Source organism: Galbibacter sp. PAP.153 (assembly GCF_037029175.1).
Classification (GTDB): Bacteria; Bacteroidota; Bacteroidia; order Flavobacteriales; family Flavobacteriaceae; genus Galbibacter; species Galbibacter pacificus.
This window is the reverse complement of the sequence record NZ_JAZEUN010000009.1, coordinates 1-57,671: the sequence shown is the minus strand read 5'-3', so window position 1 is coordinate 57,671 and position 57,671 is coordinate 1. Positions and strand designations below refer to the sequence as shown.

The 57,671-nt window shown below is 39.1% G+C and carries 52 protein-coding genes (1 of these 52 running past the window's edge); 12 read left to right on the top strand and 40 right to left on the bottom strand.

Annotated features, from left to right (window positions below; all coding sequences use genetic code 11):
• The 20 genes from UXI14_RS07390 to ruvB form a co-directional block, all read right to left on the bottom strand.
• Nucleotides 1–566, bottom strand: partial view of an ABC transporter permease gene (locus UXI14_RS07390; RefSeq protein WP_335965593.1) — the 5' portion only. 691 nt of this gene lie to the left of the window's left edge; 566 of the gene's 1,257 nt are visible here — the first part of the coding sequence; its start codon is at nt 564–566; its stop codon lies off the left edge, out of view.
• 3 nt (nt 567–569) lie between these two features.
• On the bottom strand, nt 570–1,799 hold the full coding sequence (locus UXI14_RS07385) for an ABC transporter permease (protein ID WP_335965592.1): 1,230 nt from the start codon (nt 1,797–1,799) through the stop codon (nt 570–572).
• Nucleotides 1,789–2,493 carry an ABC transporter ATP-binding protein gene (locus UXI14_RS07380; RefSeq protein WP_277899781.1) on the bottom strand — a complete coding sequence of 235 codons (705 nt, stop codon included), beginning with the start codon at nt 2,491–2,493 and terminating at the stop codon, nt 1,789–1,791. Before UXI14_RS07380 ends, UXI14_RS07385 begins: the two co-directional genes overlap by 11 nt.
• Before the next feature lie 188 nt (nt 2,494–2,681).
• Nucleotides 2,682–2,912, bottom strand: coding sequence for a hypothetical protein (locus tag UXI14_RS07375; protein WP_335965591.1), 231 nt, complete (start codon nt 2,910–2,912; stop codon nt 2,682–2,684).
• Nucleotides 2,902–3,435 (bottom strand): DUF420 domain-containing protein, encoded by a 534-nt coding sequence (locus tag UXI14_RS07370; RefSeq protein WP_335965590.1) that lies wholly within the window; start codon nt 3,433–3,435, stop codon nt 2,902–2,904. Before UXI14_RS07370 ends, UXI14_RS07375 begins: the two co-directional genes overlap by 11 nt.
• A 2-nt stretch (nt 3,436–3,437) precedes the next feature.
• Nucleotides 3,438–4,121 carry an SCO family protein gene (locus UXI14_RS07365; protein WP_335965589.1) on the bottom strand — a complete coding sequence of 228 codons (684 nt, stop codon included), beginning with the start codon at nt 4,119–4,121 and terminating at the stop codon, nt 3,438–3,440.
• Complete coding sequence (locus UXI14_RS07360; protein WP_335965588.1) at nt 4,111–4,791, bottom strand: hypothetical protein; 681 nt, start codon at nt 4,789–4,791, stop codon at nt 4,111–4,113. Before UXI14_RS07360 ends, UXI14_RS07365 begins: the two co-directional genes overlap by 11 nt.
• 77 nt (nt 4,792–4,868) lie before the next feature.
• Nucleotides 4,869–5,216, bottom strand: coding sequence for a cytochrome C oxidase subunit IV family protein (locus tag UXI14_RS07355; RefSeq protein ID WP_277899786.1), 348 nt, complete (start codon nt 5,214–5,216; stop codon nt 4,869–4,871).
• An 18-nt stretch (nt 5,217–5,234) separates the two neighbouring features.
• Entirely contained in the window at nt 5,235–6,212 is a 978-nt protein-coding gene (locus tag UXI14_RS07350; RefSeq protein WP_335965587.1) for a cytochrome c oxidase subunit 3, read from the bottom strand.
• 50 nt (nt 6,213–6,262) lie between these two features.
• Nucleotides 6,263–6,844 carry a cytochrome c oxidase subunit 3 gene (locus UXI14_RS07345; protein ID WP_335965586.1) on the bottom strand — a complete coding sequence of 194 codons (582 nt, stop codon included), beginning with the start codon at nt 6,842–6,844 and terminating at the stop codon, nt 6,263–6,265.
• Entirely contained in the window at nt 6,844–7,749 is a 906-nt protein-coding gene (gene cyoE / locus UXI14_RS07340) for a heme o synthase (RefSeq protein ID WP_335965585.1), read from the bottom strand. The genes UXI14_RS07345 and cyoE overlap by 1 nt, the downstream gene beginning before the upstream one ends.
• 64 nt (nt 7,750–7,813) lie before the next feature.
• The gene (locus UXI14_RS07335; protein ID WP_335965584.1) at nt 7,814–8,593 is read right to left on the bottom strand and encodes an energy transducer TonB; all 780 of its coding nucleotides are present in this window, start codon (nt 8,591–8,593) and stop codon (nt 7,814–7,816) included.
• 109 nt (nt 8,594–8,702) lie between these two features.
• A complete protein-coding gene (locus UXI14_RS07330) occupies nt 8,703–9,413 on the bottom strand; it encodes an energy transducer TonB (protein WP_277899791.1) in 711 nt (236 codons plus the stop codon).
• A 64-nt stretch (nt 9,414–9,477) separates the two neighbouring features.
• Complete coding sequence (locus tag UXI14_RS07325; RefSeq protein ID WP_335965583.1) at nt 9,478–9,873, bottom strand: VanZ family protein; 396 nt, start codon at nt 9,871–9,873, stop codon at nt 9,478–9,480.
• Nucleotides 9,839–10,222, bottom strand: a complete 384-nt coding sequence (gene gcvH, locus UXI14_RS07320; protein ID WP_335965582.1) for a glycine cleavage system protein GcvH — start codon at nt 10,220–10,222, stop codon at nt 9,839–9,841. Before gcvH ends, UXI14_RS07325 begins: the two co-directional genes overlap by 35 nt.
• Before the next feature lie 73 nt (nt 10,223–10,295).
• Nucleotides 10,296–17,402, bottom strand: coding sequence for a cell surface protein SprA (sprA, locus tag UXI14_RS07315; protein ID WP_335965581.1), 7,107 nt, complete (start codon nt 17,400–17,402; stop codon nt 10,296–10,298).
• A gap of 5 nt (nt 17,403–17,407) precedes the next feature.
• Nucleotides 17,408–17,989, bottom strand: coding sequence for a Holliday junction branch migration protein RuvA (gene ruvA / locus UXI14_RS07310; RefSeq protein WP_335965580.1), 582 nt, complete (start codon nt 17,987–17,989; stop codon nt 17,408–17,410).
• Nucleotides 17,990–18,075: 86 nt separating this feature from the next.
• Nucleotides 18,076–20,361, bottom strand: a complete 2,286-nt coding sequence (locus UXI14_RS07305; RefSeq protein WP_335965579.1) for an NADP-dependent malic enzyme — start codon at nt 20,359–20,361, stop codon at nt 18,076–18,078.
• A gap of 222 nt (nt 20,362–20,583) precedes the next feature.
• On the bottom strand, nt 20,584–21,531 hold the full coding sequence (gene queG / locus UXI14_RS07300; protein WP_335965578.1) for a tRNA epoxyqueuosine(34) reductase QueG: 948 nt from the start codon (nt 21,529–21,531) through the stop codon (nt 20,584–20,586).
• Nucleotides 21,531–22,553 (bottom strand): Holliday junction branch migration DNA helicase RuvB, encoded by a 1,023-nt coding sequence (ruvB, locus tag UXI14_RS07295; RefSeq protein WP_335965577.1) that lies wholly within the window; start codon nt 22,551–22,553, stop codon nt 21,531–21,533. The genes queG and ruvB overlap by 1 nt, the downstream gene beginning before the upstream one ends.
• 135 nt (nt 22,554–22,688) lie before the next feature.
• On the opposite strand from ruvB, the gene UXI14_RS07290 reads away from it, so the two are divergent.
• Nucleotides 22,689–24,947 (top strand): acyl-CoA dehydrogenase, encoded by a 2,259-nt coding sequence (locus tag UXI14_RS07290; RefSeq protein WP_335965576.1) that lies wholly within the window; start codon nt 22,689–22,691, stop codon nt 24,945–24,947.
• A 55-nt stretch (nt 24,948–25,002) separates the two neighbouring features.
• Here UXI14_RS07290 and UXI14_RS07285 read toward each other — a convergent pair whose 3' ends face one another.
• From UXI14_RS07285 to UXI14_RS07250, 8 genes are all read right to left on the bottom strand, one after another.
• Nucleotides 25,003–25,590 carry a DUF3332 domain-containing protein gene (locus tag UXI14_RS07285; protein WP_335965575.1) on the bottom strand — a complete coding sequence of 196 codons (588 nt, stop codon included), beginning with the start codon at nt 25,588–25,590 and terminating at the stop codon, nt 25,003–25,005.
• A gap of 65 nt (nt 25,591–25,655) precedes the next feature.
• Nucleotides 25,656–26,660, bottom strand: coding sequence for a phytase (locus UXI14_RS07280; protein WP_335965574.1), 1,005 nt, complete (start codon nt 26,658–26,660; stop codon nt 25,656–25,658).
• Between the two features lie 91 nt (nt 26,661–26,751).
• The gene (locus UXI14_RS07275; protein ID WP_335965573.1) at nt 26,752–29,622 is read right to left on the bottom strand and encodes a TonB-dependent receptor; all 2,871 of its coding nucleotides are present in this window, start codon (nt 29,620–29,622) and stop codon (nt 26,752–26,754) included.
• A 168-nt stretch (nt 29,623–29,790) separates the two neighbouring features.
• Nucleotides 29,791–31,392, bottom strand: a complete 1,602-nt coding sequence (locus UXI14_RS07270) for a tetratricopeptide repeat protein (protein ID WP_335965572.1) — start codon at nt 31,390–31,392, stop codon at nt 29,791–29,793.
• Between the two features lie 156 nt (nt 31,393–31,548).
• On the bottom strand, nt 31,549–31,809 hold the full coding sequence (gene rpmA / locus UXI14_RS07265; RefSeq protein WP_335965571.1) for a 50S ribosomal protein L27: 261 nt from the start codon (nt 31,807–31,809) through the stop codon (nt 31,549–31,551).
• A gap of 32 nt (nt 31,810–31,841) precedes the next feature.
• Nucleotides 31,842–32,606, bottom strand: coding sequence for a 50S ribosomal protein L21 (rplU, locus tag UXI14_RS07260; RefSeq protein ID WP_277899805.1), 765 nt, complete (start codon nt 32,604–32,606; stop codon nt 31,842–31,844).
• Between the two features lie 95 nt (nt 32,607–32,701).
• Nucleotides 32,702–33,163 carry a DUF4199 domain-containing protein gene (locus UXI14_RS07255; protein ID WP_277899806.1) on the bottom strand — a complete coding sequence of 154 codons (462 nt, stop codon included), beginning with the start codon at nt 33,161–33,163 and terminating at the stop codon, nt 32,702–32,704.
• A gap of 138 nt (nt 33,164–33,301) precedes the next feature.
• Nucleotides 33,302–34,186, bottom strand: coding sequence for an EamA family transporter (locus tag UXI14_RS07250; protein WP_335965570.1), 885 nt, complete (start codon nt 34,184–34,186; stop codon nt 33,302–33,304).
• A 100-nt stretch (nt 34,187–34,286) separates the two neighbouring features.
• Here UXI14_RS07250 and UXI14_RS07245 point away from each other — a divergent pair, with 100 nt between their 5' ends.
• The 5 genes from UXI14_RS07245 to UXI14_RS07225 all read left to right on the top strand — a co-directional run bounded on the left by UXI14_RS07245 (nt 34,287) and on the right by UXI14_RS07225 (nt 39,945).
• A complete protein-coding gene (locus UXI14_RS07245; protein ID WP_335965569.1) occupies nt 34,287–34,658 on the top strand; it encodes a hypothetical protein in 372 nt (123 codons plus the stop codon).
• 237 nt (nt 34,659–34,895) lie between these two features.
• Nucleotides 34,896–35,906, top strand: coding sequence for a transporter (locus tag UXI14_RS07240; RefSeq protein ID WP_335965568.1), 1,011 nt, complete (start codon nt 34,896–34,898; stop codon nt 35,904–35,906).
• Nucleotides 35,907–35,922: 16 nt separating this feature from the next.
• Nucleotides 35,923–38,259, top strand: a complete 2,337-nt coding sequence (locus UXI14_RS07235; RefSeq protein WP_335965567.1) for a TonB-dependent receptor — start codon at nt 35,923–35,925, stop codon at nt 38,257–38,259.
• A 3-nt stretch (nt 38,260–38,262) separates the two neighbouring features.
• Nucleotides 38,263–39,510, top strand: a complete 1,248-nt coding sequence (locus tag UXI14_RS07230) for a PepSY domain-containing protein (RefSeq protein ID WP_335965566.1) — start codon at nt 38,263–38,265, stop codon at nt 39,508–39,510.
• Between the two features lie 12 nt (nt 39,511–39,522).
• The gene (locus UXI14_RS07225; protein WP_335965565.1) at nt 39,523–39,945 is read left to right on the top strand and encodes a hypothetical protein; all 423 of its coding nucleotides are present in this window, start codon (nt 39,523–39,525) and stop codon (nt 39,943–39,945) included.
• Nucleotides 39,946–40,081: 136 nt separating this feature from the next.
• On the opposite strand, the gene gldD is transcribed toward UXI14_RS07225, so the two are convergent.
• From gldD to mutY, 4 genes are all read right to left on the bottom strand, one after another.
• Nucleotides 40,082–40,633, bottom strand: a complete 552-nt coding sequence (gldD, locus tag UXI14_RS07220; RefSeq protein WP_335965564.1) for a gliding motility lipoprotein GldD — start codon at nt 40,631–40,633, stop codon at nt 40,082–40,084.
• On the bottom strand, nt 40,630–41,949 hold the full coding sequence (locus UXI14_RS07215) for a gliding motility-associated protein GldE (protein WP_335965563.1): 1,320 nt from the start codon (nt 41,947–41,949) through the stop codon (nt 40,630–40,632). Before UXI14_RS07215 ends, gldD begins: the two co-directional genes overlap by 4 nt.
• Before the next feature lie 25 nt (nt 41,950–41,974).
• Nucleotides 41,975–42,451, bottom strand: a complete 477-nt coding sequence (gene ssb / locus UXI14_RS07210; protein ID WP_277899815.1) for a single-stranded DNA-binding protein — start codon at nt 42,449–42,451, stop codon at nt 41,975–41,977.
• 113 nt (nt 42,452–42,564) lie between these two features.
• On the bottom strand, nt 42,565–43,602 hold the full coding sequence (gene mutY, locus UXI14_RS07205; RefSeq protein WP_335965562.1) for an A/G-specific adenine glycosylase: 1,038 nt from the start codon (nt 43,600–43,602) through the stop codon (nt 42,565–42,567).
• Nucleotides 43,603–43,729: 127 nt separating this feature from the next.
• Here mutY and UXI14_RS07200 point away from each other — a divergent pair, with 127 nt between their 5' ends.
• Together UXI14_RS07200 and UXI14_RS07195 are read left to right on the top strand one after the other, a co-directional pair.
• Complete coding sequence (locus UXI14_RS07200; RefSeq protein WP_317191286.1) at nt 43,730–44,026, top strand: HU family DNA-binding protein; 297 nt, start codon at nt 43,730–43,732, stop codon at nt 44,024–44,026.
• Nucleotides 44,027–44,377: 351 nt separating this feature from the next.
• Nucleotides 44,378–45,925 carry a ribonuclease E/G gene (locus UXI14_RS07195; RefSeq protein WP_335965561.1) on the top strand — a complete coding sequence of 516 codons (1,548 nt, stop codon included), beginning with the start codon at nt 44,378–44,380 and terminating at the stop codon, nt 45,923–45,925.
• 55 nt (nt 45,926–45,980) lie between these two features.
• On the opposite strand, the gene UXI14_RS07190 is transcribed toward UXI14_RS07195, so the two are convergent.
• The 5 genes from UXI14_RS07190 to UXI14_RS07170 form a co-directional block, all read right to left on the bottom strand.
• On the bottom strand, nt 45,981–47,051 hold the full coding sequence (locus UXI14_RS07190) for a membrane dipeptidase (protein ID WP_335965560.1): 1,071 nt from the start codon (nt 47,049–47,051) through the stop codon (nt 45,981–45,983).
• Nucleotides 47,052–47,218: 167 nt separating this feature from the next.
• Nucleotides 47,219–48,331: a D-TA family PLP-dependent enzyme gene (locus UXI14_RS07185; RefSeq protein WP_335965559.1), complete on the bottom strand. Its 1,113-nt coding sequence runs from the start codon at nt 48,329–48,331 to the stop codon at nt 47,219–47,221.
• 83 nt (nt 48,332–48,414) lie between these two features.
• Nucleotides 48,415–48,882, bottom strand: coding sequence for a RidA family protein (locus UXI14_RS07180; protein WP_277899819.1), 468 nt, complete (start codon nt 48,880–48,882; stop codon nt 48,415–48,417).
• Nucleotides 48,883–48,904: 22 nt separating this feature from the next.
• Complete coding sequence (locus UXI14_RS07175; protein ID WP_335965558.1) at nt 48,905–50,251, bottom strand: alpha-L-fucosidase; 1,347 nt, start codon at nt 50,249–50,251, stop codon at nt 48,905–48,907.
• An 18-nt stretch (nt 50,252–50,269) separates the two neighbouring features.
• Nucleotides 50,270–51,592: a gluconate:H+ symporter gene (locus tag UXI14_RS07170; RefSeq protein WP_335965557.1), complete on the bottom strand. Its 1,323-nt coding sequence runs from the start codon at nt 51,590–51,592 to the stop codon at nt 50,270–50,272.
• Nucleotides 51,593–51,740: 148 nt separating this feature from the next.
• On the opposite strand from UXI14_RS07170, the gene UXI14_RS07165 reads away from it, so the two are divergent.
• Genes UXI14_RS07165 through creD form a run of 3 tightly spaced genes read left to right on the top strand, consistent with a single transcriptional unit; the run spans nt 51,741 to nt 54,038 of the window.
• Nucleotides 51,741–52,349 (top strand): hypothetical protein, encoded by a 609-nt coding sequence (locus tag UXI14_RS07165; protein ID WP_335965556.1) that lies wholly within the window; start codon nt 51,741–51,743, stop codon nt 52,347–52,349.
• Nucleotides 52,350–52,351: 2 nt separating this feature from the next.
• Nucleotides 52,352–52,639, top strand: coding sequence for a transcriptional regulator (locus UXI14_RS07160; RefSeq protein ID WP_277899823.1), 288 nt, complete (start codon nt 52,352–52,354; stop codon nt 52,637–52,639).
• 52 nt (nt 52,640–52,691) lie between these two features.
• Complete coding sequence (gene creD / locus UXI14_RS07155; RefSeq protein ID WP_277899824.1) at nt 52,692–54,038, top strand: cell envelope integrity protein CreD; 1,347 nt, start codon at nt 52,692–52,694, stop codon at nt 54,036–54,038.
• Between the two features lie 154 nt (nt 54,039–54,192).
• Here creD and UXI14_RS07150 read toward each other — a convergent pair whose 3' ends face one another.
• A complete protein-coding gene (locus tag UXI14_RS07150; RefSeq protein ID WP_277899825.1) occupies nt 54,193–55,293 on the bottom strand; it encodes a DUF5009 domain-containing protein in 1,101 nt (366 codons plus the stop codon).
• Between the two features lie 466 nt (nt 55,294–55,759).
• Here UXI14_RS07150 and UXI14_RS07145 point away from each other — a divergent pair, with 466 nt between their 5' ends.
• Nucleotides 55,760–56,233 carry a regulatory protein RecX gene (locus tag UXI14_RS07145; protein ID WP_335965555.1) on the top strand — a complete coding sequence of 158 codons (474 nt, stop codon included), beginning with the start codon at nt 55,760–55,762 and terminating at the stop codon, nt 56,231–56,233.
• A 58-nt stretch (nt 56,234–56,291) separates the two neighbouring features.
• On the opposite strand, the gene UXI14_RS07140 is transcribed toward UXI14_RS07145, so the two are convergent.
• Both UXI14_RS07140 and UXI14_RS07135 read right to left on the bottom strand, forming a co-directional pair.
• The gene (locus tag UXI14_RS07140; protein WP_335965554.1) at nt 56,292–56,573 is read right to left on the bottom strand and encodes a YciI-like protein; all 282 of its coding nucleotides are present in this window, start codon (nt 56,571–56,573) and stop codon (nt 56,292–56,294) included.
• Nucleotides 56,574–56,663: 90 nt separating this feature from the next.
• Nucleotides 56,664–57,530, bottom strand: a complete 867-nt coding sequence (locus UXI14_RS07135; protein WP_335965553.1) for a cupin-like domain-containing protein — start codon at nt 57,528–57,530, stop codon at nt 56,664–56,666.
• Nucleotides 57,531–57,671: the final 141 nt, after the last annotated feature.

The following is a 57,671-nucleotide window of genomic DNA, read 5'->3' as shown; positions in this document are numbered from 1 at the left end:
ATCCCGTTAATCTGAATTGATTTTCCAATGGCCTTTTCTCCTTTATCAAAAAGCAATTTATAAGCATCAAGGCCTATTACACATACTTTTTTGGATTCGTCTATATCGTTTTGGTTAATAAACCTTCCTTCTACAATTCGCTTTTTTGATACTAAATCGATGCTGGGGTAATCTCCATAAACTCCCGATCCACTAGACCTTCCTTCCCTTATTACGGTTGAAGTACCGCCAAAATCCCCCAGTTGTATCCGCGGGGCAATAATATCGACCTCGCTTACCTGGCGTTTAATCAGGTCTACATCTTCAAGGGTAAAGTCTATTCTTCGGCCACGCTCAAACCCTTTATAGGGTATTGATGTGGTCTGGGTCCACATAAACATACTATTGGTGGCTGTTCCTGCAAAGATTTTATTAAATCCGTTGGACATTCCCGTTGTGGCTCCTAGCAAAAGAATAAGGATTAAAATAGCGAAAATAACACCAAGTGTAGTAAGGAAAGTCCTTAACATATTCTTGCTTAAGGTACTAAAAACTTCGCTCCAAAGGTCTCTGTCTAATATTCCCATAGTTTAGTCTGCTCTTAGTGCTACAATTGGTTTAACTTTGGCCGCCTTAATGGCCGGTATTAATCCCGCCAACAATCCTGCTGCTATTAATACAATGGTAGAAGTAATTACCGTTACCGTATCTACAGAAGGGTTTGAAAATGCCGGTGCATCTACAATAGGCGAAATGGCCGCAACGACCCCCATGGCAAAAATCATCCCGATCAAACCGGAAATCGATGTAATAAATACCGATTCCAGTAAAACAAGTTTAATTACATCAAAAGGTTTAGCGCCCAATGCCTTTCGCACCCCTATTTCTTTAGTTCGCTCTTTAATGATGAAAACTAAAATGTTGCCAATCCCTACAATCCCTGCAATTAAAATAAGCATTCCAATACCGATACTTATTACTGAAAGCATGGTTGTAAAGTTGGAAACATCAGAAAAACCCTCGGCATAATTATTCATATACAGTGCCCCTTGATCGTCGGGGTCTATCATTAACCTTCTTTTTAAAACTTCTTCAAGGTTATCTGAAAAATTAATGGCCTCGGCAAAATTAAATTCCGGGTTGTATGTCAATGCTATTTCATCTATTTGATTGGTATTTCCGTACAAACGTTGAAATGTTGATACCGGCACGTACATGTTTCTTTCTTCCCGTTCGTTTCCATCGTCTGAAAAAACACCTATAACCTTATAAGAAAGCTCGTTTAAAATAAGGTTTTGTCCTACCGGGTCTTCATCCTTAAATAATTCATCGGCTACTACTTTACCTATTACAACTACTTTTAAGGTATTTTTAATGTCGTTTTCATTAATGTAGCGTCCATTGTTTATTAGGGTTCGTTCTATTTTTTGATGATCGGGGTTTACAGAACGTGCGGAGTAGGTGCCTGTTTCATTTCCATACCTAGCCGTTACGCTTTTGGTAAATCTAGGTGTGATGTACTCATAATATCCCTTAAAGCTTTGTTTTATATAATCCAGGTCTTCATTGTCGAATTGTATCCTTCTTCCAGCTTCAAAACCACCATAAGGCTTTGTGGTCGCTCCCGGATAAATAAAGATAGAGTTGGTGGCATCGTCATTAAACTGTTTGGTAAAACCGTTTTTCATTCCATCTACCGAAGCCAGCAAAAGCACCAATATAAAAATACCCCATGCTACGGAAAATCCCGTAAGGAAAGTACGGAGTTTATTGTTCTTGATACTGTGAAATATTTCTGACCAGAGATCCCTACTGAACATGTGCTGAAGCTCTTACTTGATTGACTAATGTATCTTCCATTATTACACCATCTTTTAAGTGTACAATACGTTTGCACATATTGGCAATGTCTTCTTCATGGGTAACCACTAAAATGGTCTTGCCCTCATCGTTGATTTTCTGGATAAGGTCCATTACTTCATACGATGTTTTACTGTCCAATGCCCCGGTTGGTTCATCGGCAAGCATTACTTTTGGTTCTGCTGCCAATGCTCGCGCAATGGCAACTCTTTGTTTTTGCCCACCAGAAAGTTCACTGGGCAAATGGTCTATCCAAGGCCCCAGTCCAACAGATTCCAAATGTTTTACGGCACGCTCCTTTCTTTCTTTTCTATTGACCCCTTGGTAATAAAGTGGGAGTGCCACATTTTCCCAAGCAGATTTATAATTAATTAGATTGAAAGATTGAAAAATAAAGCCGAGAAATTTATTTCGGTAATTTGCAGCTTTTGTCTCGCTAAGATTTTTAATGGGCACACCATCAAGAAGGTATTCGCCTTCGTCAAGATTGTCCAACATGCCCAAAATATTAAGCAATGTTGATTTTCCAGATCCCGAGGAGCCCATAATGGCCACAAGTTCACCTTCTTTTACAGAGAAGTTAATACCTTTTAGCACGTGAAGCGAGTTACTGCCCATGTGATAAGACTTGTGAAGGTCTTTTATTTCAATCATGATGGTTAGGTTTTCTTAGGTACTACATTACATATTGCAATGAAAACATTAAAGTAACCCTGCTTTTCACACAAGCTTACATCAATAAGACTCCTAAAGAATTAATTTGTTACGAAATAAATGTAAAATAATTGTTAAAATTTAACACACCAATACGATTAGGTGTCTTAAATGAGGATTTTTACTTGTTACTTCATCCTTTTAAAGATAAAATAGCCCAGCACAGCTATTAAAACATACGGTACCGCCATTAAATACACAATACCATTGTTAATGCCTTCTGCCACTTCTTTTCCGCCACCCGTTTCCAGTACCGCCCTGCACATAGCACATTGGGCATGGCTCAAGCTTGGTATGCTCAGCAGAAGAACGATAAGTATTATTGTTTTTATATTTTTTAGCTGAACCTTAGTACACATAATATGGAGATATCATAAGATAAACAACTACACCTGTAACAGCGACATAAAGCCACAACGGAAAGGTTATTTTTGCTATTTTTCTATGCTTGTCAAAACGTTGCGACAAAGCCCTAACATAGGTTATCAATACCAGCGGGATAATACCTATGGACAATAAAATATGGGTTATCAATATAAAGTAATATACATATTTAACAGCGCCTTCCCCGCCATATGGAGTAGAATTGGAAGTCATATGATAAGCCACATACATTACCAAGAAAGCAATGGAAAATGCTATACAAAGCTTCATTAGGCGCTCGTGCAGCTTCCTGTTCCCGTTTTTTATGGCCACCACGGCCAAAACCAAAACAATGGCTGTCACACCATTAATTGAAGCATAGATTGGTGGCAGGAAAGATAAAGGCTCTATATTGGGTATTTTAATGCCGAACAAAACGGCCACAGCCAATGGAATAGCAATGGACAATACGACTATCCATTTATTATACTTTTTCTCTAAAGATACGTTCGGCTCCATTTTTATTTGCTTTTTAGTAATGCTTCTATATCCTGTTCAATCATTTTCACCCCTTCATCGGTAGTACCGTCGTAATACACTATAGGGTTTCCAAACTCGTCGGCTCTTGAACGGATGTTGCCCTTTCTGTCAATTAATGCAAAAAGCCCCGAATGCTCGAACCCTCCGTTAACACTTTCATCCTGACCGGCAAAAAGGTTAAACCCTGTATTGGAAAGTGCATAAATTTTGGTCATATCCCCGGTCATCATGTGCCAATTTGGATTGGTTACCCCATACCTGTCGGCATATTCTTTTAATACCTCGGGCGTATCGCTTTCCGGGTTAATTGTAAATGAAGCAATAGCAAAGTCTTCTTGATTTTTAAATTTATTTTGAAGTTTTACCATATTAGCGTTCATAATAGGGCATATGGAAGGGCAGGTTGTAAAGAAAAACTCAACCACATATACTTTCCCTTTATAATCTTCGTTGGTTATGGTGTCTTTATGTTGATCTATGAATTTAAAAGAAGGTACTTTACCCATGGTAAGCAAGTCTTCGGCATTTGCTTTTTTCATGCCTACCGAATGCCTATCCCCATCTACCACCGTTCCGGTTTTTATCCTGTTTACAATTTCAGGAATAAAAATAATTCCGAAGACCAGAATTACAAAGCCTATAAGTATGTACGATTTATTCTTCATCTTGATTGTATTTTAAATATGAGCCCCTTTTTGACGGACTTCCATTCTTCTTAAGTGCCAATCTATATTCTGCCAGCAACACCTTAATATCGTCAATCATTTTATTATTGATTACCGCTACAGAAGTTGCATCGTAGCCAAACAATTCTTTTTTGGCATCATCATCTTTTAAGCGACCCCTAAGGGCTACATCTTTATCAATTATAAAGACATAAGGTGTATAAAGGTTTTCATCTAAAGAATAAGGGGTTTGCAAACTCTTGAAAACAGATTCTATTTTTTCTTCTGATGCAAATACAAAATGCCAATTAGATACATTTGCCAACGGGCTAAGTTCATTTTTTAAAGCTTGCACCTGTTCTTCTGTACCAGCTGGGACCACTGTTATAAACTGAAAGTCTTTAAAACCATTGAATCTTTTGTATATTTTTTGGTTTAAATTAAAGGCATTTAATTTTTTACTTTCAATTTTTTTGCCAAGAAAGCCCAAAACAGTGATATTCCCTTTAAAATCGACCGCCTCTCCTTCAGAGTCTTTTAGATTCCCTATGTTTTCTAGTTTTTGTTGAAGAACAGGCAATTTCCCAAAATTATTCACGCCCGAAGCAAAAAAAAGGTAAACAACTATAGGAAGGATAAAAAGCACTCCAAGAACAATATATTTCTTCATCTGGCAATAGTATGTTTAAAACTGGTGCAAAAATAAAAAAGACGGTTTAAAACCGCCTTATTTGTATTGTTAAAGTATTAAAAATCCCAACTTACAAAGCCGTCATGGTATACATCGTGGATATAATTTCCTTCCACGAGCAAGATAAATGCCAGATACGGAATTAAGATTAAAAGCGGCAATACAATAGACCACCTAAAACTTCCCTTTTCTCCTTCAAGGTGCATAAAGGCCCATGCAATGTAATATGCTTTTACCAAGGTTAGGATGATGAAAATCCAGTTGAGCATTTTCATCCCCAGCACATGGCCTTCTAAAAATTCGGGACGTACAATACCTAAAATAACTTCTACAATTGTAATAACGGACATAATTCCAAAAACTGTCCAGATTCTTTTTGTATTTGATTCGTGTGCGTGTGCCATTTTTTTAAACTAAATAATTTATACAAGGTAAAAGAAGGTAAATACAAATACCCATACAAGGTCTACAAAGTGCCAGTACAGACCTACTTTTTCTACCATTTCGTAACTTTTTCTTCTTTCGTATGTTCCTAAAATAACATTGATAAAGATAATGATATTGATAATTACCCCAGAGAATACGTGGAATCCGTGAAACCCTGTAATAAAGAAGAAGAAATCTGCAAATAAGCGATTTCCATATTCGTTATGGACTAAGTTTGCACCTTCTACAACCAATGTTGCTTGAGACAGGCGTTCTGCGGTTTGCTCTCTCGAAAGTATTATTTTTTTGCCATGCTCGTCAGATTGTTCGGTTCTGGCAACAATGTTTTTATTTGCTTCAAAACCCGCTACTACTTCTTCAACCGAAAATGAAGGCAATGTGGTTTCAGACTCATACCATACTCCTTCGTTGGAATGCTGGGTAACCCTTTCGCCATGCAATGGTTTTGCAAAATCTGCCAAAGCCACACGTTCTCCCGTAGTTGCATCTAGAAACTGAAGTATCCTGCCCGATCTTAACTCTACTGCACCATACTCGCCTCTGATAAAGTTTTTCCATTCCCAAGCCTGTGAGCCTACGAATATTAAACCACCTATAATGGTTGCAAACATGTACCAAATAACCTTGTTTTTCTTTAAATGGTGACCTGCATCTACTGCCAATACCATGGTAACAGATGAAAATATCAAGATAAATGTCATAAACGCCACATAATACATTGGGGCGTCAACACCGTGTAAAAACGGAAAGTGTGTAAACACTTCATCGGCAATTGGCCAAGTTTCTATAAACTTGTATCTTGAAAAACCGTAAGCGGCTAAAAAACCAGAAAAAGTCAACGCATCGGACACGATAAAAAACCACATCATCATTTTACCATAACTTGCGCCAAGTGGTTCGTTTCCTCCACTCCAAACTTTTTCTTCAGAACCTGTAGTAACAGTAGCTTCCATAAATGTTAAAGTATTCTTATTTTAAAATTTGTCAAATTTACGTTTTTTATTTATCTAAAGAAATAGAAAAATAAAATCAAATATACCCACAAAAAGTCTAAAAAGTGCCAAAACATCGCACCAAGTTCTAAACCAAGGGTTTGCCCCGGTTTGTACTTTTCTTTAAAATGATTATAAATTACTACCACAAGCACCAATAAACCAGCAAATACGTGCACTAAATGCGAAAAGACAATGGCATACAGGAAAGATGTGGTAATGGTACTTTCGCTTCCGGTGAAATAATAACCGGCATCTACTATTTGCGAAAAACCTTGAAATTGAAAAAAAACAAACAACAACCCCAACACAAAGGTTGTTAATAATAATAAGGTTGCCTTTTTTCTATCGCTTTTTTCAATGGCTTTTTTTGAAAGGTAAAAGGTTATGCTACTTATTACAATAGCAATGGTACTTATAACAAAGGCAACGGGTATTTCTATTTCCGAAACCCAATCAGGCCTTGATTTACTTACAACATACGCACTTGTAAGGCCCGCGAACATCATTGCTATGCTTATCATCCCGAACCAAAGCATCATTTTTTTTGCCCTGGCATTCTTCAGTTCGTTACTTCCTTGGGTTAAATCCATCAACTTATAAATTTATCTAGTACATATACAATTTGCATGAGCGAAATATAGCTTACGCTTGCCAACATTAGTACCCTTGCTGTTTTATTGTCTCTTTTATGATATAATTTGAATGCAAAATACAACATCCCTATGCCCATGACAAAAATGATGATTGCCGCAAAAATGGAAAGATCCAATTTTCCCGTAAGTCCCGTTACCGGAAACACGGAAGCCAATATCATCCAGATAGTATACATTATTATTTGCAGTGCCGTGGCCTTATCTTTTTTTCCGGTTGGCAACATTTTAAAACCTGCTCTGTTGTAATCTTCATCCAGCATCCAGCCAATTGCCCAAAAATGGGGAAACTGCCAAAAAAACTGTATCATGAACAATGTCCCGGGTTCTATTCCAAAATCGTTTGTTGCCGCTACCCAGCCCAGCATAAAAGGGATGGCGCCCGGAAACGCCCCTACAAAAACAGCCAAGGGGGTTTTGGTCTTTAACGGCGTATAAACGCAGGTGTATAAAAATATGGAAATGGCGCCAAACATGGCCGTTTTAGGGTTGACTATATACAAGGTTATTACACCTAAAATGGTAAAGACCACCGCTATGGCAAAAGCTGTATTTACCGACATTCTTCCCGATGGGATAGGCCTGTTTTGGGTACGCTTCATAAGTGCATCCAAATCTTTTTCGATTAATTGATTGAATGCATTGGAGGCCCCGACCATAAAGTAACCGCCAAAGGCCAGCAACAATAATATTTTTAGGCTAAAATTCTCTGCACCCAATAAATAGCCTGCAATAGAGGAAAAAACAACGCTAAACGCAAGTCCTGCTTTGGTAATTTGTTTAAAATCATCAAATATCAGGGAAAGCGGTTTTGTTTTTGTAGTTGTATCCAATACGGTTTTCATCTATCCTTTCTAAATCGGGTGCAAAGATAACTCACAAAAGCTTTTTATGCAATGATTTAAGGAATTACTCTACTTTAAAAATTATCGGCTTTAAAAACACCACCTCTACTTCTTTATTTCCTTGCTTTCCGGGTTTCATTTGCGGTATCAGTTTGGTCACTCTTTCTGCTTCATGCTCCAATGATGGATGGGGCGCCCTTACCTTTACATCGGATACATTGCCCTGTTTATCTATTTTAAACTGTACGTCAATACGAAGTCTTCCGCTTAAACCATAATCGGAAGCAATTGAAGTATTAAAGTTTTTTTGAACAATTCTATTTATTTTTTCACTCATGCATTCTCTTTTTTCATCATTAGAAGCCAAAGATTCGCATCCCGGGTATACTGGCACAAACTCTACAGATACAATTGAAATTGGCCCCGGGTCTTCTTCTATTGTAGGAACCACGATATCGTCTACATCAACTTCTACGGCTTCGGTTTTATTTATAAATTCTTTTTTTGCCTCTACTTTGGTATCGTTATCAACCACTTTTACTTCATCTGTAACTTGTGACTTTGCAACGGGTTCATTGTTTATCTTTTTGTCCTTGACCTCTTCTATCTCGAAATCGGGCATTACAAATACTTTATCATCTTCCAGAACTGCTTTAGGGTTGTTTACCGGGATGTTTGGTACCGCAAAGGCCGATTCGATTAAAGCATAACATATGGCCAGCCCGATGATGAGTCCGATTTGAAACCTAAAGACCCCTCCTTTAATGGAAAAATCTTTTTTGGCTGTTCTTGACTGATTTGGTGCGGAAGCGCTCTTTTGCTTAAATGGTTTAAAGTTTTTCATAACTCATTGATTTAAATGTTAATATTCTCTTAAACATTCTCAACAAGCGTACCAAACAAAAAAGCCCGGGCAAATGCCCAGGCTTCGTATATAATAAGGAGTTTTCTTATTAATTCAATTTAAACACAATTGGATATGCAAAAGTTACCGGTGTAGGTCTTCCACGTTGTTTACCAGGAATAAGTTTAGGCAATTTATTAATAATACGTCTTGCCTCTTCATCCAAAGATTTGTCTGGAGCCCTTGTGTTAAGAATGGTAATAGTACCATCTTTATTGATACGGAAATTTACATATACCCTTCCTTGAATACCCATTTCTTGAGCCATTTCGGGGTATTTAAATGTTTTTCTTACGTGCTTATCAAGGTTTTCCTTAAAACAGGCAAACTGCTGAGCTTTTGGCACCCCTTTACACTCTTCGAACATTGGTTTATCTTCAATTACCGTAAATGGTACGTCTACATCTACCGGTTCTTCTACTTCTTCAATTTCTTCAACCTCAACGATTTCTTCTTCTTGTGATGTTTCGGTTGACTCAATTACAGTTTCTTCAACTTCTTCTTCATCTTCAACCACTTCAATAACTTCTGGCGCGGCTGGTGGTGGTGGAGGTGGTGGGGTTTTAATTTGTTCGGTTAAAGGCACTTCTTCCTCTAACTGATCATCTACATCCAGTGTATAATTAAAAGCCTCAACTTTATCGTACTTTTTCCACTCGATAGCTCGCCAAGTTAGAAATGAAATCAAAGCCAACCCTATAGCGAAGTATAAACCGCTATTACGAGTTAAATCGGCTTTTGGATTCTTTTTAGGTTCCATAATCTATTTATTTGTTTGCTAATTTAATTATTTATTTAGATAATTTCCAATTTAATTTCCCTTTTTAACGCAATCTGGTGATTAAAGCGTACTTTATCAAAAAGATAGCTGTTAAAATTCCCACTGAATTTGCTATAATATCTTTCAAATCGAAAGATCTTTCATATGGAAGTACGTATTGTAATACCTCAATAATTATACCATATACAAAAGAAAACAGCGAAACTTTAACGATGGCATTTTTAATTTGGCTTTTATTAAAATAGAGGAAAAAAAGCAGGGTGTTCACAAAGTAAAAAACCCCGTGTACCAATTTATCCGGGACCTCTATTCCATGTTCTACTTCCTGTACAACCTTAACAGAAACCAAACTTGCCAAAGTAATGAGGCATAACCAGCTTACGGCCAAAAAAAGATATGTGTTTTTATGAAGCGCCAACAAATTCTTTATAATCGGCATCGCTTAACAAATCGTCTATTTCTGATGTATCGGAAATTTTAATTTTTATCATCCATCCTTCACCGTAAGGATCGGTATTTACTTTTTCGGGCTCGTCTTCAAGAGATTCATTGAACTCGATTATTTCGCCAGAAAGGGGCAAAAACAGGTCTGAAACGGTTTTTACTGCTTCTACGGTACCAAAAACCTCTTCTCTTTCAAGGGTCTCGTCAACGGTTTCCACTTCTACATAAACAATATCGCCCAATTCGCTTTGTGCAAAGTCCGTAACGCCTACAGTTGCTACATCCCCTTCGATCTTAACCCATTCGTGGTCTTTTGTGTATTTTAATTCTGAAGGAATATTCATAAGATATAAAAGATTAATTTATTAGCTGGACAAATGTAATTCTTTATAGGATTGATTTCAAACAGAAAAGGTGTTAATTTCCAAAATTATACCGCAGGGTAAATCCTGTACGGATAGTGGTTTGCGGAAATGCCGTAGAAACCTTGAACTCTGAAAACGTATGGTCGTAAAAGAACAGGGTTGTTAAATTCTTGGTCAAGGCATAATCTGCCGTAAACTTCAATGCCCAAATGTTCTGCCCGGCAGTGACCTGATTGGTGTTTATATCGAGGTTCCGTATAACGGTTATATTGTCTCTGAGCGACAGGTCTGCCTTTAAATTTAAATCTCCTTTCAATACGGTTCGTCTTCCGCCAATATTGGTGACAAACCGGAGATCGGGAATTCTGTACCCCAATCCAACTACATATTCTTTGCCCGACATTTCGGTAAGCAGGTTGTTGTCGAAACTTAAAGACAGGGCCCTGTCTTTTCTCATTTCTGCTAAAATGCTCACCGAGTTGTTCATTTCAAAATCTACTCGCAATAGTGGGTTGAACTGTTCCACCAGGGTTACGTTGGTATATAAAATTTCGTTTTTATAATTCCCCGCCTGATCGAATTGGCTTCCTTGGCCATAATCGAGATTCGACCTAAAACTGTTTATACTATAGCTTGAACGGTACCCGTGGCCTAATGAAAAACGCCTGAAATTATCCTTAAACCACTGCAACCTCATTAAACCTGTGTATTTGGCCGTCCAGTTGGGCAAAGGGGTATCCCTAAAGGCTTTCAAGGAAACCGAGCTGGCACTCTGCCCTGTGTAAGCCGCATAAAAAGCAGGCAACAATACAGCTTGGTTGGTTGGCCCATAACCTTCGGGATATTCCGCCGCATTGGGGTTTTCTGCTTCGCCTGCCAAGCGCTGCGCCACGATTATCCTGTTTTCACTAAACTTGTCGAATGTTTCTGATGATGCTTCTTTGGCTGCATCAAAAGCAGTTCCTATCATAATGGTGGAGATAGAAAAATCGCCGTACTGATTTTGAATAAGCGCATTATAATCCAAAACTCCGTCTGCATTTATATCTTCAATTTTATAATTCTCTGCGTACGATTCGGAATATTGCCGATCGGCCACCAAATCGATTGTCAAGTCCTTAAACGGTTGTAGACTTGCCGAAACATTTAACTGTGTGGCCTCTCTTGACATGTATTGCTGGTTGAACTCTGGAAAGGTTGTTAACCACCCTTTTTGTGCCGCAGCAAAACGAACGTCTGCCTGGCTACCAAAAACAAACCCCCAAGATGGGCGCAATGTTCCAAGGAAACCAATAGATTCTGTATATCCCGGCAATACCTTTCCGCTGTTGCTGGAGTAACTCACATTAATACGTTTCACCATGGTTGCCAAATCGATAAATGTGTTGTAAGCCCCGTATTTCTTATCTTTCTTATCCTCCTCTTGTGGCTTGCCATCGGGGTCGGCTATAGGCAATGCCCCTCTTGAGGACTGCTCCCCACCATTGCCGCTTTTTCTGGTCAACCCAATATAGCTATATAGTTTATCCATGGTCAATGCCCCATTAAGGTTATGGGTATTTGCATTTTGAATGGTATTTAAATTTTCTCCGGCTATGTCATTAAGCACGTCGCTGCCCCGCTGCCAATCGAAATCTCCCGTATAGGCATAGGTTCCGCTTAAAAAGCTGAGGAATGGAATTTTGTCAAAAGGAATGTCGTAATTTATCTGCAATTGTTGTGCATGCCTGTTCGGGTCTCCCACGTTCCAGAAATCGTTCCACAGGGCCAGATCGGGATTCACCACTTCATCGCCATTTTCGTCAACATCAAAATAATTTTTTATGATGCTGTTGTTGGAAGCCGTAAAGTTAAATTGAAGTGATTTTGTCAGGTTGTAATTTACGGCATATTGCCAGTCGAACATATAGTTTCGTTGCTGTACCTCGGGTAAGCTAAGAAAATCTGACGTGTCGCCCGCTTCGAATACCTGCCTGAACGATTGACGGTTGAGCGTTCTTGTGTAATTTGAATTTATGGAAACGCTTGTGGGCAATAGGTTAAAATTGAATTCTTTTAACCAATTCCAATATTTACTTTTAAGAACGGAATCTGCATTTTTTAACGGAATCACTTCCACAGGCTGAAAATTATGATTGTACAGAAAACCTGTCCTGACATTTTGGTCTTTAAAGTTTTCTACCTCAAAATCCCGGTGTTCAACCTGATTGTATGCAAAATTCAAGGTAAAGTTTTCAATGTCGTATACTTTGGGCTTTTGTTCGGCACCCCTGTTTTTTCTTACTCCAATAAAGTTGATGCTTTTCCTTTTGGTATAATCTTCCGATTGATTTCTTATGCGGTCTTCCTGCTCCGGAGTTTCTGCGGCATCAAGCCTATCTTCCAGTTTTATATCCTGATAAAGCGGATCGAATTCAGGGGTAATCAATTCTTCTGAAACGCTATAATTCATGGGCAATTGAATCCCCCATTGTTTTGGCAATAACTGCCCTAGATTAACATTGGTATTAAGTGCATATCCCCTTACATCTTCCCGGCTGCGTTCGTTGGGAGTCTGGTCTATATTTCCAAAACCGGAGGTGCTCATGTTTCCGGTAGCGGAAATGTTGGCAAAATCGGCTAAATTTAAATCCATTGCGGCAACAGCGGCCCATCCACCGTTATTGTCGAGTTCTGCCAAGCGCAGTTCGTTAAACCAAACCTCTCCACAGACATTGTCCCCCACAACGGTGCTCGGGTTTTTTACCCCGACCATTGCCGCACGGATATTACCAAGGCTCGGGTTCCCTTTTACTGCCACACGCATTTGCCCAAGTTCCCTTGGCGCAAATTCATCAATTACATTTCCGTCTCCGTCGTAATAAGTTACATCCTGCAATGTACCATCGTTTATTCCCTGCGCCTTTATTTTTGAAAGCAAGGACAGGGGCAGGTCGATGTTGTTTATATCCGGCCAAATGGTTTCTGGATCGGTTGTTCCGGGCGGGGTTATTTGCAAAGGTACCTCCACCTGATAATAATTCTCGGTAAAATCTGTCCCCAACCTTAAAAAGGCAACCAAGTCCCCATCGCTAACCGGAGTGGTTTCGTATTGTTCGGCATGAACAAACATTTTAATACGTTTGTACTGCCTTACATCAATATTAATGTTTTTAAAAACGCCCCTGGAATCTTCCGGCTCCAAATCGCACACTGCAAAAGACAGCGATTGTTCGTTTTGCCTGATGATGGTATTATTATTGTTTAGTTGTTCTCGAACTACACCGGGAGGTAATCTGTACGGTATTGGCTCACGTTGTTCGTTTTCCTGAATGTTCACTGTATTGACATCCACAAATGTCCCATCGTCATTCGGGTCTGGATCGTCTTCGGGCTGCAAGCTGCTTGAATAATTTCTCCAGTCTCCTCTTACAAGGTCTAGGGTACCAAAACGAAGTACTACCGGGTTGCTAAATCCAGTTAGGAACATTCTCATAAAGCTAACGGATCGAATATCCGTAATACCGCCTATGGCTTCTTCATATTCATCAATTGGCACTTTAAATTGTATCCATCGAACCCGATAGCTATCATTATTGGGCGTTTCCACATCAACTTCACGGATATCGGTAACATATGTATCTGTACGCTGTATGTTGGGGTGAATAGGAATACGGTATTGAAAATAGCTGTCCACGGTATTCATGGTTAGGTCTCTGTCTATATCTTCCACATCGGGCAATGTAGTGGAGCCCCTGTTTGTGTTTCCTACCTGTACGGGAGAGTTCCCTTGCGGATTGTTATAATTGTAATATCTATTTAAAATACTTCCGGTGGCCTCTAGGTAAAACTGATAATTATCCAAAGCAGGATCGGGCCCCGGGTTGTTATAAAACGAAGCTTCTTCGGCATCGAGTAATCCATCAAAACCGGCATCTTGTGTATCTCTGTTGGAAGTATTGGCATCAAAAGCATATACAAGCGATTGTGTTGAAGGCACCTTACCAAATTCGGTCGTGTTCACTAAAGCCGGATTACTATCTAAAGGCAATCCATTTTCGTATTGTTTTCTACCATCTTTGAGGATGTCTTCATTTATATTTCCCAAATTGAAAACCAAATCTCCGCCTTGCCCGGGCAATGGCCCATCTTGATAATAAGGGTCGAGCATCCAAAACTGGATAAATTCCACATTAGACTGTTCAAAATTGGTACTGCTTACCGAGCGCATAATACCGCCCCACCGGTCTTGGTCTGCCAAACTTTCAAAACTTCCATTATCGTTATACGGCCCTTTTTCTTCCGGGTAATAAGCAATGTCCAAAGTAGGCTGAACAAGGGTTTGGCCTTGTGCTACATCTTGTTGCGGAAAAATTTCATCTATAAAAATACGACGTGTCTGGTTTGTTGATATATCGTCTTCGGTAACGCCACCTGGTCTTTGGTTGCTATAAAAAATAGGATCTATGGTATACCAGGCCATTTTAGCGCGTTTTCCCCTTGATGCCACATTATCGTTTTCTATTTCTCCTCCATAACCAATTGGCGCACTCGCCAGTGTCCATGCCAATGAAGACCGGATATCTATAAACGCCTGAGCTCCTTCGAAATCGTCTAGGTAAGAAGTGGTTTCCCCATCGAAATCGGAACTTTTTGGAGAACCCGGAATTAAATATGCAAAATCTCCTCTTATGGAAAGGTTTGATGCTACATCGGTATCGATACTAGGCAATTTATTGACCAATCTTGTAAAAAACGGGATTTCTTTGGAGTAATTTCCGTTTATTCCCAAAATAGTATTGTTAACGGGCTCTACTCCAAAATTGGCTTTTTGCGTTAGCGGTCGCTCGCTCATGTTTAAAAAAGTACCCCCTAACATAAAGTTCTCGTTAAACTGATGCTCCACGTGTACACCGGAGAACCTTCTTGTTTGCTGACCAAAAACGGCATTATTTTCTACTGAGACTTCAATGGGTGTATTGGATGCCCGAAGGCTTTCGTCCAGAATCTGAACCGTTCCCGCTTGATAATTTACCGTATAATCTATTCCTTCTTGGAGTACCCTACCACCGGCTGTTACCCGTACCGACCCTCTTGGCACATTAAATGCACCCAATGGAATTCCACCAGAGCTTTGAGCCTTGTATCGTCCCTTAAGTACAAACTTGTTTTTCTCGGCATTTTCCAAAGAAGCAGCCTTGGTAAGTTTATACATATTTCGGTATACATATTTGGCTTGGTTATCGTTATTTGGCGTGTAATTAGGGTCATCGTAATTGGAGTCGTCTCCAAGCACATCATATAAATATTCTCCGAAAGGCTCTACTTTTGTGAACTTAATCAATCCATTTTGTGTGTCTACGGTAATTCCCGGCAAAAAATCAAAAAAACCATCGCCGCCACTTTGCGGATCGTTGTATACGTTTAACCGATCAAAATTAAACACGTCCAATAATATTCTTTCTTCCAAACCTTGTGGCCAAGTGGCTTCATCTACCGGGGTTATGTAATTTATTGGCGAAGGGTCTGTATATAAGATGTTAAGCCTAAAATCTTCTTGCGAAAGTTGAAAGGCTCCTGTAGAATATATATTTTTCATCATCAAGTCCCAAACAGGATCGGAAACATTGGTAATATTACTTTTTAGCATTTTTAATACCAATGCCTGCGGATTTACCTGTGTCACCACACCATTGTTTTCTTCAAATTCTGTGGCGTTTACCCCATCATTGGCAAATTCCCCCACTTGATAAACCTGTCCTTGGTAGGTATACTGAAAAGCCACTGCCAGCACCTCGTCGTTGCTAAGCCGCTGGTTTAATGAAATATACCCCAATTGTGTGTCCAGTTGGTATTCCCTGCCCGATTCCAGTTTTCTGGCATTCTCAAGTATGGAGTAATCAAACCCCTGACTAGGGTTGTACCCGGGAACGTTAAATCCCTGCTGCACCGTTGCAATATCCCTTATTGATTGCGTCAATGCAGAACCGGCTCCACCAATGTTAAAAGGGTCGTATGCATTGGCACCGTTACGGGGCAAGTTGTTTACGGTACCAAAAAATCCTGGAGGGGCATTTTGATTAATTCTTGTGTTTTCTGGGGTTGGCTCGCCCAAATCCTGCAAAGCAACCACATTCCTTACATTATCGGTGCGTTGCGCCCTATTGGTGACCCATACTTCTATTCGGGTTATTTGTACTTGGCTACGGATAAACGGATAACTTTCAAGTGCCTGATCGTATTGGTCCCTAAAAAATTGAGACAAAAAGAAGTGCCTGTCCTCGTCGTAATCAAGTGCCAGTATTTCAAATTCGTTTACTGTTCCGTCTCCTTGTGCGGTTACGCTCCTGCTTTGCGATCGCTGCTCTGAAAAGACACCTGTAACGGTTGTCTTTCCAAATTTTAATTCGGTTTTCACCCCAAATAAACTTTGAGCCCCATTGATTAGCGTACTGTTTAATGGCATGCTAACGTTACCTACTTCAATTTTTTGGATAATGTCGTCTTCATTAGGAGTATATTCCAGTTTTATCAGGTTTTGAAAATCGAAAGTGGCTTCGGTATCGTAATTGGCATTAATGGAAAGCCGAGTACCCACTTTACCCAATAAGCTCAAGCTTATCCTTTGGTCAAAATCAAAAGAGATGTTGCTTCGGTTTCTGGGGGATAATGCAGGGTTGTCATTTTTTTGAAACCGCACTCCCAAATCCATCGCCACCGAACCTTGAGGGATGACCTCAATAGTGTTCCCGCCAAAAATACTTTCGAAGAAATTTGAATTTACATAAAAACTGGGGAGCAAATTTTTTTGCGCCTCCTCTGTACCTTCTTTCCCGGAAACTGCATCTATTTTTTCTTTGAAATAATCTTTCATTTGCTCTTTTAGAACAAGTTTCTCATATTCTTCCGGGGTTAAAATTACTGGGTACGAAATATCGTAATCGCCAATGGTTTCTGTAAAAATATATTTATCGGTTACCGGATCGTAGGTATATTTTGAGGAAATACTTTCCGGGTCTTGAAGCTTTATTTTCCCTAGGGCAACACCAGTTTGAGTAGAATCTTGCTGTCGCTCTGATTCTTCTTGAGAAAAAGCGGTTATGCTAATAAGCAAGCTACATAAAAGTAAAATAGCCTTAAGCCTCTTGTTCATTAATTTAGGACATGTAGTAGTTTTCAAGCCAATTACAAATTTTTAAGGGCATTCTTTATTATATCTTCAACACTTAGGTTAGGGTCGGTTTTTACAATTTTATCCACCACCTTTTCGGCTTGTTTTCTGGAAAAACCTAAAACCTCTAATGCTGATAACGCTTCACCTTTATAAGTATTGTTAACAGATGTTAAAATTTCATCAATATTATATATTTTAACGATTTTATCCTTCAAGTCGATTATAACTCTTTGTGCTGTTTTTGCCCCGATTCCTTTTATGGATTGAATCGTAGCTACATCATTAGAGGCTATGGCGTCCCTTACCTGAAGTGGCTCCAAAGAACTCAACATTGTTCTGGCAGTGCTTGCCCCGATACCGGAAACAGAGATTAATAATCTAAAAATTTCTCGCTCTCCCTTATCAAAAAAACCAAATAACGTATGAGAATCTTCTCTAATAAGAAGGTGTGTATACAGTTTAATATTCTCATCAGAAATTATTTTAGAATAGGTATACAATGAGATATGTACCTCATAACCAACACCATTGCACTCGACAACCACATCTGTCGGGTTTTTCTCAATAAGCCTTCCGCTAATTTGTGTAATCATTCTTAATAAAACGTTAATGCTTCAAATGTAATAAATTTATTTACACTTGAAGCATTAATCAACCATCTTATATAGAAAAAAAATTACTAAATTGCTTTTTGTTTTTTTTCTTTCTCTTGGGCATCTACCACTGCCACCGCAGCCATGTTTACAATTTCTTCTACTCCTGCCCCTAATTGTAGAATATGGACAGGTTTTTTCATTCCCAATAGAATAGGGCCAATAGAATCGGCCTGATTAAGCTCCTTCATTAGTTTATAGGTGATGTTGGCCGAATCTAGATTTGGGAAAATAAGTGTGTTTACCTTCTTTCCTGCCAATTTTGAAAAAGGAAACTTACTTTGAAGCATTTCTTTGTTCAGTGCAAAATCCGATTGCAGTTCCCCATCCACAATAATATCGGGATAATGACGGTGCAGATATGCTACGGCATCTCCTACCTTAGTAGCCTTTTCGTCTTTTGAAGATCCAAAATTTGCGTATGAAAGCATTGCAATAACTGGCTCGATACCAAACATTTTTGCAGCAGTAGCAGTCATCTGCGCAATTTTGGCAAGTTCTTTGGCCGTTGGGTCTATATTAATGGACGTATCAGACAAAAACATGGGGCCGCGTTCGGTTATCATGAGGTTCATGGCCGCTACTTTTGTTACACCACTTGCCTTACCTATAAGTTCCAACATAGGCCTAACTACAGTTGGGTAAGCCCTTGAATATCCCGAAATCAGGCAATCTGCATCGCCTTCGTTAACCATCATGGCCGCAAAATAGTTGCGTTCCCTCATTTTTTTCTGGGCATCATATAATGTTACACCATGCCGTTTTCTGGCTTGCCAGTATTTTTCGGCGTATTGATTTTTCCTCTCATTGCAATCGTCATTTTTGGTATCAATAATGGTAACATCGGCTTCAAAATCGATTTCGTTCATCAACTCGATTATGGTTTCCCTATGGCCTAAAAGTATGGGCTCTGCAATGCCTTCTTCCAGAACTATTTGAGCCGCCTTGAGGATGTCTAAATGGTCTGCCTCTGCAAATACCACTTTTTTAGGGTTGGTTTTTGCCCTGCTGTGCAGTAATCGTACTAACTTGTTATCGTTTCCTAAACGTTGCAATAGCTCTTCTTCATATTTCCCCCAATCTTCAATGGGTGCTTTTGCCACGCCACTTTCTATGGCTGCTTTTGCTACTGCAGGGGGTACGGCCGCAATTAATCTAGGGTCGAAGGGTTTTGGTATAATATATTCCCTTCCAAAATTTAATTTGGTTTCGCCATAAGCAATGTTCACTTGTTCGGGAACGGCTTCTTTGGCCAATTCTGCCAAGGCTTTTACAGCGGCCATTTTCATGGCTTCGTTTATTTTTGTGGCGCGCACATCCAGAGCGCCCCTAAAAATAAACGGAAAACCTAGTACGTTGTTTACCTGGTTGGGATGATCGGACCTTCCCGTGGCCATAATAATGTCCTTGCGGGTTTTCATGGCCAGCTCGTAATCTATTTCCGGATCTGGATTTGCCATTGCAAAAACTATTGGGTTTTTGGTCATGGATTCGAGCATTTTTGGCGATACAATATTTGCTATTGACAAGCCAATGAACACATCGGCATTTTTCATGGCTTCTTCCAGTGTATCTATTTTCCTATCGGAAGCAAATTCCAATTTCTCTTTTGAAAGATTTTCGCGGTCCTTGCGGATTACACCTTTACTGTCGAGCATTACAATATTTTCGGCTTTTGCACCAAATGCTTTATATAAACGTGTACATGAAACTGCCGCGGCACCGGCACCACTGATAACAATTTTTACTTTTTCAATTTTCTTTTTGGTCAGTTCCAATGCATTTAAAAGGGCCGCCGCAGAAATGATAGCGGTTCCGTGCTGATCGTCGTGCATTACCGGAATGTCCAGTTCTTCTTTCAACCTGCGCTCAATTTCAAAAGCTTCCGGAGCTTTAATATCTTCTAAGTTAATCCCTCCAAAAGTTGGAGCTATGGTTTTTACCGTTTCAATAAATTTATCTACGTCTTTGGTATCGAGTTCAATATCTATTCCATCGATATCGGCAAAAATCTTAAACAACAGACCCTTTCCTTCCATTACTGGCTTGGAGGCTTCTGGACCTATATCGCCAAGCCCTAAAACAGCTGTTCCATTGGTAATTACCGCCACCAAGTTACCCTTCGTGGTGTATTTATATGCATTATCTGTATCTTTTGCTATTTCCAGGCAAGGTTCTGCTACACCGGGCGAATATGCCAATGCCAAATCGCGTTGAGTGGAATAGCGTTTGGTTGGAACAATCTTTATTTTTCCAGGCTGCGGTTTTGCATGATATACTAAGGCTTCCCTTCTTCGGCTTTCCTTACTCATATTTCTGTTTTTTCTATTGGAACTTTCAAACATTCATATATAAAATTAGGTCTCAAAAAATCATTCAATGAAACTTTACAAATAAACTACAAAGGTATAAGAATCTTGCTCTAATAGGATATCTCTAAAGTGAAATGTTTTTTGTTTTTTTATATGGCATGGAGCCCGGCGCAAACAATTGAAACATATTTACATTTAACTTATTAAAAACGGTTAAAAGTTTTAGTTTGAATTTAGCGGCTTACCGGCTTTCAAGAACTCAAGATTTCGCTTTAAGCCAGAAAATTTAGTGCGCTTGACTGCCGATTTTTTAAAAATTCCGCTAAAAACTTCTTGTGTAATTTCTTCCCAGTCCTTTTTGGTCATGGAAAGCAACTCGGGATGTGGTTTAAAAAGCGGTTCGTTATGCGGTTTGGAAAATCGGTTCCATGGGCATACGTCTTGGCAAACATCGCAACCAAACATCCAATTATCGAGCTTTCCGGAGAACTCATTTGGTATTTGATCTTTTAGTTCAATGGTAAAATACGAAATGCACTTACTGCCGTCTACCACATAGGGTTCTGTAATTGCTTCGGTGGGGCAGGCGTCAATACATGCGGTGCAGCTCCCGCAATGATCGGTTACGGGCATGTCGTACTCCAATTCTATATCAACAATCAACTCGGCAATAAAGAAAAAAGAGCCTACTTGTTTGGATAGCAAATTACTGTTTTTTCCAATCCATCCCAGACCACTTTTGGCAGCCCAGGCCTTATCGAGTACCGGTGCCGAATCTACAAAAGCCCTTCCTCCAACTTCGCCTATTTCTTCTTGCATAAATTGTAGCAGCTGCTTCAACTTGTCTTTAATTACAAAATGATAATCGGTTCCGTAGGCGTATTTTGAAATTTTAGGGGCATTGGGGTCTTTTTGTGTTTCTGCCGGGAAATAATTCAGCAATAATGAAATAACCGATTTTGAACCTTCAACCAGTTTTCTCGGGTCCAATCTTTTGTCAAAATGGTTTTCCATATAATGCATTTCCCCGTGCATGTTATTGTGCAGCCATTTTTCAAGTCTCGGTGCTTCTTCTCCCAGAAAATCGGCTTTAGAGATTCCACATGACAAAAAACCGAGGCGTTTGGCTTCGGCCTTGATAAGTTGTGTGTATGTTTCTTTTCCTGCCATTAAAACAAACCTCCTTGAACCCCACCTTTGTTTCTTCCCAAATGTTTATAAGCCAGTTCGGTTACTTCCCTGCCTCGCGGGGTCCGCATAATAAAACCTTGCTGAATCAAAAAGGGCTCGTATACTTCTTCTATGGTTTCTGCACTTTCCGACACCGCTGTTGCCAACGTGGTAATCCCCACAGGGCCACCCTTAAATTTATCGATAATGGTCGTGAGAATTTTATTGTCCATTTCATCCAAACCAAAAGCATCTACATTTAGCGCCTTCAACCCAAATCGGGATATTTCCATATCGATGTTTCCATTTCCCTTAATCTGCGCAAAATCACGGATCCTGCGCAATAGCGCATTGGCAATACGCGGTGTACCACGGCTACGACCGGCAATTTCAATAGCGGCTTCCATAGAAATGGGGACCTTTAAAATTTGCGCGCTCCGCTGAACAATATCCGCTAACAGTTCGGTTGTATAATATTGCAAACGGCTACTAATGCCAAACCGTGCCCGCATAGGGGCTGTTAACAAGCCTGAACGCGTGGTGGCCCCAATTAATGTAAACGGATTAAGGTTAATCTGTACGGTTCGTGCATTGGGGCCACTCTCAATCATGATATCTATTTTATAATCTTCCATGGCCGAATACAAATACTCTTCTACAATGGGGCTCAATCTATGAATTTCATCAATAAAAAGTACGTCGCGTTCTTCTAAATTGGTAAGCAGCCCCGCCAAGTCGCCCGGTTTGTCCAGTACCGGGCCAGAGGTTACTTTTATACCAACACCCAATTCGTTGGCCAGGATATGCGCCAAAGTGGTCTTTCCCAGGCCCGGCGGACCGTGAAACAAGGTATGGTCTAGGGCCTCCGACCTTAAATTGGCCGCTTGGACAAATACAATTAAGTTTTCCAGCACCTGCTCCTGGCCCGCAAAATCGTTAAAGCTTAAAGGCCTCAACGCTTTTTCGATATCTACTTCTTCTGGTGAGAAATGCTCGCCTGTTGGGTCTAAATATTCATTCATAGATTACAAAGATAAAATAAAAGCAACTATCAACGACGAATGCTCCTGCAAGTTATAAATTGGTTAAAATCCATCCTTTCTCTTTTAAAATTTGTAATTTGTTTCTCCTAAAAATGGCATTAAATCCTTCATTAAATGAAAACTACAGAATACACTACAAACGTTTTAAAGTACATCCCTTTTTTATATGTTATTTGGTCAGACGACCTTGTTTCTCCTTCCGAAGTATCCATTTTTAAAAAAGGGCTGGACAAAGATACACTATCGCAAGACGAAAAACGTTCGCTGACAAGCTGGATCGATGCCAATAACCCATCGGATGAAATTATGGTAACTTGGAAGAAAATGATAGATGAAGCCGAAGTAAAACTTGTGGAAAGCGATCCATACCCGCTTACCTATTTTAGCATGCGGATGGCTTCAAACAGCCAAAGCGTTAAAAATGTAGACGAAAGCCTGAAGTTTATTGAAATTAATTTGGGGATCCAGCCAAACCATTACCACCATTTATTCAACGTAAAGATAGAGGCCGTAAGTTCGTCTTCTTTTTATTCAGCTAAAGAAATCGACTCTTTTTTCAAAGGGACTTATGCCAAAGAAGTAGACCGGTTTAGAAAAAAAATAAGCAGCGACACTTTTCATTGGGATATTATAAGGGACAAAGACATTTTTAGGGCCAAGGTGCTCGCACAGGTCGAAAACTTGGCAAAAGAAGGATATGGTGCCATGGCCTATGATCCAGAATATGGCGGGATTGGCAACATGCCGGCCTATGCCAGTGTTTTTGAAAATTTAATGTATGTTGACGGGAGCCTTACCATAAAGTTTGGCGTACAATTTGGGCTCTTTGGCGGAAGCATATATAACCTCGGAACAAAAAAGCATCATGACAGCTATTTAACAGAAGCCGGAAATGCTACGCTTTTGGGTTGTTTCGCCATGACCGAGACTCGTCATGGCTCGAATGTACGCGGAGTAAAAACCACCGCAACTTATGTTAAGGAAACCGACAGTATTGTAATAGACACCCCCGGAAAAGACGATAATAAAGAATATATTGGCAATGCACTCCACGCTACCATGGCAACCGTTTTTGCACAACTTATTGTAGATGGTACCAATCATGGCGTACATGCTATTTTAGTTCCGGTCCGGGATAAAAAAGGAGCCTTAATGCCGGGAGTACGTATTGAAGACAATGGGTATAAACTTGGCTTGAATGGCGTTGACAATGGGAAAATATGGTTTAGCAACGTTGCCGTGCCAAGGGAAAATTTATTGAACAAGTTTGGAGACATTAATGAAAATGGCGTATACACTTCTCCTATTGAAAATCCCAACAAACGCTTTTTTACCATGCTCGGCACTTTGGTAGGCGGAAGAATCTGTGTAGCCAAGGGCGCCCTGAGCGGCGCTAAAAAAGCATTGGCCATTGCCGTTAAATATGCATTGAGAAGAAGGCAATTTAACAGCAGCGAAAAGCTTCAGGAAGATTTAATCATGGATTACCCAACGCATCAGCTAAGGCTTATTAAACCAATTGCAAAAACATATGTATACCATTTTGCCTTGGCCAAACTGATAGAAGATTATTCTGTATCAAATGAAAACGAACGAAGGGAAATAGAGACCCAGGCCGCAGCACTTAAGGCCGGGATAACATGGTTTTCCAATCAAACCATTCAGGAATGCAGGGAAGCTTGTGGCGGAAAAGGATATTTGCTTGAAAACAAAATCGCCAACATAAAAGGCGATGTCGATATTTTTACCACTTTTGAAGGAGACAACACTGTACTGATACAATTGGCGGCCAAGGGGCTTTTAACCGATTTTAAGACCGAATTTAACAGTGACAGTTTCATGGATGTTTTAAAATATGTTGGAGCGCAATTATCCGATCGATTGACTACCTTCAACCCCATATTTACTAATAAAACTGACAAAGAGCATCTGTTCGACCCCGAATTTCATAAAGAGGCATTGGAATACAGAAGGCGGAGACTCACTTTTTCTGCGGCTTCCAGAATACAGAAATACATTAAAAAGGGCATGCCGTCTTATCAGGCTTTCCTAAAAGTACAAACGCATCTGGTTGCACTTGGAGGTGCTTATGCAGAAGAATTGTGTTATTTAGGGTTCAACAATTTTGCCGATACGATAGAAGATGAAAAAAACCGATTTTTGTTCAATAAAATCGGGGCCCTGTTTGCTTTAAGCGAGATTCAAGAAAACGCAAGTTGGTATTTGGAACGGGGGTACATAAGCGGCAATAAGTCCAAAGCCATAAGAAAACGTGTGGAACGCCTATGCACGGAATTAAGGCCCCATGTAAACACGTTGGTAGATGGCTATGGAATTCCGGAGCACTGTATTGACACACCCATTACAGAATAAAAAAAGAGAGGTAACATTACTTTTACCTCTCTTTAAAATTATATGGTATGAATATTTATTCTTCTGATGAAGCAAGCATAGCATCGCTATAATCGCAAGCTATCTTTTCTTTTAAGTAAGCAACCGCTTCATCTCTTGGCATTGTTGGGTCTATTTGTACTTTTTCTCCGTTAGGAAGGTTTACCACATAGAAACCATCTTTAAAAGAAGCCAGTTCGATAACCTCGCCGTTTGGCTTAATTGCACTCCACGATTTTTGGTCCGGCTTGTATACCAAGTCTACTTTCTCCCCTTTTCTAGGACCTGCTATAATGGCTATTTGCATTCTGTTTTTAGTTGCCGTCATTTTATAAGTGTTTCCATCTTTTTCGACAACCTGGGTCTCTTTTTCACCTTCTTTCATTGCAATTGGGTTGGAGCCCGTCCAAAACTCAATGACGTTGAAAATGATTAAATCTCCCAACATGAATATTTCATAAACCGGTACGATCCACAATGCCCAAAAAACAAGGTTGTTCACAAACTTGTTTCCCGAAATCCCCTGATTCCAGTCTTTTAAACCATTAAAAGCACTAAAAGAACCTAAACAGCTTGAGCATAGTATGGACATAGCTAATGCCCCTGAAATGACAACTTTTTTCATGATATAAATATTTGATTAATTAGTATGCCTAAGATATTAATTAAATTACAAAAAACCCTGTTTTTTTATAGTAATTTACCTATATCAAAGAAGAAAAAGTTCTTTTCAGTATTCATAGCTACAAATAATCCATTTCTAAAAACGCTATTTAATGGTTCTGTAACCACCTCGCAGCCATCGGTTTCTTTTGTAGTTAAATTCAATTCCTTTACAAACTCCAAAGTGCTTTTATTAAATATATTGAAAGAATTTTTTTGCTGATTGGAAACTATAATATAATCGGTGCTATGTACGTTATTTGCTACAGCAATACCTTCAATATCATCAACAAAAAACTCCCCGCCAAAACAAGCCAGTTCTTTATTTCCCTTGGATGGGTCTGCATAATACTTTCTAATACATTTTCCTTCGTCCGAATAATATACTATTCCTTCCTCATCGTCCACAGCAATAGCCTCGATTTCTTTTTTCCCGCTAAAAGCTCCAAATTCCCTTACCAGTTTGGTTTTTACACCTGTACTGTCCGCCAATAACTCATATTGATACAGATACCCGTCCAACGGCCCGGATTTTCTTCCAACAATGGCATACATTTTCCCTTCTGGGGAATGGTACAAGCTAATCCCCATGGGTAAATTTTGATCTTGTGCGGTTGCATCTTCAAAAACAGGGAAGCCACCATTGTCCAATGGTTTCATGTCCGGAACCGAAAACAGGCGTATTTGTTGCTTTTCCCTTTCGGTAAAAGCCAAAATATCTGTTGTTACCGAGTCGTTAAGCTTAAAACCGTAGCGTATGTCCACATTGTTTGGACGTTTAAGGTCCCGTATTGTTTTGTTTTCAATAATTTTTCCCTCCAGGTCGAAAGCATAAATAGCTCCATCGGTATCTTTGTCGGTTCCAAAGACAATGCTTTTTGAAGGATCCTTTTTATTTACCCAGATTGTCGGATCATCGGTATCGTGTTTTACCTTTTCGGTAATTACATCGGGGGTTATAATAGGCAGGTCGTTCTTTTTGCATCCTATTGCTGCTCCTAAAATAATATATAGGTAAAGTAGTTTTTTCATTCTGAATTATTTTTTTTTATGGAAAGAAGCAATTCCATTTTGGTGGAATTAAAATCTTTTGGAATTGCTCCTTCAATTTATATTTTATGATTTACTTTTTAAAAAGATCGTACTTCAAACCAAAAGTCAAGCGCTTTTCATAATATTCCATTTGCATGGTCCTGTTTTTTTCTCCTTGATAATAACGCAACGGTTGATTGGTAATGTTGTTAAGGTCGGCAAAAACCCTCAAATTGTTTGTAATTGCATAACTGATATTAAAATCCAGAAAAAATTGCTCGTCGTAATAACGGTCTTCAAAAGCATTTCCGCCAATTTCGTCAATATAAGCATCAGAATAATTTGCAGATAAACGGATACTGAATTTTTTGTCGTTGTACCCAATCGAGCCATTAAATATATTGGGCGCTGTATTGGGCAAGTCTAAATCGTCCCGCTCGTCTCCGTCTTCGTTTTTTATCCCCTTGGCATCCGATTTTAAATACGTATAATTTAGGTAAACATTAAAGTTTCTGGCAAATCCGGGAAGAAAATCCAATTGACGTTGAAAAGAAAACTCCGCTCCAAATACCGAGGCGTTATCTCCGTTTTGCGGCTGGTAAACTTCGTATCCATTGGTAGCGTCGCCATACGTATCGTCTGGCGCATTGAATACAGATGTATAAACAAATTTCTCGATATCTTTATAAAAAAGCCCTCCTGAAATAATCCCGACCGATTTAAAATAGTGCTCTGCCATTATATCGAAATTCATCGAGGTCGTGGGGTCCAAGTTGGCATTCCCCAAATAAATCTCCTCATCTTCGGTAACCACGTCTATATAGGGAACAAGATCTACATAATTGGGCCTTGCCAAAGTATTTGTCCATGCCAGGCGCAACAGCGTTTGGTCCGAAAAATTATATTTAAAATGCAGGCCGGGCAATACATTGGTATAAGAGCTTTCTTTGGTTATCTCACCAATAAGGTCTTCTTCGTCTATAATACTGTTTCCAGTAGCCGTAATTTGCGTATTCTCGACACGCACACCCGCAAGCACGCTTAACTTATCGGTAATGTTTTGTGTAGTCATGACATAACCTGCATAAACATCTTCATCTACATTAAAATTGGCCCTTAAAAATTCATCGGGCACAGATTCCTGCTCGAATTGATTTTGATCTTCTAAATCTAGACTCCCCAAAAATTCAGGAGTTACATAATACCCTGCCTGATACTGACTTCCAGCCAGATAATTTAGATCTGTATAATCTTTGGTCTGTACCAAGTCCATGGTATCGAATTGAGAGGATAAAGGAGTATATTCAAAAAAGTTATTGTCGCGGTTTTTTGTTTTCAACCGGGTACGGGCACCAAACTTGAGCAGTCCATTATCGTTAAAAAAATTTAATGGCAACTCGAAATTTAAAAAAGCATTTACATCTTCTTCTTCTGTATATTGATTTTCTTCGGTAAGCTCGTCAAACTCGTAATTATTCAAGTCGTTGTCATTTATATTTTGAGGGGTGAATAACGGTTTTTTCGTATCGAGGTTTCTATTGATGCCAAAATCGGTTGCATACGTTATGTACCTTTCATGCTCACGATCTTCGGAAGCCTTGGCGTAAGAAGCCATCCAGTCGAATTTCAAGCTTCCGAATAAATGATCCCCGCCAATGCTATAATTTTGCATACGCTGATCTTCCAAACGGGCATTATCGTTCCTTCCGCCGGAAATACCTCCTTTGGTTTCGCGCTTGGCTTCAACTGGAAAACTAATCAAGTTATTATTTGCATCAATGGTAAAATCTCCTGCCACAATATCTTCACCATCTAAAATTTCATTGCTGTATGCCAACCTGTTTTCGCGGTCGTCTCTCCAGTTGTACATGGTTTTTAAGTATATGCTGTTATCTGCATCCAATTTATAATCAAAATTGGCAGAAAAACTCCTACGGATACGCTGCACCAGATATGTCCGCATTTCATAAACACTATTGTATGGGTTTACTTCCATTTCTTCTATAATATCTTCCCCTTCGCTATCTTGGTTTCCGGTATTGTATTCAAATTCATTGCTCCATTCTGCCTCCACATCGTCCGAACCAAAATCGTTATCGTTTACAGAGGCAGACAACATCCAGCCAAATTTACCGTCGTTGGTCCTGTCGCCAACCAAAAAAGATCCTGTCCAGATACGTTTATTGTTGATAAAATTAATTCCCGATCCGGCAGTTGCCGAAACCCTAAAGCCTTGAGGAGCCGTTCTTGTTACCAAATTTATCGATCCACCAAGTGCATCCCCGTCCATATCGGGCGTAACGGCCTTGCTTACTTCAATGCTCTGGATCATATCTGAAGGGATTAAGTCCATTTGCACGTTCCTGTTATCGCCTTCGGCCGACGGGATGCGGCTTCCGTTTAAGGTAACCGAATTTAACTGTGGCGATAACCCCCTAACTATAATATTGCGGGCCTCCCCCTGATCTACCTGCATCGTAATCCCTGGAATGCGCTTTACGGCATCTCCAATATTGGCATCGGGAAATTTACCTATTTGGTCGGTAGATATAACATTTGTAATATTTGTATTGTTTTTTTGAGTGTTCAATGCCCGTGCCTGCCCACTCAATGTATATGCCGAAACTTCTACGCTTTCCAGTTCCAAGCTCTTTAAAGCAAGCGTTATTGAAATTGAAGTTGTTTTGCCAGCTTGTACGGTCAGGGTTTGTTTAGTATCGGCAAAACCAAGGTACTTAATCAATAATTCGTGGGTTCCTTCCGGAATTGACAAAAAGGTGAATTTTCCATCAATACCCGACACCACACCTTCGTCCAAATCTTCTAACAAAACCGTGGCCCCGGGTACATAAATACCGTTTTCATCGGCAATTGTTCCTTGTATTTGCCCATTTTGGGCAGTGGCCATGTTTGTAAAAAAGGCAACAAATAGTATTGCCAATATGAGTTTAGTTGCGTTCATAAAATTAGGTTTGTTGTTTTTAACAAAGCTATATTTTACGGTACTTAAGCGTATAAAATTGATGAGAACAAAATGTAATGAAACCGCGTATGACAATGCTATGGAAAGGCAACATTTATACTTAATTAACATTGAGTTAATAATGGGTTTAAGAAACATAGGGTTGGTTTATAGCTGCTGTAAAAACCTTGTTAATTTGTCCCCTTGGTTAATGGATAGTTTTTTTCTAAGGCGGTATCTGGCCACTCGTATACTATCTGGTGTTACCCGTAATATTGAAGCAATCTCTTTTGACGAAAGCCCAAGCCGTAAAAGCATGCACAGCCGTAGTTCGGTTATGGATAGCTCTTCTTCGGTACGGTACCTTAGGTTTTTAAAGAAACTAGGATGTATCTGCTCAAAATAATCCATAAACTGGTTCCATTCCTGTTTTTCTGAAAGATCTTCGTTTATAACCAATACAATTTCGTTTAGTTTAGCATCAACATCTATTTTCTTCCTTCCTTTTATATTGGTAAGCGTATGTGCCACTTGCGATAATGTCCTATTTTTCTGCGCAAGATTAAGGCTATATTTGGACAATGAAGATGTTTTTAATTCTATTTCCCGCTGCAAGTTTTCCTCTATAAGCTTCTTTTTTTCCAAATTAGCCTCCAAGGCCTGTTGTTTGTACTTTTCTATGTTCAGCTCGTGCTGTTTACGCTTTTTTAAATACACATACACACCAAATATTAATCCCAGCAAAGCAACGATAAAAATTAGCATTAACCGTTCCTGAGCCTTGTTTACCTCGTTTTCCTTTGTCAATAAATCTATTTTGGCCTCTTTGCTATTGGCATCGTACAAAGCCTGAAGCGCGTTTATTTGTTGTACGTTCTGCAAGCGTATAATAGTTTCGTTAATAGAATCTGAAATACCCAAGTTTATATATGCCTGTTCAAAATCGTTGAGCAGCCCATAGGTTTTGGACAGGTCTTTATAAGCACTCTCCAGTTGATGGTAATTATGGCTTTTTTCCGCTAGGTTTTTTGCCTTTAGGGTATACATTAATGCCTCTTTGTAATTTTCTTTTTTTCTATTGACATCACCCATGTTGTTAATGATGTTTAGCTTCCGGTCAAATTGGCCATCTTGCCGCTCCATATAATCCAATGCTCTTTTAAAATACTGATAGGCCACCTCATACTGTTCTTTATCCTCATAAATACTCCCAATGTTTTCATTCACCAATGCAAGCCCTAAACTATCTTCTATCTGTTCAAACAATTCCAAACTTGTTTTTTGATATTTAAGTGCATCTTTGTAATTGGACAGTTTTTCAAAACAACTTCCCACGTAACCATTTGCCATCGCCCTTCCTTTTATATACTCAATGGTTTTGGAAAGTTGCAGTGCCTTTAAAAACTGTTTGCTGGCCGTTTGGTAATGCTTTACTGAGAAATGGATTTTTCCCATTTGAAGGTATAAATCAACCAAGGCAGTATCTTTAATGTATGGCTTATATTTTTCGGCTTGTTGATAATTGGCCAAGGCTTCGTTGATCGCGCCTGTTTTTTTATAAAAATGGGCAAATTGTAAATAGGAGTTGGCAATTAAGCTGTCATTCTCGCTTGCCCTGGTAGATTCCAATGCATGTTTTAATTCAAGATATCTCGAATTCACTTGCTTGGAAAGCAAGGAATCGGTTGTTAAATACTGGGCGTTCAAAAGTGTGGTGGGAAAAAATAAAATAAAAAATAAGGCCTTTTTTATATAGTTGATGTTTTTCATGCAGCGTACTTTTGTAAAATTCTACAAAGTACACGCCCAAAAAGACCAAAAGATTACCACAGCGTTAAGAAAAAGTTGTTAAATAATGAACACAAAAAAGCCCTTCCTCGGTCGAGGAAGGGCTTTAAAATATTTTAAAAGAAAAACTGTACGATTTTAAGCTTCAAAAGGCTCTATGGATACGTACGATTTATTATTTCTTTTCTTTTCAAACTTAACAACACCGTCTATCTTGGCATGTAATGTATGGTCTTTCCCCATATATACATTTTCTCCAGGATTATGCGCGGTACCTCTTTGTCTTACGATGATATTTCCGGCAATAGCGGCTTGACCACCAAATATCTTAACACCTAAGCGTTTCGATTCTGATTCTCTACCGTTCTTGGAACTACCAACACCTTTTTTGTGTGCCATGGCTTATATCTTTTGAAAATTAATAATTCTGTTTATTTGTTTTTAAGCAATTCTTTTGCCTGCTTAACCCACTCTTCTGACTCAATTTTTTCACGGGTAATCCCGTCAATAGCAGAAAGTTCATCGCGGTCTGCGGCTTTTAGCTTGCTTATTTGCGTCCACGTATAAACGCCTACTTCGTTCAATTTCTTTTCGTAAGCTGGCCCAATACCATTAATTTGCTTAAGGTCGTCTGCATCGGCTTTAGTTGCAGTACCTATGCTGTGAAGAAGTTTATCAACATTGATCTCTATGTGAGCGTCTTCTGCACGGTGCTCGGCACGTGTAACCAAATTCTCACTTACTTCTGCTTCCTTTTTAGCTTTTGGCGCAGCTTTTTTGGCCGGCTTGGCTTCTTCTTTTTTAGCTGTGGCTTTTGGCTCAGCTTTCTTAGCAGTAGCTTTTGGTTCGGCTTTTTTCTTAGGAGCGGCTTTTTTAGTAGCTCCAGATGCCACAATGCTTTCAATAATGATTTCTGTTAAAGATTGTCTGTGCCCGTTTTTCTTACGGTAACCTTTACGTCTTTTCTTTTTGAAAACAATTACTTTATCACCTTTTAGGTGCTTAACGACTTTTGCTTCAACAGAAGCTCCGTCTATAGCCGGGGCGCCAATAGTAACCGTACCTTCGTCATCAAGTAAAAGTACGTTGTCAAACGATACTTTATCTCCTTCTTCTGAAGCTAAACGATGTACAAACACTTTTTGGTCTTTCGCAACTTTAAACTGCTGCCCTGCTATCTCTACGATTGCGTACATAGCGTAATAATTAATAAATTTAACTAATATAAACTTGGCCTAATTAAATTAAGCGGGTGCAAATATACTGCTAAATCATTAAAGAACAAATGTTTTTATGCCTTTTGAATAGTTTTTTTTGTGTTCCAGCTCGGTTTAAATTTTTGCATAAATGCCAAAGTAAGTACTACGGTCGATGCAAAACCCTCGATCAACAATATAAATATTAATATTCCGGGCCCTTGATTGTAGTCTTTTATCCAGCTGTCCATAATGGTTCCCGGAAAGTTGGGGTCTATATGATACATGTAAATTGCCATGAAAAATGTAAAGACAAGCGTTGCCAGAAAACCCGCCATAATACCCGTTTTAAACCCCTTGTAATAATCAAAGGTATCGCCTTCCAAGATTCTCCTTAAGCGTATTACCGCATATATTCCATAAGCAACAATGGCGCCGTTAAACAAACGTAACCATATGTATTGATGCCAGCCTATTAGTTTCAAAATTAAAAAATAGGCAATTAGGCCAACAGCTATAAAAAGTCCGTATCTTAAATATAATTTATCAGGTTTCATGAGCTATGTATTTGGAATTAACGATATTAAGTTACGAAAAAATATATTTCGCTGCGTTAAAGTTGTTCTAATTTTAAAAACCAACGCACTCATTCCATCAAAATACAAGCACCGTATTTCTCTTAAAATTTAACCCTGTTATTTCTTCTTTCTGTTTCTATTTACAATATAAACGCCCAAAAGGATAATTCCCGAAGCCAGCAAATGTATTACGGTAAACTTCTCTCCATCCAAAACACCCCAGAAAATCCCGACAACGGGAATTAAATAGGTAACCGAAGTAGAAAAAACTGCGTTCGAGATTTGTATCAATTTATTAAAAAGAATTTTGGCCAGCCCGGTGCCAAAAACTGCCAACACGGCAATGTATCCCAAAGAGGTTTGAAATTCTTTGTTTTCGTATGTACTTTCATTAAATACACCTGAAAAACTCAACACCAGAATTGCCGGGGCCACCATAACGGCAAAGTTGCCAACGGCAATAGCCATGGGGGATACCTCCTGTAGTTTAGACTTAACAATATTGGCATTAATTGCATAGCAAATGGCAGCAACGACCACCAGGAGCGCAAAAAAGTAATTTTGGTCCGGATTTACATTTGCCCCTTGAAAAATTAAAACCACGGCACCCAATAAGCCTATTATAACGCCTATAACCTGATTTTTGCTAAAGTTTACCTTAAACACTGCAAAACCAATAAAAATGGTAAAAAGCGGCACCAAAGAATTGAGTATGGAGGCAATGCTGCTATCAATCTCCGTTTCGGCAAAAGAAAATAAAAAAACAGGCACAAAAGTACCGCACAAAGCCGATACCGCCACCCATTTCCATTCTTGCCTTTTTATTTTTAAAACCGATCTAAACCCAATGAGGAACAAGAACACGGTAGAAAAAATTATCCTGACAGAGCCAAGCTGTATGGGCGTTAACCCAACCAAGCCTTTTTTTATCAAAATATACGAACTCCCCCAAATTAGCGATAAAACAATAAGGTAAATCCATTTTTTTTGGTCGTTCATCATAAAAATTGATATTTAAGCTGCAAAATTGTGCTTTTTAAGTCAAAAACTCCTTCCTTTTTATATATTTTTGCAATCGGTTTATAACAAATATCGATAAGGCTTGTTTAAAATCTATCCCATATTATTTACCTTTTTATACATGCTTGCCATGGTCAAACCGGTATTGCCAGTTTTCGACTATGTAATAAACCAAGACTACATTGCAGAATACTTGTGTATCAATAAGGACAAACCCGAAATGCATTGCAACGGGAAATGTTACCTTATGCAAATGCTGGAAGAACAAAATAACAGCAAGAAACAAAACCTCCCTCCAATCGATTTAAGGGAATATCCCATCGGTTTTGTAAATTTTTTATCAATAAAAAAAATAAACGAGCCGGCTTCACCCAAGGCCGACCATTCTTTTTACAACAATCTGTACAATTTTCAACCAAATTACCAGTTGTTCCATCCTCCCATATTTTCTTGATAACATATACCAATACGTTATGTGCTAAAAGTTTTTGGCACCGGGCTTTCCGCTATATTTTTTTTAAAATTGTCATCCTGAGCATGTCGAAGGACAATTTTAAAAAAAGGATGCCGCTGCAATCCCTAACGCGGGAAAAGGCAACACCCATCAAAAACCATTTTAGCCATATAAAATCGAGGGTTCAATAAAGCCATCGAAGCATTTATTTAGCATCAAGAAAATAATTATAAACACATGAAACTACATATCCTTGCCATTTTATGTATGGCAACCACAATAATTCAAGCACAAGAAGAAACCGGTTTATGGACTTCCGGCAGGCCCGACGGCCATGCGCCAATCTCCGTTATGGGCGACCATACCCACAGCAAAGGCGATTGGATGTTTTCCTATCGCTATATGCACATGAACATGAAAGACCTCCACCAAGGCAGTAGCGAAGCATCCATGCAAGATGCCCTTTCCCAATATATGGTAACGCCCAAAAACATGCCCATGAACATGCACATGCTGGGCATTATGTATGCGCCAAGCGATAAAATAACACTCATGGCCATGGCCAATTACCAATCGCAAGAAATGGAACTTCAAAACAGGATGGGCAACGAGTTTAACACAGCATCTTCTGGTTTTGGCGATTTAAAAATTTCGGCATTGTACACTTTTTTTAATAAAAACAGACAAAAGCTACATGCTCAAGTAGGTTTTTCGTTTCCAACGGGAAGCATCAACCAAGAAGATGTTACCCCCATGTCGGCACCAAACAAAACAATACTCCCTTATCCCATGCAAATAGGTAGCGGGACCTTCGATGCCAATCTGGGGCTTACCTATTTAAAAGAATGGGATAAACTATCGTTTGGCTCTCAACTTATGGGAATTTTCCGAACAGGGGAAAACAGCAACGATTACCGTTTAGGAAACGTATATAGCATTAACAACTGGATGGCGGTTCCCGTAAACAGTTGGCTAAGCTTCTCCGGAAGGGTAAAATGGGCCGCTGTTGAAAAAATTCACGGTACCAATCCAGACCTCAACCCCATGATGGTGGTCACCGCAGACACCGCCAACAGTGGCAAAACATATGCCGAAGCCGGGTTGGGCTTTAACCTTTACGCATTTAAAGGAAGCTTGAAAGATGTACGTTTTGGATTTGAAGCCGCTTTGCCCATTTACCAGAACATGAACGGCATTCAACTTAAAAACCAGCAAACCTTAACATTCGGACTCCAATATTCTTTATAAGACAAGAAAACAAACAATGAAACATATAATTATAACAGCCTTTCTTTTTTGGGCAGGCTACTCGCTTAATGCCCAAACTGAATATAAAGGACAAGTAACCGACTCGCAACAGAATCCTTTGGTGGGAGTAACAATTTTATCGGCAACAAATGCAAGCAAAGGCGTTTCGACCGATGCCTCCGGAAATTTTAGCATCTCATTACAAAACCCGGAAGTTATTTTGCGGTACATAGGCTTTATCGAAAAAAAGATACGCCTTGAACCACGTTTTAATGTACTAACGCTTGATGAAAACACCGAAAACCTTTCCGAAATTATAATCTCGGCAAGCAGGGAAGAACAAAAACGCTCTGAAGTCCCTGGTGCCATCTCGGTAATAAGCGCCAAAAACATTGAACAAATCAAGCCTTTTGGCATCGAACAGTTGGTAAACCAAGCCCCGGGGGTATACATGTCGACCTCCAAAGCGTCGAGCAATGAGCAGCACATGATGGCGGTACGGTCCCCTATCTCTACAAAATCGTTGTTTTTGTATCTGGAAGACGGGTTGCCCATCCGGCCAACGGCCGTATTTAACCACAATGCCCTCTTGGAAATGAACGATGTTACTTTTGGAAGGGTTGAAGTACTAAAAGGCCCTGCTTCTAGTATTTACGGGAGCGAAGCCATTGGCGGCAGTTTTAATTTTATTACCAAAAACCCCACCCAAGAACTTCACGGGAGTCTCGGTTTTCAAGCGAATGATCTGGGGCTTACCAAGTACGATTTTGAAGCTTCAGATTACACCAACAACAAATTTGGCTTTTATCTGGGCTCCCAATATGTGCAACGCAACAATGGTCCTATTCAGCATAGCGATTATGAAAAATTTGCCGTTACCTTTAAAACTGTTTATCATGTTAATCCTTCAATTACATGGACGCAAGTTTTTGATATGATTGATTACAGGTCTGATATGACCGGGGCACTCTCCGAAGAAGATTATAAGGGCGGGAATTACGAAAGCGACCAAACCTTTACCGAGCGTGTAGCAAAAGCCTTTAGGTATAGGACCACGGTTGATAAAATATGGAACCCCAACAACAAAACGTCTTTTAATTTTGTTTTCAGAAATAATGAGATGGACCAGATTCCGTCGTACCGAATTCGTCAGTTTCGGGAAAACGGGCAGCTTACCGGTTATGGGTCTGGTGAAAGTAACACCAATAAATTTAACAGTTTTGTAGGCCTGCTTCAGCATAAAACTTCTTTTAACTTTTTAAATTCATCGCTTATTGCAGGGGCATCGGTGGATTTTTCACCACAAACCTACAACGCGAAAACCATTGATGTTTATGTAGATCCCCGTACGGGAATAAATACAGGATATCGATTAAACAACGGAGATTACATATTAAATTATGATGCAGACATTTTAAATACGGCCGGATACCTTCAATATGAAATAACTCCTTTTGAAAACTTTAAAATTACGGCCGCGCTCCGTTACGACCATTTTGAATATCATTACAACAACCTACTGGATGGAAAAGCAGGCCCGAAAGATTCTAATAACCAATACGAAAACTGGGCGCCAAAAATAGGCTTTAACTACAATCTTAGCAATAGGTCGGGATTGTATGTAAACTATTCAAACGGATTTACGCCGCCCGAAACCTCTACCCTATACAGAAATAGTTATGTAGGTATAAACGGCGATGTTTTCAATCTCAAACCCAGCGATTACAACAATTATGAAGCCGGGGGTTATTTTGTTTCTGAAAAATGGAAACTCGATGCCGCCCTATACATTCTGGATGGAAAAAACACCTTGGTAACATTGAGAAACGACACTGATGAATATTACAATGCCAACGCCGGGAAAACAAGGTCTTATGGAATAGAGTATGGAGTTACATTTAAACCCATTCCAGAATTGAGCATTGCCTATAATGGTAGCTATGCCAAACACCGATATGTTACTTTTTATGAAGGAGGCATAGATTATTCTGGCACCGATCAAGACGTTGCGCCTAATTTACTCGGGAACGCTCAGGTAAATTACCACCCAACTTTTATAGACAACTTTAATTTTGGGGTGGAATACGAAATGGTGGGAAAATACAATACCAGCTTTGAAGGACAAATAGATAATGGCGACGGAACATTCTCTACGGCTACTTACGGAGGTCATAATGTTTTCAATTTAAGAGCAAGTTACAGATTAAGACAATTTGAAGTTTGGGTTCAGGCGCTTAATATTTTTGACACCTTATATGCTACAAGGGTTTCATATAATATATACACAAAAGAAAACAATTACTCCATAGGAAACCCAAGAGCGTTCCATGCAGGCATCCGATTTAATTTCTAAACAATGAAAAAAAATAAAAACCTAAACAAATGGCTATGGAAATGGCATTTTATTGCCGGGTTACTATCGTTGCCTTTTATACTTATTTTATCCATAACCGGGGTCATATACTTGTTTAAGGCCCAATACGAAGCACCCATCTACAAGCCCATAAAAGAAGTTGTGGCAAAAGGCGCTCCTATTACCTACCAACAACAATGGGAAATTGCCAAAGCAAATGTGGTAAAAAAGCCCAATTCCATGATTGTCCCTTCAAAGGCAAACCGGGCTACCGAGTTTGTGTCGGGCATGTTTGGCGGTGCTACCAGCTTGTTTGTAAATCCGTACAAAGGAGAGGTTTCGGGGCAAATCCTTCCTCAGCGGTCGTTTATGTTCAAGGTCAGAAAACTGCACGGCGAACTGTTAATGGGTAAATACGGCACCAAAATAGTAGAGCTTGTTGCCTGTTGGATGGTAGTACTTATTATTACGGGACTGTACGTTTGGTGGCCCGAAAAAAAATGGAGCCTAAAAGGATATTTTATACCCAGGACAAAAATGGGCAAACGTACTTTTTTTAGAGACACACATGCCATTACCGGATTTTGGCTATCGGCTTTGTTCCTTTTAATCCTAGCCGGAGGATTACCATGGACGGATGTTTTTGGAGCTAGTTTTAAATGGGTGCAAAAAATCACCAACACAGGTTATCCGGCCACATGGAACCAATTCAATATAGAAGAAAACCCTTCTAATACAAAAATGGTTTCTTTAGACCATATTGTCCAATCGGCAAAATTGTTAAACCTTCCAGGGGAAATTACTATTGAATTTCCCAAAGGAAAAAATGGAGTGTTTAGTGTTTCCAATACCAATTATTCAGATTTAAATCAACAAAAAAAATATCACTTCAATCCCTATACCGGCAAACAAGTTATAAAACACGACTGGGAAGATGTTGGTATTTTAATGCGGTCACGTATGTGGGTAATGGCTTTTCATCAAGGGCAGTTTGGCAAATGGAATTTCCTCATTATGGTTTTTGCTGGGAGCATGTTATTCTTAATGAGCTTATCGGCCATTGTTTCTTATATATCGAGAAAGCGCAAAGGCAATTGGGGCACCCCAAAAGTCTCCATTTCGTATAAAACGGGAAAAGGCATCGTTTTAATTATATGCATTTTGGGTATAATCTTGCCCTTGTTTGGCATCAGTGTTATATTAATCTGTATTTTTGAGTTTCTTCGGAAGAAGAAAATAAAACTCATTTAAATTTAAGTTATAATGAAAAATTTAATTCTCATACTAACTATTGTTTTTTTATCGGCAACTGCGTGTAAGCAAACGCCCAAAAAAGACCAAGGCCCAACGCAAATGGAAAAGGTCATGGCCGTGCACGACAGCTTAATGCCCAAGATGAATACATTAACCAAACTTGTGGCCGAACTGAATGAAAAGGCAGACACTACAGAAACAGGGATGAAATATGAAGCCGCAAAAAAGGACCTACAAGCAGCGCATAAGTCTATGATGGACTGGATGCAGGATTTTGGCACAAAATTCGACCATGAAGAAATTTTAAAAGGAAAAGAGCTCACCCCGGAGAAAAAAGAATTGCTAAATGAAGAAGAAAAAGAAGTAGAGGCCTTAAAAAAGCAGATCGACACAAGCATAGAAAATGCCGAAGTACTTTTAGGTAAAAATTAAAAAATACCAAGATGGTGTTTTCAATAAAGAGAACACCATCTTTTGTCATCACTTTTTATATTTACTCCAAAAGACGTATGTACTTCTTGTACTTTTATGTGCAGTAGTAATTTTTATTCTTTTATAGGTAAAATCTTTATTTCCACCGAATGGTCTCCATGATCTTCCTTATGTCTTCTTCTAAGTATTTGGCAGCGGGAAGTACAGAGTCGTAATTGGGCTTAACATTAAAATATAATGAACCCGTTAAAAAATGAGAAGTGCTGTCGGTTACATAAAACTGCGAAGCAGATGCGGCGTTCCCAGCCACCAAATAAAACATTCCGTATACTTTATTGTCTGTATTTACAAAGGGCTGTTCTTGAATATTATCGGCTTTTGCAACGTGCTCGTATGTTAATTTTTGGGCATCCCTTAATAATTTATCGAGATTGTTGTTAATTGGTTTATAGGTAATAAAAATGCGGGCATTCATCTGGGAATAATCCAGGTTCATGGAGCAATCAGGCTTTATGGAAGCTTCTGCGGCATTGTTTTTATAAAAAACATACGGGCATTGGGTAGACAAGGCAGTGTATTCCGGGGACTTATATTCCAGTCGCAAAAGTCCTTTTGGCTTTGGAACGGGGTCATTTCCGCAGGAAAAAAATAAAAAAACGCTTATAAATGCAAGGACTATTCTGCTCAATTAACTGTAACTTTAATTTGTTTGATACGTTTTTTGTCTAACGCTTCTACTACAAACGTAACATTATTAAAAGTTATTTTCTCGCCTTTTTTTGGAAAACTTCCGGCTATCTCCAAAACAAAGCCTGCAATGGTTTCGGATTCTCCTTTATTTTCTTCAAAAGGCATCTCGTCTTCCAGTTCTATAACCCGGTAAAAATCCTTAAGTGCTGTTTTTCCTTCAAACACAAAGTTGTTGCTGTCCAGTTTTGAATATACCAAGTCTTCATCATCAAATTCATCGCTTATATCGCCAACAATTTCTTCAATTATATCTTCAAGGGTAACCAATCCGGATGTTCCGCCATATTCGTCTACTACAATGGCCAAATGGTTTTTTTTCTCCTGAAATTCTTTTAAGAGATCGTCCAGCTTTTTATTCTCCGGAACAAAATACGGGTCCCTTTTTAAGGTGGGCCAATCAAAATTTTTCCTGTCCAGGTAGGGCAATAAGTCTTTTACATATAATACGCCCGTTACATTGTCCATATTTTCTTTAAAGACCGGGATTCTGGAATATCCGTTCTTAACAATTTCGCTCACCACTTCCTGAAACTTCATTTCTTCGTTCAGGGCAAAAACATCAATACGGGGCTGCATTACCTGCCGTGTATCGGTATTTCCAAAAGAAACAATTCCTTGTAATATCTTTTGTTCCTCAACGGTCGTATCTTCTTCCGAGGTAAGCTCCAAAGCATGCGATAACTGGTCTACGGATATATTACTTCGCTGTTTTCCCAGCCTTTCCTGTAAGAATAAGGTTGTGGAACGCATTGGCATGCTTAGTGGATAAAATACCGTATCCAGGACATTTAAGGGATATGCCATAAAATGTGCAAATTTCATCCTGTTCCTGCTTGCATATATTTTTGGAAGTATTTCTCCAAAAAGTAAAATTAAAAAAGTTACCACAACTACTTCAAGGATAAACCTGATCGGGATAATTCCTAAAACATAACCATCTATGGAGCCAAAGAAAAAATTTCCGAGCGAAGTAAAAAGCAGTACAATGGCAATGTTTATAAAATTATTGGCTACCAATATGGTTGCCAATAATTTTTTAGGACGGTCCAGCAATTTTACAATAATGCTCCCTATGGATGTGCGCGATTCGTTTATTTCGTTGACATCTGTTTGCGAAAGTGAGAAAAAAGCCACCTCTGCCCCCGAAATAAGTGCAGAACATACTAACAATGTAAATAAAACTATCAATTTAATAATTGAAGCTGTATCTATAAATAATAAGATTAAAATAAAACTCGAGGGCTCCGGGTCCAAAGTATGGTATTTTAGTTAAACTTGGTTAAAATGGTAAATCGTCGTCCTCATCTTCGTAAGAAGCGGGCGATTGCTGTTGTTGCGATTGAGGGGAAGATTGCTGGTTGCTCACAGGTCCTTGGTTTTGGCCCGAAGACGGTTGCGACGTGCCTCCTTGGGAGTCTGCCTTATTGGTTAAAAACGTAAAGTCGGTTACCTGTACCTCGGTGGTATAGCGCATGTTCCCGTCATCGCCCTGCCATTGCCGTGTTTTTAAACGTCCTTCCACATATACCTTATCTCCTTTGCTCAAATATTTTTCGCAAACTTCGGCCGCTTTGTTCCTTACAACTATATTGTGCCATTCGGTATTGGTAACACGTTCTCCCGTTTGTCTGTTTGTATACGATTCATTGGTAGCCAGCGGAAAACGCCCAATGCAGTTACCCCCTTCAAAATAATTCATCTTCACATCGTCTCCAAGGTGACCTATTAGCATTACTTTATTTAACGTTCCACTCATTTATCAATTTTTTATCTGTTCTATTTTATTTTCAGCACTTTTAAGGTTGTGGTTTTATTTTAAACCTTGCCAACCGTTCAACGCAATTATAAATGTATTAAAAATAACTAAATCTAAAAACCAAAATCTTCAACAAAATTGGCAATCAATACAGGCACGGGATAATCTTTAACTTTTTCTATTACAGTACCCGATTTTAATTTGCCGTGCAAAGTTACAATCCAAAATCGAGTATATATATGCTGATGCGATAATTTATGAACTTTGAGCTCCTCGTTGAACAGCCGTATGTTATAAGCATTTCCATGTATCAGTTTTAAAAAGGTATCATGCCCGGCTATATGTTCTATTTCTACTTCTTTTGAAGTTTCTATTAAAGGGAATTCATACAGGTTTTGCCAGATGTCTTTGTTTTTTCTTTGCTGAAGGATTGTTTTTTCATTATCTGTAATAATCAAATAATTGAAATATCTTTTTTTAACTTTTGTCTTTTTCAGTTTTACGGGCAATTCCCCCATTTTTCCTTCGGCAAAAGCCACGCAACTATTTTGAAGGTTACAAAGCTTACAGTTTGGCGACTGCGGTTTGCATTGGCGGGCGCCAAACTCCATAATTGCCTGGTTATAGTCGCCGGGTTGATCTTTTAATATAAGTTCTTTGGCCAGTGCCTTGAAATATTTTATCCCTTCGGTAGAATTTATGGGAATAGCTATGCCAAAATACCGGGCCAAAACCCTGTAAACATTTCCGTCTACAACGGGCGTGGGTCTGTTAAAGCATATGGAAGCAATGGCACTAGCCGTATAATCGCCAACGCCTTTTAGTTTTTTTAGCGCATCATAACCATTAGGGAAAGTTCCCTTAAAATTATGCGCAATTTCTTTGGCGGTCGTGTGTAGATTTCGAGCACGGGAATAATAGCCCAGCCCCTGCCATAATTTTAACACTTCTTCTTCTTGGGCTTTGGCCAGGTCGAAAACCGTTGGGTATGCGGCTGTAAATTTCTGGTAATATGGCAGTCCCTGCTCTACCCGGGTTTGCTGTAACATAATCTCGGACAACCAAATACGGTACGGATCCTTGGTTTTTCTCCAGGGCAAATCCCTTTTATTTTCTTTGTACCAATGCACGATGACCCCTTGAAAATCCATATGTTTTCCCGTTAAATTCAAAAATAATAGCTTTATTTGGTTAAATTTTAATTATTTACACTTTATTTATTGGGTAAATAATTTATATATTTGCATCCCCTAAATTTATAACACTGTAAACAAATATATAAAAATGACTAAAGCAGACATTGTAGCCAAGATTTCAGAGAAACTTGGCATGGAAAAAGGAGATGTTCAGGCAACTGTAGAATCCTTTATGGAAGAGGTGAAAAACTCATTGGAAAGCGGTGATAATGTTTATCTAAGAGGTTTTGGTAGCTTCATTATTAAAACCAGAGCAGAAAAAACGGGAAGGAACATTTCTAAAAACACAACCATTAAAATTCCTGCTCACAATATCCCAGCTTTTAAGCCCGCAAAAGTATTTGTAGAGGGTGTTAAGACAAGCGTAGAAGTAAAATAAATTATTAATATAAAAACATTACAGTCGATGCCAAGTGGTAAAAAAAGAAAAAGACATAAGGTAGCTACGCACAAGCGTAAGAAGAGAAGAAGAGCTAACCGTCACAAGAAAAAGTAGTTAGATTAACTACTTTTTCTTTTTAAAGTATTGTATACTTTACATACAGAACGTTCATTGAAAAAGAAATTTTGTTGTAGCTTAAGGCTATAACAGGAATTTCGTTGGGTTTATTCAAAAAAACCTGTAATAAAAATTTATTTCGCCTTAACCGGCGGGACAAATTTATTGTTTAATCCATCAGTCCCGTTACGCTTAACTTTAGGCGCGGTACAGATAAAAAATTCATTCAGAGTGAATAAAGAATTAATTGTAAGATCTGGTTCCTCTGACGTTGATTTTGCCATATTAAAGGATGGAAAACTTATTGAATTACACAAGGAAGAAGAGAGCAGCAACTTTTCGGTTGGTGACATCATGCTTGCCAAGGTGAGGAAGCCGGTAACAGGCCTAAACGCCGCATTTGTAAATGTCGGGTATGAAAAAGATGCATTTTTGCATTACCATGACCTAGGGCCGCAACTCAGTTCTTTGTTAAAATTCATTAAACGTGTAAGCACAGGTAAATTAAAAGATTTTTCTTTAAAAGACTTCCCATTTGAAAAAGACATAGATAAGAATGGTACCATTAATAACGTATTAAAGGCCAATCAATCTATTCTAGTACAAATTGTAAAAGAACCAATTTCAACCAAAGGGCCAAGAATAAGCTCCGAGCTTTCCATAGCCGGGCGTTATTTGGTCTTGGTTCCTTTTTCTGACCGCGTTTCAGTTTCACAAAAAATAGAAAGCAAAGAAGAAAAGGACCGTTTAAAGCGGTTGGTACAAAGCATCCGCCCAAAAGGATATGGTGTAATTGTACGTACAGTGGCAGAAGGCAAAAAAGTCGCCGAACTAGACAAAGATTTAAACAACCTGTTAAAAAAATGGACAGGTTTGTGCAAAAAAATTTACAAAGCGAACTATCCTTCAAAAGTCCTCAGTGAAATGAACCGTGCGGCATCTATTTTAAGAGATGTTTTCAACGATGATTTTACCGGGATTTATGTAGATGATGAAACGCTTTATTATCAGATTAAAGATTACTTGCATGAAATTGCACCAGAGAAAGAATCTATTGTAAAATTGTATGAGTCTAATATTCCTATTTTTGAAAAATATGGAATTGAAAGGCAAATCAAAACTTCTTTTGGACGAACCGTTTCCTCCAGCAAAGGGGCCTATTTGGTTATAGAACATACCGAAGCTTTACACGTTATCGATGTAAACAGCGGTAACCGTTCCAACAAAGCCAAGTCTCAAGAAGACACAGCCTTAGAGGTTAACCTGATTGCCGCTAGTGAAGTAGCCCGGCAATTAAGGCTAAGAGATATGGGAGGGATCATTGTTATAGATTTTATCGATATGTCCAATGCAGACAACCGAAGAAAACTATACGAACATTTAAGAGAAGAAATGCGTGACGATCGAGCCAAACATAAAATCCTACCTCCAAGCAAGTTTGGCCTCATACAAATTACAAGGCAACGCGTAAGACCGGAAGTAAACATTAAAACCCGTGAGGTAGACCCTAACGGAAACGGTGGCGAAATAGAAGCCCCCATAGTTTTGATAAATAAGATTACAACCGAGCTCGAACGCATTATTCAAAGCAAGAGCAGTAAAAATGGAATTGTATTAAATACACACCCGTTTATTGCAGCATATTTAACAAAAGGATTTCCATCCGTTCGTTCTAAATGGTTTTTAGAACACAAAAAATGGGTCAAGATTTTACCAAGAGATGCTTACACATATTTAGAGTACCGTTTTAAAGATAAAGACGGAAAAATCTTAAAATAAATTATTAAAAAACCACGCCATCCCGATGACCATTGGGAAGCGTGGTTTTTTTGTTTTAACTCCAAACATCCCTAATAAATCTTAAAAAATTTCCATGCATAATACCTTCAATATCTTTTTCTGAATAGCCCCTATTGTATAGCATTTGGGGGATTTTTTGCAAATCGGCTATGGTATCTATATCGTGTGGTGTCTGCTCCTTGCCGAAACCGCCATCCAAATCGGAACCAATCCCTACATGGTTGGTATTTCCTGCCAATTGGCATATATGGTCTATATTGTCAATAATCTGCCGCAAACATGCATCGGCACTTTGTGGTGTCGTTTTGCCACGAACCCAATTAGGCACCATCATCCAGGTATCCATAACAACCCCTATAACTGCTTTTCTGTTTATGAGTTCTTTTAATTGCTCGTTGTTAAATTGCCTGTTATGGTTTACCAATTCCCTGCAATTGTTGTGGCTTGCCCAAACCGCACCGTTAAAAACATCCATTGCTTCCCAAAAACTTTGATCGCATAAATGCGTAGCATCCAGAATAATGTTCAGTTTTTCCATTTCTCTTAACAAAGCTTTTCCTTTTTCTCCAATACCCCCTATAGAATCAGTGCCAAAAGCATACGTCCCCGGTCCATAATGCGCTGGACCCACTGCGCGCAAGCCATATTCATAAGCTTTATGAAGATGATTGAGCGTAACAATTGAATCGGCGCCTTCTAAACTTAAAATAAAACCTATCGCTTTTTTACGGTTATCATCATTAGAACTCCAATATTTAAGATGATTTTCTAGTTCGTTTGAGTTGGAAATTTGCCGCATTTCCCCCTGTCTCATCATTTCTTGATACCATGCCAATTGTGCCTGCGTATGTGCCCAAGCTTGTTCGGGCGAATTCCATCCCGGCAACGGATTATCCTTTTTTACATAGCGGGCAATTTGCGTTGCAACACAAAGTCCTATATTTCCTTTTCGCATGGCATCTAAAGAAACTGTATTTTGTGAACGGCCGGGCAGATCGGTCATGCCTTTTTCAAATTCACGGATTTCGTCTACCGTCCAACGGAGATCCCGGTTCCAATCAATTGCATTCATGGAAAGATCCAAATGCGCATCGAGTATAAACATGTTTTATTCTTTTAAATGTTGGATTTTATATTTTAAGCGAGAGCATTATTATCTGGATACCTGCCATAATAATTTCGAATTATAATGATGTCAGGCTGGGCTTGTCGAAGCCAATTCCAATAACTCTTCGACAAGCTCAGGGTAACAGCTTTCGTCTTTACAAATTTTTACACCGAAATTACTTGGTCTCTCGCAACCACTTTCCACTCATTTACCACGTTTCCTTTTTCAACCACCTGTAAATATTGATATTTGGCTACCGTTGGGCAAATATGTTTGGGAATTGCATACAAAAGGTCGCCTATTTTATAATTTTCAGGATGGTTGGTATTGAAAACGAAATGTTCCTCACTTTGACTTAGCTGTTCCAAATCGGGTGCATTTAATAATTCTACGCGTGAAAAAGGCATTTCGGAGGCCAAGGATTTATGCCCCAGATCGGAGGTTACTATTCCTTTTGATGGCTTGCTGATAATGCGTGTGATCAAAACTGCGGCGGGCAACATTTTCATCTCCGGAAATAAATTGCCATAACCGGCATCCCAAAGCAATACAGTTCCCGGGCTTAAATCTACATCATTGCGCATGGCATGAACAGGAAACGATGGCGAACCTCCGGCTATAATTTCTTTAGCCTCAACTCCCATTTTCTTTAAACTTTCTTTTAAAGCAACCACTTTTTCAAAGGCCGTATTGCAATCCTTCTTCCGTTGATCGTAATTAGAGTCTCTTAAATGCCCATCGTAGACATGAAAGCCCTTAGCCTCCACATTTTCATTAACATCAAGGAATTGAAATAATTTTCGAGCTTCTTCACCCGGCTCAATCCCGGTCCGGTTCATCCCAACATTGATATCCATCCAGAGTGAAACCTTCATTTGTTTTTTAATTGCAGCTTCGGTTATATTTTTTGCATTTTCCATATCATCCAACAAAGTTGAAAATTGTGTTTCTGGATATGTACGCATCAACTTAAAAAAGCGTTGTATATGAATTCCTACGGGCTGCATGGCCAATAAAACGTCTTTCGCCTTGCATTGCGCCAAAAGCTCGGCCTCGGCAATGGTAGCACATTTAAATTTTTGAATCCCATATGCCTGTTGCATTTGTATAATTTCGGCAGTTTTGTGGGTTTTTATATGTGGCCGTAACCGGGAAACATCGCCTGCTATTTCGATCATCCGTTTTATGTTGTGTTGAATCCTATCGGGATACACCAAAAGCGCCGGTGTTGCTATTTCATCAGCATTTTCTATCTCAAACCAATTTTTTTCCTTCATTGCTTCAGTCTTTAACTCTTCACTATACAAATGTAATAAGTAAGATTTCCCTTCTCGCGGAAGTGATTATTTTAAATTATCAATTATTCTTTGTGTAGTTCAAACATTGCTTCTATTTCTGCCGGAATATTATCGGGGAGCATCATTCCTACGGCACTTCTAACGCCTATTCCATGCGTTTCTCCAAAAATTTCGGCCATAAGTTCACTAAAACCATTAATTACCAAAGGATGCTTTTTAAAATCGGGGGTGCAATTTACCATTCCCAAGACTTTAACCACCCTTTTAACGCGGTCTATATCGCCAAAGTGAGTTTGAATGGTCGAAAGCATGGTCAATGCTACTTGCCGCGCACCTTTGTACCCTACTTCCAAATCGATATCATCTCCAACACGTCCACTCATTAAACTTCCATCGGGCAAAACCGGCCCCTGGCCAGATATGTATAAAAAGTTATCGACCACTAAAACCGGGCGGTAAACGCCTGCCGGTTTTGGAGCTGGTGGTAAAATCAATCCTAATTCTTTTATTTTTTCTGAAGGTTTTATCATGTTCCTATTTTTAAATTTTATTCTAATTACTTTCAATAACAGTCCCGTCTTCCCTGTATAAATTTACTTCGCCATCGAGCAATAACGCTAAAACAGTCATATTTTTGTCTAAAACATGTTCGGGAAGTTGAATGTATTTTATACCCGGATACGCACTCCAATAAACCTTACCAACCACTTTATGTGATAGTTTTGTGCCTTCTCCAACCACCCAAATGCGATTGATATTATTCTTTAAGCCTCTTACCACTACTTCTCCTTCGGGGTTTCCTTTCACAAATAGATATAGTATTTTCTTATCTTTTGATAAAGTTGACGTTCCATAAAAATGTTCTTTAGGGATTCCCGCAACCGTTTCATAAATAGCCTCTTTATGTTTGCTTGTCCATCTTCCCAAACCTTTTAAAATTTCAATTTGTTCAATCGGAATGCTTCCATCGGCTTTGGGCCCTATATCCAATAACAGATTTCCACCATTACCAATAACATCAGTAAAAATGCCAATAATTTGGTCTAAACTTTTGTAATCGTTGTCATTTTTTTGATAACCCCACGAGTTATTCATGGTCATACACAATTCCCAATAATCGTCTGTTGGTTTCACAATGGGCATTCCTTGTTCGGGTGTGGCATAATCACCATAACCTTTCAATCTGGAATTTATAATTGTATTAGGGTTTCTGTCCAATAGCATTTGTCTGACTTTCGGTGCTTCCCATTCTTCTGAGCTATGTTCCCAATCACCATCAAACCAATATAAATCAGGATTATAGGCATCTGATAATTCTTTTAATTGTCCTTCGTAATATTGTAAAAATTGTTGCCAACGTCTTGGTTCGTCAGCTATATTGTACCGAATACTATCGCGAGTAAAGTTCGTGTAATCGAGATACGACCAATCGGGTAACGAATAATAGATCCCTACTTTTAATCCATCATCTCGAATTGCACCTACAAAAGGTGTTAAAACATCTTTTCTTGCCGCTGAATTTTTAACAGCATTCAAATTTCCATATTTACTGTTCCAAAGTGCAAATCCATCATGATGCTTAGAAGTTATTACTGCGTATTTTGCTCCCGACTCTTTAATTAAGTCTGCCCAAGCTTTTGGATCATAATTTTTTGCCGTAAAACCTTTTGTTTGCTTCATATAATCTTCATGCGAAATATACCCGTTGTAAAACGACCACGATTCGTCAATTCCATTCACTGCATACAAACCCCAATGAATAAATATCCCTAGCTTGGCATCGCCAAACCACTCCATTTTATCAGTTCCAGACACTGAATTTGTAGTTTGAGAAAAAACTATTATTCCCTGAAACAAACAGCAAATAAGTATGATTTTTTTAACTAATGATATTACCATCAACTTTATATTTTTCACTTAAACAAAAAGGTTCATCACCAAAACTCCGATAAGTCCCATTACACCAACTGTGGTTTCCATGACTGTCCACGTAGAAAGCGTTTCTTTAACCGATAAGTTGAAATATTCCTTAAACAACCAAAAGCCACTGTCGTTGACATGCGAAAGCATTAAACTTCCCGAGCCTATTGCCAGCACCATTAATTCGGTGTTTACACCTTGGCTTTGTGCCAAAGAAGATACAATTCCGGCTGTTGTTAGCCCAGCAACTGTTGCCGAACCCACACAAACCCGGATTACCGTTGCAATAAGCCATGCCAATAATAGTGGCGACAAACTGGAGCCTTTTATCAAATCGGCTATATAATCGCTTACACCGCTATCAACCAAAATTTGTTTCAGCGCACCAGCTCCTGCTATTATTAACAAAACCATGGTAATACTCGAAATAGAAGTTGATAAAGAATCCATTACTTCGGGCATTTTCTTTCCCCGGGAAAGTCCAAGTGTATAAATTGCCACCAAAACAGCTATTAACATAGCAATTACAGGGTTCCCGATAAAATTAACAATGGTAACCGCAACCGATTCTTTTGGTAAAAAATGACTCCCAAGTGTTGCAATTCCTATAAGAATAACCGGCAACAAAGCTGTAAAAATACTTATTCCCATTCCGGGCATTTGATCTTCTTCCAATTCTTGAGCGTTGTAAAATTCCTTTAAAGGTGTTGCATTAACCCGTTGCATCCATTTTGTTCTGGACAACAAAGGCCCGGCTATTACAATTGCAGGGACAGCGATAACAATTCCATATAATAATGTTTTGCCAATATCGGCATTAAATTGGTCGGCAATAGCGGTTGGTGCCGGATGTGGAGGTAAATATCCATGCGTAACAGACAACGATGCAATCATTGGTAAGCCTACATAAAGTAATGGCATCCTAGTGGAAATGGCAACTGTAAAAACCAGGGGAATCAAAATAACAAATCCAACCGAGTAAAACATAGGAATCCCCACAATAAACCCGGTAAGTACTACCGCCCATTGAATGTTTTTCCTCCCAAATTTTTCAACCAGTTTTCCTGTTATCTGTTGTGCGGCTCCACTGTCGGCCACCAATTTACCCAGCATGGCGCCCAAACCTAAAATCAGCACGAGAAAGCCCAAGGTATTTCCAATTCCCTTTTGAATGGAATCAATAACGGTAAGTAATTCCATTCCGCCCGTGATCCCAACAAACAGGGAAACTATAATAAAAGAAATAAAGGCATTGAGTTTAAATTTGGCAATAAGTATAAAAAGTAAAAGAATTCCAAGAAGTACAATTAATAATGGCATGGATTGGCGGTAGTTTAAATTGATTAATAATTCTTAATAAAAATAGAACAATTCTTATAAAGAAGCTAAAAAAGAGTAATCAACATAAATTTTTCGTTTTGATATTAGAATTTTTTTATTTTACTTTGCTTTTCAAAGTACTTTAAAAATGAGCAAAAAAGATTATCTTAAAGACATTAATCATATTAAAGATATGATGGACCGTTCTTCCCGTTTTATCTCATTAAGCGGTATCTCTGGGATTTTTGCCGGCTGCTATGCCATTGTTGGTGCCTTATTTGCATACTTTTACCTTTTTCCAAAGACCGGGGAACAACTATACATACATAGTTGGAATTTTAGCTGGCTCATTATCGTTGCTGTTGCCGTAATGTTGCTAAGCATTGTTACCGCCATTTGGCTCACTTCCAGAAAAGCTAAAAAACATAATGCCAAAATATGGGACATTACCACTTACAGGCTTGTTATTAATTTTCTTATCCCCCTCGTTACCGGTGGCATTTACATTTTAATAAAACTCAATAGCCAACATTATGGCCTAACGGCTTCTCTTATGCTTATTTTTTATGGACTGGCTTTGGTAAATGCTTCAAAATATACTGTGGGCAACATTAAATATTTAGGATATGTCGAAATTATAACCGGACTCATATGCGCCATGTTCCCCGGTTATGGTTTTTGGTTTTGGTTAATAGGTTTTGGCCTTTTTCATATTATTTACGGAAGCATTATGTTTGCTGAGGAAAAAAAAGGGTAATATTGGGAATTATAGACAACATAAATAAACTTTTTGACCATCGGGTACGGTTGGGGATCATGTCGGTGTTGGCCGTAAACGACGATGCCGACTTTAACCGCCTAAAAGAACTCTTGGGAGTTACCGACGGCAATTTGGCTAGCCACTTAAAAGCACTCGAAAAAGCAAGATACATATCGGTAAACAAAACATTTGTAAACCGAAAGCCAAATACCAGCTACAATGCAACTCAACTAGGAAAAGCTGAGTTTAAAAAGCACATTGAAGCACTGGAAAAATTAATCAATTAATATTTTTTTAATCAATTACTTTGAAAAACAAAGTACTTTAATATACATAAGAATGGAACAGACAAGAAGTAAACTATCAACATGGATCCGCGAATCCATTACAGCAAGAATGCTCATTGTAGGGTTTTTATTGCTCGTTTTATTAATCCCCCTGGCTTTTGTAAAAGAGCTCATCAAGGAACGAAAACACAGACAGGAAGACGTGGTGAACGAAATTAACGACAAATGGGGAGACGAAGTAGTCCTTTCGGGGCCCATTCTCAAAGTCCCTTATAAGGAAATAAAAGAAGTGAAGTCTTTTAACAGCGAAACAAATTCTTATGAAATAAAAAATGAAGAACATATAGATTACGCATATTTCTTTCCGATGGATTTAAACATCAATGCACAAGTTGATACAAAACCGCTCAACCGAAGCATCTACAAATCGGTTGTATATACTTCTGATGTAGATGTGAAAGGGGTTTTTCCTAAAATCGAGTTTGAAAAGGATCGTATTTTGCCCGAAAACATACTTTGGAACAAAGCCACCATACTTATACAAACGTCTAACTTAAAAGGAATACGGAACACCGTAAAAACAACCCTTAACAACCAAACACTTTCCATGGCTCCCGTATACAATAATGCCGTTTTAAATACCATTGAAAGCGTTCCCATAACAAATTTTGCAACTATGCATGCCCAAGAAACATCTTTCCGGTTTAATTTAAAGGTAAACGGAAGCAAAACCATGAAGTTTGTACCCATAGGCAAAACTACCCAAGCCTCTATGGCCTCCAACTGGGCTTCGCCCAGCTTCGACGGGATGTTCCTGCCCGAAGACGGCTCTAGGGAAATCTCCAGCGACGGTTTTAAGGCTTCTTGGAAAATTTTACAGATAAACAGGCAGTTCGAACAATCCTTTTACGATAAAATACCCGACCTCACACCGTTTGCCTTTGGCGCCAAGCTCATCGTTCCGGTAAACGAGTATGCCAAAAGCGAACGCGCCTCAAAATATGGCATCTTGGTCATTGCTTTAACCTTATTGGTGTTTTTATTGATCCAACTGGTTAGCAAAATCTATATCCATCCGTTTCAATATGTCATGATAGGCCTTGCATTGGTAATGTTTTATACCTTATTAATCTCCATCTCCGAGCACAGCTCGTTTTTAAAGGCATACTTGTTGGCATCGGCAGCTGTGTTGGGGCTCGTTACCCTTTACTCCAGGACAATCCTTAAAAATTTTAAGTTTGCCATACTGGTCGGGGCTTCATTGATGTGTTTATACGGGTTTATCTATGTTATTATCCAACTGGAGGATTATGCACTGTTGGTGGGTAGCATTGGCCTGTTTATCATCCTGGCCACTATTATGTTCTTCTCCAAAAAAATAGATTGGGAAAACAAATAGCACTAAAACAGCAGGCAAAAAACAGTTTACCATTGACAAAAAACTGCTTACCATAAACAATATATGCCTGCACATATATTTTTAAAGCACCCGTGCAAAGAAATGCCTCAAATATATTGGCTTATTCTTTGCACGGGGTGCTTTTCTTTTCTAACTATACCTTTATATATATCTTCTTTTTATCCATAAAGTACGCTATGCCCCATAAAACCATTGCAAACACGAGGGCAAACATAAGCGAGCCAAAGTAATCGCCCATCCACGACATAAAAACATGGTGTGCTATCCATCCGTAGGCCGATGTATCTCCCATTGGGACACTGAACAAAATAGTAGCGAATATCCCAGAGAGTATATAGATAAACAACGGGTTTTTACCCAAAACCTCGAAGAAATATGTCCAGCTTTTCTTGTTTAACAGCTCGATAACATATACCAAAACGGCTATAACCATTAAATCTATGCCCACGGTCAAGAGCACATACGAGCTTGTCCATATTTTTTTGTTGATGGGGAACAACAAATCCCACCCAAGGGCAGCAAAGGTCAATACGGCGCCAGCCATCATCAGCTTGGCGATAGTTTCGTAGTTCTTCCCGTTTTTTTGAAGGAACGCCCCCGCAAAATAGCCAACAATTACATTAACAATAGATGGCAGGGTGCTTAAAAGGCCTTCGGGATCAAAAGGAAAGCCTTCTCCCTTATACATATGGTCGGCACCGATAAGCCATAGATCTGTTTTAATGGCGGCATTGCCTTCCATGGTATAATCGCCAAAGGCATACATCAATATATGGTAGCCCACCAGGGCAACAATACTAAATATAAGTGCGCCCTTGGCCTTCCAGTAATAAATTATAAGCGATGCAAAACAATAACACAGCGCAATACGCTGCAATACACCAAATATACGGGTTTCGGCCAGTGGTTTTAAATGCCCGTCCTTGACAAACGGAAACCAGTACAGCAAAAAGCCTATTAAAAAGATGAGGAACGTTCTTTTAAAGACTTTCTTTAAAAAAGCCGCACTGCCTAGCGCCTCAAACTTGCGCATGCTAAAGCTCATGGCGTTACCAACCACAAAAAGGAAGGTAGGAAATACCAAATCTGTAAGCGTAAAGCCATGCCAGTGCGCATGGTGCAGGGGTTTGTAAATAGTGGCCCAAGAACCGGGCGTATTAACGATAATCATTAAAAAAAGGGTAAGGCCCCTTAGTACATCGAGGGATAAATAGCGTTCTTTAAGTGCTTTCAAAATAGGTTGGGTTTTTAAATAGCCTTAAATATAATTAATTTGTTAAAACTATATATACCCAAAACAAGTCAACGTTATACTTTTTAGCGTCTATTCTAGTAGGGCATCGCATATATGCATTTATCTGCTCATCGTTTGCCATGCTCCCTCCCATAGTTGTACCTATATATTTTATAAGTTCTGCTATCCCTATGCTAGGGCATCACCCGAAAAGATTAAAACCGGTCTACTTACAAGTAGCATACACTAGGTGCTGTACAAAGTCTCCCCTCGTATACCATCTTTTCGAAGCGAATTACCCCTTTGAGAAGGATAGGTTTCTGTCTCCTTTTATGCCATAGGAATTGTAACATTGCACAAAAACAATAGGCAGGCAAACAACTGTCCAATTATAAAAAGCAGTTATTTTTGTATAAACATATAATACTACTCTAATTTAAGAATTATTTTTCTACATATTCAGGTGATGCAAAACAAAAAAACATATACGGTTGAAGAAGCCAAACGAAGACTGGAAGCTTATTGCGCCTACCAAGAACGTTGCCATGACGATGTGGTAAAAAAACTGCGGTCCATGCACATGATACCCGTTGCCGTAGACACCGTTGTAGCACACCTTATCGAGCATGGGTTCCTGAACGAAGAACGCTTTGCACGCAGCTATGCCAGAGGGAAATTCAACATAAAAAAATGGGGGAAAATCCGTATTGTACGCGAACTTAAGCATAGAAATATCTCCCGATTTAACATACAGCTTGCCTTAAAGGAAATACCCGACACCGATTACCATAAAACCTTTAACGAGCTTGCCGAAAAGAAGGCCGGGCAACTTACCGGGACAAATCTGTTTAAAAAAAAGCAGCAACTGGCAAATTACCTGCTATACCGTGGATGGGAAAGCGATCTTGTCTACGAAAAAATAAACGATCTCTTGGGCTAAAGCCCGTCCCATAGAGCACCCTAATGAAACAACTTTTTGTAAAATAGGGAAAAAGAATTTATTTGTTGCCTACCACCACGTTCCACCGCCGTACCTGCCACGATTTTATAAGTCCGTTTACAACATAAGGATCTTCTTGGGCAAAAGCCTTGGCCATGTCATCTGTTTCTCCAACAAATAACAGCAGGGCACCACCGGCAGGGTTCTCAAGGGCGCCCCCAAGGAGTAAATGTCCGTTCCCTACATATTTTTGTGCAAGCCTTAAATGTTCGTTGCGGTACTGGGCACGTTCTTCTAGGTAATTGGGAACCGTTTGGTAAAATAGTGCGTAATAATTCATGCCAAAAAGATATTCAAGCAGTGTTCATGCCCAAGATACTAAAAACATGGGGCATAAAGTACCGTATCATAAGTAAAAAACTGGTATGTACTATGTTTTTATCCCGAGCTCTTGGTGCGTTTTGGCTATGGCGCGCTCGTTTTTATGGTCTATCCATGCCTGCCCCTTCCATTTGCGCATTAAATTGTCGTAACTGCGCATTACAACAAGATTATAGGCAGCCTTGATAAAATGAGCGGGCTTTTTGGGCAGCGATCGCAGGCTCATGGAAAACCCGGGGGTAACATATTTCATATAGTGCCAATAACCCTCTGGCATATACAGCATTTGGCCGTGCTCCAGGTTGGCAATATAGCCCTGTGCCTGTTTCAATGCCGGCCATTTGTGGTAGTCGGGGTTATCAAAGTCTATATCTTCGCGCGATATCAACGAATGTGGCACCTTGTACATGTATTTGGACTGGTCTGGCGGAAAAATAATGCACTGCTTCTTTCCGTGGAAGTGAAAATGGAGGATATTGGAGTAATCTATGTCAAAATGCATGAATACCTTACTGTTCTCTCCACCAAAAAACAGCATGGGTAACTGCTTTACAAGCTTTATGCCAAGATCGGGCCAATTAAAGTCCTTTTGCAAAGAAGGCACTTCCTTCATTAAATTATAGAGAAAGATCCTATAGCTGGTAGGCTTGGATTCCAATAGTTTTATGTACTCGCCCATCTTCATTTTGGCATGCGGCTCGTTAAAACCGTCTTCGTGCGTAACCGGCCTGTCGTCGTAAAGCGGTACTGTTTTGTCTCCCGCCACTTGGTTTATATAACTTAAATGCCATTTCTTGTATGCCGGCCAATCTTCTGTCAACCTTTCAATTACAACAGGTTTTTGGGGCTTTACATAATTGGCAACAAAGTCCTCTTTACTAATTGTTTGTAGGCGAGGTATTTCCTTTAAGTTCATAAAAAATAACTTGAAATAAACTTTATAAAAGTACAAATTGTTTGCAATTATAGCGTATAGAATAGCTTTAATTACAAACAATTGGCATTATGCGGAGTTAAAAAATGCATGTACAGCAGCTATAAAACCCGCTATATGGCC

Bases quoted from the DNA above. Each gene is read 5' to 3' on its own strand.
- UXI14_RS07385 (WP_335965592.1), bottom strand. From the start codon at position 1,799: ATGTTCAGTAGGGATCTCTGGTCAGAAATATTTCACAGTATCAAGAAC.
- UXI14_RS07380 (WP_277899781.1), bottom strand. From the start codon at position 2,493: ATGATTGAAATAAAAGACCTTCACAAGTCTTATCACATGGGCAGTAAC.
- UXI14_RS07375 (WP_335965591.1), bottom strand. From the start codon at position 2,912: ATGTGTACTAAGGTTCAGCTAAAAAATATAAAAACAATAATACTTATC.
- UXI14_RS07370 (WP_335965590.1), bottom strand. From the start codon at position 3,435: ATGGAGCCGAACGTATCTTTAGAGAAAAAGTATAATAAATGGATAGTC.
- UXI14_RS07365 (WP_335965589.1), bottom strand. From the start codon at position 4,121: ATGAAGAATAAATCGTACATACTTATAGGCTTTGTAATTCTGGTCTTC.
- UXI14_RS07360 (WP_335965588.1), bottom strand. From the start codon at position 4,791: ATGAAGAAATATATTGTTCTTGGAGTGCTTTTTATCCTTCCTATAGTT.
- UXI14_RS07355 (WP_277899786.1), bottom strand. From the start codon at position 5,216: ATGGCACACGCACACGAATCAAATACAAAAAGAATCTGGACAGTTTTT.
- UXI14_RS07350 (WP_335965587.1), bottom strand. From the start codon at position 6,212: ATGGAAGCTACTGTTACTACAGGTTCTGAAGAAAAAGTTTGGAGTGGA.
- UXI14_RS07345 (WP_335965586.1), bottom strand. From the start codon at position 6,844: ATGGATTTAACCCAAGGAAGTAACGAACTGAAGAATGCCAGGGCAAAA.
- cyoE (WP_335965585.1), bottom strand. From the start codon at position 7,749: ATGAAAACCGTATTGGATACAACTACAAAAACAAAACCGCTTTCCCTG.
- UXI14_RS07335 (WP_335965584.1), bottom strand. From the start codon at position 8,593: ATGAAAAACTTTAAACCATTTAAGCAAAAGAGCGCTTCCGCACCAAAT.
- UXI14_RS07330 (WP_277899791.1), bottom strand. From the start codon at position 9,413: ATGGAACCTAAAAAGAATCCAAAAGCCGATTTAACTCGTAATAGCGGT.
- UXI14_RS07325 (WP_335965583.1), bottom strand. From the start codon at position 9,873: ATGCCGATTATAAAGAATTTGTTGGCGCTTCATAAAAACACATATCTT.
- gcvH (WP_335965582.1), bottom strand. From the start codon at position 10,222: ATGAATATTCCTTCAGAATTAAAATACACAAAAGACCACGAATGGGTT.
- ruvA (WP_335965580.1), bottom strand. From the start codon at position 17,989: ATGATTACACAAATTAGCGGAAGGCTTATTGAGAAAAACCCGACAGAT.
- UXI14_RS07305 (WP_335965579.1), bottom strand. From the start codon at position 20,361: ATGAGTAAGGAAAGCCGAAGAAGGGAAGCCTTAGTATATCATGCAAAA.
- queG (WP_335965578.1), bottom strand. From the start codon at position 21,531: ATGGCAGGAAAAGAAACATACACACAACTTATCAAGGCCGAAGCCAAA.
- ruvB (WP_335965577.1), bottom strand. From the start codon at position 22,553: ATGAATGAATATTTAGACCCAACAGGCGAGCATTTCTCACCAGAAGAA.
- UXI14_RS07290 (WP_335965576.1), top strand. From the start codon at position 22,689: ATGAAAACTACAGAATACACTACAAACGTTTTAAAGTACATCCCTTTT.
- UXI14_RS07285 (WP_335965575.1), bottom strand. From the start codon at position 25,590: ATGAAAAAAGTTGTCATTTCAGGGGCATTAGCTATGTCCATACTATGC.
- UXI14_RS07280 (WP_335965574.1), bottom strand. From the start codon at position 26,660: ATGAAAAAACTACTTTACCTATATATTATTTTAGGAGCAGCAATAGGA.
- UXI14_RS07275 (WP_335965573.1), bottom strand. From the start codon at position 29,622: ATGAACGCAACTAAACTCATATTGGCAATACTATTTGTTGCCTTTTTT.
- UXI14_RS07270 (WP_335965572.1), bottom strand. From the start codon at position 31,392: ATGAAAAACATCAACTATATAAAAAAGGCCTTATTTTTTATTTTATTT.
- rpmA (WP_335965571.1), bottom strand. From the start codon at position 31,809: ATGGCACACAAAAAAGGTGTTGGTAGTTCCAAGAACGGTAGAGAATCA.
- rplU (WP_277899805.1), bottom strand. From the start codon at position 32,606: ATGTACGCAATCGTAGAGATAGCAGGGCAGCAGTTTAAAGTTGCGAAA.
- UXI14_RS07255 (WP_277899806.1), bottom strand. From the start codon at position 33,163: ATGAAACCTGATAAATTATATTTAAGATACGGACTTTTTATAGCTGTT.
- UXI14_RS07250 (WP_335965570.1), bottom strand. From the start codon at position 34,186: ATGATGAACGACCAAAAAAAATGGATTTACCTTATTGTTTTATCGCTA.
- UXI14_RS07240 (WP_335965568.1), top strand. From the start codon at position 34,896: ATGAAACTACATATCCTTGCCATTTTATGTATGGCAACCACAATAATT.
- UXI14_RS07235 (WP_335965567.1), top strand. From the start codon at position 35,923: ATGAAACATATAATTATAACAGCCTTTCTTTTTTGGGCAGGCTACTCG.
- UXI14_RS07230 (WP_335965566.1), top strand. From the start codon at position 38,263: ATGAAAAAAAATAAAAACCTAAACAAATGGCTATGGAAATGGCATTTT.
- UXI14_RS07225 (WP_335965565.1), top strand. From the start codon at position 39,523: ATGAAAAATTTAATTCTCATACTAACTATTGTTTTTTTATCGGCAACT.
- ssb (WP_277899815.1), bottom strand. From the start codon at position 42,451: ATGAGTGGAACGTTAAATAAAGTAATGCTAATAGGTCACCTTGGAGAC.
- mutY (WP_335965562.1), bottom strand. From the start codon at position 43,602: ATGGATTTTCAAGGGGTCATCGTGCATTGGTACAAAGAAAATAAAAGG.
- UXI14_RS07190 (WP_335965560.1), bottom strand. From the start codon at position 47,051: ATGTTTATACTCGATGCGCATTTGGATCTTTCCATGAATGCAATTGAT.
- UXI14_RS07185 (WP_335965559.1), bottom strand. From the start codon at position 48,331: ATGAAGGAAAAAAATTGGTTTGAGATAGAAAATGCTGATGAAATAGCA.
- UXI14_RS07180 (WP_277899819.1), bottom strand. From the start codon at position 48,882: ATGATAAAACCTTCAGAAAAAATAAAAGAATTAGGATTGATTTTACCA.
- UXI14_RS07175 (WP_335965558.1), bottom strand. From the start codon at position 50,251: ATGGTAATATCATTAGTTAAAAAAATCATACTTATTTGCTGTTTGTTT.
- UXI14_RS07170 (WP_335965557.1), bottom strand. From the start codon at position 51,592: ATGCCATTATTAATTGTACTTCTTGGAATTCTTTTACTTTTTATACTT.
- UXI14_RS07165 (WP_335965556.1), top strand. From the start codon at position 51,741: ATGAGCAAAAAAGATTATCTTAAAGACATTAATCATATTAAAGATATG.
- creD (WP_277899824.1), top strand. From the start codon at position 52,692: ATGGAACAGACAAGAAGTAAACTATCAACATGGATCCGCGAATCCATT.
- UXI14_RS07145 (WP_335965555.1), top strand. From the start codon at position 55,760: ATGCAAAACAAAAAAACATATACGGTTGAAGAAGCCAAACGAAGACTG.
- UXI14_RS07140 (WP_335965554.1), bottom strand. From the start codon at position 56,573: ATGAATTATTACGCACTATTTTACCAAACGGTTCCCAATTACCTAGAA.
- UXI14_RS07135 (WP_335965553.1), bottom strand. From the start codon at position 57,530: ATGAACTTAAAGGAAATACCTCGCCTACAAACAATTAGTAAAGAGGAC.